The organism is Sphingomonas sp. Leaf339 (assembly GCF_001426195.1).
GTDB lineage: Bacteria > Pseudomonadota > Alphaproteobacteria > Sphingomonadales > Sphingomonadaceae > Sphingomonas.
On record NZ_LMRS01000002.1, the window covers coordinates 55662 to 112434 of the forward strand.

A 56773-nucleotide genomic window follows, 5' to 3' on the forward strand; every position below is an offset into this window, starting at 1 on the left:
GATGCCTTCGCCGATATCGGGGAGTTTGAAGGTGAAACGGGCCATCTCTCAACCGTCCTTCATGATCTTCTTGAGCGCCTCGCCGATGCGGACGGGGCCGGGGAAATAGGCCCATTCCAGGCTGTGCGGATACGGCGTGTCGAAGCCGGTTACGCGCTCGATCGGGGCTTCGAGGTGATAGAAGCAGCGTTCCTGCACCAGGGCCGACAGTTCGGCGCCGAAGCCGGACGTCCGCGTCGCCTCGTGCACGATCATGCAGCGGCCGGTCTTCTTCACCGATGCCTCGATCGTCTGAATATCGAGGGGCACCAGCGTGCGCAGGTCGATGATCTCGGCATCGACGCCAGCCTCGGCGACCACCGCCGTGCAGACATGAACCATGGTGCCATAAGCGAGGATCGTCAGCGCTTCGCCCGCGCGCACGACCTTCGCCTTGCCGAGTTCGATCTTGTAGTAACCGGTCGGCACCTCGCCGGCGGGATGTTTCGACCAGTTTTCGGCGGGGCGATCCCAGTAGCCATTGAAGGGGCCGTTATAGATGCGCTTCGGTTCGAAGAAGATCGTCGGGTCGTTGTCCTCGATCGCGGCGATCAGCAGGCCCTTGGCGTCATAGGGGGTCGACGGGATCACCGTCTTCACACCCGAGACATGGGTGAAGATGCCCTCTGGCGACTGGCTGTGCGTCTGGCCACCGAAGATACCGCCCCCGAACGGCGAGCGAACCGTCATCGGCGAGATGAATTCGCCGGCGGAGCGATAGCGCAGTCGTGCGGCCTCCGACACCAGCTGGTCCAGCGCGGGATAAATATAATCGGCGAACTGGATTTCGGGGACGGGGCGCAGGCCATAGGCGCCCATGCCGACCGCGACGCCGATGATGCCGCATTCGGTGATCGGCGTGTCGAACACGCGGGTCTTGCCGTATTTCGCCTGCAGGCCGGCGGTGGCGCGGAACACGCCGCCGAAATAGCCGACATCCTCACCCATCACGACCACGTCCGGGTCGCGCGCCATGACGACGTCGAGTGCGGAATTGATCGCCTGGATCATGTTCATGCGGGTGGTTTCGCCACCATCCGTCGCCGTGTCCGGCAGCGTTGCGATATCGCGCGTATCGGTCATCACTTGCGATCCCATGGTCGGCCGCTGGCGGTTTCCTCGGCGATCATCTGCGCCTGTTGCTCGCGCAAGTGCCAGGGCATCTCCTCGAACACGCCGTCAAACAGCGTGTCGAGCGGCTGGTGCAGGCCGTGGCCGAGAATGCCGTTCTTCTCGGCTTCCTTCTGTGCGGCCTTTACCTGCTCAGCGAGTTCGCGGTCCTGCGCGACGTGGCGGTCCTCGTCCCATTCGCCGATCGCAATCAGATGATCCTTCAGCCGCTTGACCGGGTCGCCCAGTGGCCATGCCGTCGGCTCACCGGCAGAGCGATACTGGCCGGGATCGTCGGAGGTCGAATGCCCCTCGGCGCGGTACGTGAAATGTTCGATCAGCGTCGGTCCCTGATTGGTTCGCGCCCGCTCTGCGGCCCATTGGGTGGCCGCATAGACCGCCAGCGCGTCATTGCCGTCCACGCGCAGGCCGGCGATGCCATAGCCAACCGCACGCGCCGCGAAGGTGGTCGATTCGGCGCCGGCGAACCCGGAGAAGCTGCTGATCGCCCACTGGTTGTTGACGACGTTCATGATGACCGGCGCACGGTACACGGCGGCGAAGGTACAGGCGGAATGGAAGTCGCCCTCCGCCGTCGAGCCTTCACCGCACCACACCGCGGCGATGCGCGTATCGCCCTTCGCGGCAGACGCCATCGCCCAGCCCACAGCCTGCGGATATTGCGTCGTGAGGTTGCCGGAGATCGAGAAGAACCCGGCTTCGCGCGCCGAATACATGATCGGCAGCTGCTTGCCCTGCAACCGGTCGGCACTATTGGAATAGATCTGGTTCATCATGTCGACGAGGCTCCAGCCCCGCGCGATCAACAGCCCCTGCTGCCGATAGGAGGGGAAGCACATGTCCTCATAATCCAGCGCATGCGCGGCGGCGACCGAAACCGCCTCCTCGCCCGTCGCCTTCATGTAGAAGCTGGTCTTGCCCTGTCGCTGCGCTCGGAACATGCGTTCGTCAAACGCCCGGAGCAGCGCCATGCTGCGCAGCATCCGCCGCAGCATATCCGGTGACAGGCGGGGGTCCCAGGGGCCGACCGCATGGTTGTTCTCGTCGAGAACGCGGACCAGCCCATAAGCCAGATCGGTGAAGGAGCGCGCGTCATCCGCCGTATCGGGCCGGCGGGTAGCACCGGCCGGCGGCACGTCGACCGCGGCGAAATCCACAGCGTCGCCGGGCCGGAACTTGGGTTCCGGAACATGCAGTGCCAGTGGCGGCAAATTGGCGCGAGTATGCTCGGCCATCCTTCTCTCCAGATCATCATTGGCACGGGCGATACCGCACGGAATTTCTTTCGCGCGCTTGTTATAAAATTTCAAGCGCTGTTTTGGTCGTCGTCTCTCGGTCGTAACCTCGCGTTAACCGCCTTCTGCGAAAAACCTGTGACCGAAACAGGGAAACGCCTTGCCATGTACATGGGTCCGATCGTTGCCGCGAAACCATCTTCCTCACCGCTGGCGCGGGTGCTGGTCGGTATCCCGACGCTGATGCTGGCGGCAGTGCTGATGCTGCCGTGGCTGGCCGCCAATGCGATGGCCGCGGGCCTTATGCTTGGCCTGCGGGCCCTGCCCGGTGCGCCGCGCGCGCTGATGGCGGCGATCGATTATGCCGGCACCATCGCCCTTGGTCGCTGACCGCGTGCGATCGTTGGCCGGCGATGGCTTGGGACAATTGCTGCGGTTCGCGATTGCCGGGTTCGCCGTCACGCTGTTTTCCGCGACGATCTATCTGTGGTTGGCCGGGACGGTCCATGTGCCGCCCCTGGCCGCGACCGCGATCAGCCATGCCTGCGGCATCGGCGCGGGGTATCTGGTGCATAGCCGCTGGAGTTTCCGCGCCACGCCGACGCGCGAAAGTGCGACGGCGCTGCGCTTTGCGATCGTGTCGGGCCTGGGCTTCGTCTTGAACGCCAGCTGGGTATGGATCTTCGTCCATGCCTTACGGGCGCCGGTGTGGGCGCCCGTGCCGGCGATGATGGTCCTGACTCCGCTCGCCAGCTTTGCGCTCAACCGGCAATGGGTGTTCGCAAAGGCGTAACGCCCTTATCCGCCCACCACCTGTTCGATGACACCGAAGATCGGGTGGTGGCGATCGTCCTCCGCCCAGATGCGGACGGTATCGCCCTGCTTCAGGAACGGCGTGGTCGCGGTGCCGCCGGTGATCGTCTCAACGGTTCTCACCTCGGCCAGGCAGGAATAGCCGACGCCGCCCGCCGCGATCGGTTTGCCGGGGCCACCATCGGCATCGCGATTCGATACGGTGCCCGAGCCGATGATCGTCCCCGCGCCGAGCGCGCGCGTTTTCGCGGCATGGGCGACGAGCGTGCCGAAATCGAAGGTCATGTCCTCACCCGCTTGGGCACGGCCGAAGGGCTGCCCGTTCAGGTCGACCATCAGCACCCGGTGCAGCTTGCCGTCCTGCCACCAGTCGCCGAGCGCATCGGGGGTGACGAACACGGGCGAAAAGGCGCTGGCCGGTTTCGACTGGAAGAAGCCGAAGCCCTTGGCGAGTTCACCGGGGATCAGGTTGCGCAACGACACGTCATTGGTCAGACCGACCAGCCGGATCGCCGCCAATGCCTCGTCCCGGCTTGCGCCCAGCGGCACGTCGCCGGTGACGACAACGATCTCCGCCTCCAGATCGCACCCCCATGCCTCGTCGGCGAGGGAAATCGGGTCGCGGGGGCCGAGAAAGCCGTCGGACCCGCCCTGATACATCAACGGATCGTGCCAGAAGGTGTCGGGCATCTCCGCCCCGCGCGCCTGACGCACCAGCGCGACATGGTTCACATAGGCCGAGCCGTCCGCCCATTGATACGCGCGCGGCAACGGCGCGGCCGCGTCATGCTCGTGGAAACGTTCGCGCGGGATCACGCCGTGATCGAGGTCGGTCGACAGGTTTTCAAGGAGCGGCGCCAGCCGATCCCAGTCGTCGAGCGCGGCCTGCAGCGTCGGTGCGATATGCGCCGCATCGGCGCACCATGCGAGATCGGACGACACGACGACCAGCCGGCCATCACGCCCCTGCTTCATGCTTGCCAGTTTCATCGCCATCCTCTCGATATTGTTATGGGTACAGGCGTAGAGCGATCACCCCGGTGCCGACAAGCCCGCAGACGCCGCAATCGGTTTGGTCATAGGGTGGTATGATACCGTCCATCTTGACTTATGGGCGGATCGGCGTATCTGGCACCGCATCGAGGCGTAATGCAGCGTGAGCGGACTTCATCCGGAAAACCGGATTGTTCGTGCTCCGCCTCGGTCGAGCTAAGGCTTCCCTAATCACGCGGGGCGTCATTCTCCCCCCGCCACCCCCGTGCGCCTTTTCGCGTCACGGTGCATGGCACCGTAATACAAGGTTTCTCCATGTCTTTTTCCGATCTCGGCCTCGCCGAGCCCCTGGTCCGTGCGCTTGAAGCGAAGGGCTATACCACCCCCACCCCAATCCAGGCGCAGGCCATTCCGCAGTTGTTGGAAGGCGGCGATCTGCTCGGCATCGCGCAGACCGGCACCGGCAAGACCGCCGCGTTCGTCCTGCCCTCGATCCAGCGCATGGTCGCCGTGCAGAAGCGCGTGCTGCCGACGCATTGCCGCATGCTCGTGCTCGCCCCGACCCGCGAGCTGGCTAGCCAGATCGCCGATTCGGCGCGTGAATACGGCAAGTTTTCCAAGATGTCGGTGACGACGGTCTTCGGCGGCACCAGCATCAACAAGAATCGTCAGGACATGAGCCGCGGCGTCGACATCCTGGTCGCCACGCCGGGCCGCCTGATCGATCTGGTCGAGCAGGGCTTCGTGAACCTGTCGATGATCGAGATTCTCGTCCTCGACGAAGCCGATCAGATGCTTGATCTGGGCTTCATCCATGCGCTGAAGAAGATCGTGCGGATGGTCCCGAAGAAGCGCCAGACGCTGTTCTTCTCGGCCACCATGCCGGTGTCGATCCGCGAGCTGGCCAGCCAGTTCCTGCATGAGCCGGCCACCGTGTCGGTCAAGCCGGCCGCCACCACCGCCGAGCGTGTCGATCAGTTCGTGACGTTCGTGAACCAGTCTGAAAAGCAGGCGCTGCTGACGATCACGCTGAACGATCCGTCGATCGACCGCGCGCTGGTGTTCACCCGCACCAAGCACGGCGCCGACCGCGTCGTGAAGCTGCTGGCCGGCAACGGCATCGCGTCGAACGCGATCCACGGCAACAAGAGCCAGGGCCAGCGCGAGCGCGCGCTGGGTGAGTTCAAGGACGGCAAGACCAAGATCCTGGTCGCCACCGACATCGCCGCGCGCGGCATCGATGTGTCGGGTGTCAGCCACGTCATCAACTTCGAACTGCCGAACGTGCCCGAGCAGTACGTCCACCGCATCGGCCGCACCGCGCGCGCCGGCGCATCGGGCGTCGCGATCTCGTTCTGCGCCGATGACGAGAAGGCATACATGCGCGACATCGAGAAGACGACGCGCCAGAAGGTGCCGGTGCAGGCACTGCCCGACGACTTCATGAACCAGGCGAACAAGATCAAGTCGCAGCGCGTGAACGCGATCGGCGCCGATCCCTCGCCGCGTGAGGATCGCCCGCGTCAGCAGCGTGACCCCGCCCGCCCCCGCGCGACGCATGCCGCGTCGCCTACGGGTAATGGCCGCAGCTATGCCAATGCCAGCCGGGGCGGTGGTCGCCCCGCGGGCGGCGGCGGCGGTCGTCCCGCCGGTGGTGGCGGTCGCCCGGCCGGCGGTGGCGGCGGCGGTGGCCGTGGTCGCAGCGGTGGCGGTGGTGCACGCAGCGGCCCGTCCGCCTCGCGCTGATCGCATCCGCATAGACGGATACTGAATACGCCTCGCGGGTTTGCTATGGTGAACCCGCGAGGAGAGATACCATGGACGTGTCCACCACCCCGATCACCGAGCGCATCGCGCGGGTGATCGCCGCCGAGCGGATCAGCGCCAACGCCGAGGGTTCTCACACCTCGGCCAGCGCGCAGGTGGACGCGGCATGGCGCGACTACCTTCCCGATGCGATCGCCGTCCTGAAGACGCTGCGCGAACCCGACCAGGCGATGGCCGCGGTTGGCGATGTCGCGGTGTGGGAACGCATGGTGTTGGCGGGGATCAAGGCCGGGCAACCGGCGACGGTGTTGCTTTGATGGCAGTAGATGCCGTCCCGCTGGCCGCTCCGAGCATGGCGGGAATGCTTCAATAGGCTAGTGCGGCACTTCGCGGCCGACCGGATAGAGAAGATACCGGTCGTCGCGATAGGGCGAGCGATCAACGAACCAGGCGAGCCGCGCCTCGCCATCGGCGGCGAAGGCGGGATCGGCCGCCAGCTTTGCCTCAAACGCCGCGCGCAAGGCCGGGTCGCGGGCCAGCATTGCATCCGCCATCGGCGCGCTTGCAAACCCCTCGATACCGCCGTTTTTCTGCAGCATCGCCGGGAAGAACCCCCAGGCCAGCAACGAATCGACCGATTCCGGTTCGAGCAGGGCGGCGGCCAGCAAGCCGCGGTCCTGATCGTACGGCACGCGGACCGATCCGGCGGGCATGGTTTCCCGGCGGCGTTCGTGATGAAACTGGCCGGACAGCATGATCCGTCCCTCGCTGGCTGGTCCCAACACCGGATCGACGATCCGCGCCATGTCGAGGTCCAGCGTCTGCGCCGCGTCGATCGGCGTATAGGCGATGCCGTGCAGGTCGAGCCGAGCGATGACGTCGGTGGCACTGACCGGCACCCACCATGCGCGTGGCGGGCGGACGGTGGCGACCGGCGTCTGTCCGATCAGCGGCAGGCGCAATGCCTGTGGACGGGCTAGATACCGTACTTCTTGCTCACCGGACGCCGGCGAACGGTAGCGTTCCAGCGCCATGCCGACGAACGGCACCGTCTCGAGTGGCGTGTCGCGCCGCTGCCAGCGTACCGGCAATTCGGTGGGCCGATCGGCGCGGTCGGCGGCGATCGAGGTGCGGAGGGCCGGCGCGTCAAGACCGACCTGACGCAACGCCGCCTCCATCATCGCATAGGCGCCCAGCACGCGCTGGCGATAGGGTTTGAGCGAATGCATCTCGACCAGCACTGTAGGGATGCGGGTGTAATCGCCGTACCCTGTCGAATAGCGCGGCCCCTCCGCCGCGAAGCGCAGGCCGCGCGACAGATCGCGCTCGTCGATCGCGCTGGGATAGAAATACGGGTGGTGGCCCATGCGGCGGATCGATGGATCGATGCCGGCGCGGAACGGCCCGTTCAGCCAGTCGGTGATGTGCCGCGACCGGGTGTACACCCCCCATCCGGCAAAGGTGTAGGTCACGTCATAGCCGTGATCGAACCCGTCCGACACGTGCATATCGATGTAGAGGACGGGATCGAGCCGGCGCAGCAGGCGGATCATCGCCTGCGTTTCCGGCGCGTCCGCCTTGGCATAGTCACGGTTCAGGTTGATGTTCTGCGCGGTCGATCGCTGGCCGGGGTTCTCCGGTCCGCGCTGGTTGGGGCGGTTGAACGGGCTGGTTCGTTCGTGGCCGTCGGCGTTCAGGATTGGCACGAAGACGAGATCGACGCGGTCGAGCATGTCGTCCTTGCCGTGCAGCGCGATGTCGCGGAGCAGCATCAGCCCGGCATCCTTGCCGTCGATCTCGCCCGAATGGATGCCGGCCTGGATCAGGACGATGGGCTTGTCGCCGCCCTTGCTGGCCCGGATCAGATAGAGCGCCCTGCCCTCTGCGGTGGTGCCGAACGTCTCGCGCGTCAGCAATGACGAGGCTGCGACCAGCCGGTCGAGCCACGCACTGGTTTCCGCATAGCTGGGCGTAGTGCGGAAACCGCTGCGCTCCGCCGGCGTGATCCACGGGTCGTCCGCGCGGGCGATCAGACCCTCGCTGGCGCCCGACCATGGCAGCGTCGGCGGCAACGGTGCGCGTTCCTGCGCCGTGGTGGCGCCGGGCAGCGCGCAGACCATCGCGAACGCGGCCATCATCCGTGATCGACGCGCCATCACCACGTCATCCGCGCCGATACGCGCACCGTGCGCGGGGCGCCGGGAAATACCCAGACGGGGCTGTACGAACTCATCGCGTAATGCGTGTCGAACAGATTGTCGGCCTCGGCGCGCAATGTCAGCGCGGATGTGACGCCGATCTCGCCGGACAGCTTCACCTTGGTATAGGCCGGCAGGCGCAGGCCGCTGGTGTCGATCGCGCCGGCGCGGTCGCCGACATGCGCGACGCCGCCCGTCACCGACCATTCCGTGCCCCGGCCGGTCGGATAGCGGCCAACGAGGAACAGCGTACCCGAATGCTTGGCCACGTTCAGCACCGCCGGGGTCGCGAAGGTCGCATCGTCGGCGCGCGCATCGATATAGGCGTAGTTGGCGACGAGCTGCCACCGGCGCAGCAGCTTCATCGACGCATCCAGCTCGACGCCGCGACTGGTGAGCGAACCGACCGGCGCGAGGAAGCCCGCATCGACGGGATCGTTGGTCAGGATGCCACGCTTCTCGATATCGAAAAAGGTCGCGGCGACGTCGATCCCTGGCCAGCGGCCGGCGATGCCCAGTTCATACCCCTTGGCCTGCTCCGGCCCGAATGGCTGACCCGGCTGGTCGGCGGCGGGCGGACGGCCGGTGCCGGAATTCAGCAGGAAGGATTCGCCCCAGTTCGCATGGACCGCCACCGTATCGGTCACGCGATAGCGTGCGCCGGCCCGGAAACGCACGGGCTGGTCGCTGGTCTGGCTGACGATACCGGTCAGGTTGCGGCGCAGGCGCTGGCGATAGGCGTCGTACCGGATACCGCCGGTCAGAGTCAGTCGATCGGTCACGTCCCACATATCCTGTAGATAGACCGTGGCGGAGCGCCGCGTCTCGCGCTGATCGATCGACGGCAGCAGCGGCTGGGCGACGCCGCCATAGACCGCATCGAACACGTCGATCGCATAGGGGAAGGCCGCATTGGGATTACGCCGGCGCAGCAGCTCCAGATAATCGAGCGTATAGCCCTTCACGCCCAGGCTGGGGTGATGGACACCGAGCGCGTCGAAGCGGCCGGCGAGTTCAAGCCGCGCCGACAGATCCTCCGATTCATATCCTCGCTCGCGACGTTGCCGCCACAGCGTGCGCGTGCCCACCAGCCGGGATTGATCGCTGGAGAAGCCGCGCAGGGTGCTGCGCCGCCAGACGATGCCGCCGTTCAGCGACCACTCGCCACCCAGCGCCTGTTCGCCGGTCAGTTGCAGCCGGGTGTTGCGGGCGCGATGATCGCCGTCTGACGGCTCGCCGTAGAAACGGGTGCGCGGCAGGGCGAGCGCATCGTTGTTCAACGCGGGCACGCCGCGATCGAAGGCGGCGTCGAAACGGGTGTATTCCGCCAGCGCGGTCAGCCGGGTGCCCTTTTGCGGCTCCCAGGTCAGCGACGGCGATACGACGCGGCGCGACAGGCCGACGAAGTCGCGATAGCCGTCGCTATCCTCCGCCGCGACGACGATGCGCGCCGCCAGCGTCGCCGACAGCGGCCCGGTGACGTCGACCTCCGCCCGGCGATTGTCGAATGACCCATAGAGCAGCGTCACCTCGGCATGCGGGGTGAAGCGCGGCGTCTTCGACACGATGTTGACGCGACCGGCCGGATCGATGTCGCCGAAGATGGCGCCGGCCGGCCCTTTAAGCACCTCGATCCGCTCGGTCGTCGCGGGGTCGCGAGGTGGCGCGAGCCCGCGATTGGCGAGGAAGCCATCGACATAATATTCCGCGCCGCCATCGGGCGTGCCGAGGAAACCCCGGATCGCGAAATTGTCGAGGAAGCCGCCGCGATTATTCTGCTGGCTGATCCCGCTGAACAGTTCGAGCGCATCGGACAGGCGATAGGTGCCGGCCGCGACCAGCAGGTCGCGTTCCAGCGAGCGGCTGGATTGCGACATGCGCCGGGTGATGAGGTCCGACCCCAGCGTGTCGTTACGTGACGACTTCGTGCCGAGCACCACGATATCGCCGTGATCGTCAGCCGATCCCTCGGTTTCTGCCTCCGTCACGGTCTGGGCGGCGGTTTGAGCAGTGATCTGGGTGGGCCACCCCATCGCGATCAGCGGCAGGCAGGCGGCAGCGCGGCGTGCGAGCGCCCGGTTTGCATAGGTCATTGGTCGATCGTTTCCCGGCTTTGGGGGGCTCCATAGTCAGAACCAATATAATGTTACAACATTTCATTTTGCACGCCGCGCAGTTGACCTATCGGTGAATCGCCGCCGCTCACGCAAAAAAAAGGGCTGCCAGCTTGATGCTGGCAGCCCGTCGGTCGTGTTGAACACGGAGGTTCGGTCGTTGTTATTTGCTCTTTGCGTAGGCCAGCACGCCACGCAGCTTCGGCGTCTCGCTTAGCGGCTGACCAGCATATTCGCGCAGACCCCAGGCGCCATAGCGGCTGATTGGCCCAGTCGCCGAGTACAGCGTGAAGACGTCGCCGGTCAGCGCATTCCAGTCGGTCAGATACTGCTTGTAGATCGCCTCCATCCGGGGATCGCGGTTCATCGTCTCCAAGCGTGCCTGGTTGTTGACATCGAGCTGATGCTGGCCGCCCTCATAAGCCAGCAGACGCTTGCCCCATCTGTCGGCCAGCGCCTTGTAGGCCGCGGACTGGAAAGCCACCTGCCGCTTCGCCTCGGCCGCCAGTGCGATCATGTTGACGTTGTTGTCGTTCGTCAGCTGTTCGGTATCGATCTTGAAATACGGCGCGATGGCGATAGCGTCGATCTGGGCAGCGGCGGCGCCATTGTTCCATTCGAAGATATTGCCACCTACCCACGCATTATCCGCCTGCGTTGCCGCGACGCGGACCAGATCCTTGGGGCGATCCTTGAATACGTCCGCCCAGATCGGCATCGTTTCAGTGATCTTCTGCGCATAGCGATAGATATTCGCCTGGAAGCGATTGTCGGACAGCTTGCGCTCCGTTCCTTCGCGTTCAGCCTGACCCGCCTGGCCGAACGAGTAGTTCCAGACCTCGTTCGAGATCTCGACATAGACCGGCTTGCCAGCGGGAACGGTGTCGTGAACCAGTTGCGCCATACGACGGTGATAATCGGCGTCCGCATTCCACGGNCTCGTTCGAGATCTCGACATAGACCGGCTTGCCAGCGGGAACGGTGTCGTGAACCAGTTGCGCCATACGACGGTGATAATCGGCGTCCGCATTCCACGGCACGGTGAACCACGGGCTGGAGCCGTTGGCGTTGGCCAGCTTCACCATCGTTTCGATCGCCGTGCCATCGCTGCCGCGCTGGACCAGATCGCTGGGCAGGCTGCGGGTCGACCACGTCACCGAACCGGGGTTGCTGTTGGCCGCCGACATGTCGAGGAAGCGCAGCACGCCGAAGGGCTGGAGATGCGACATCAGCGACGGGGCGAAATAGGCGTCGGACGCCTCGGTGGTCAGGCGGCAATCGACGGCGCGGATCGGGTCCGACGCATCCGACTTGCTGATCTCGAACCAGACGCGGTTGTCGTCATTGGTTGCCTGCACCCAGCGGAATTCGAGGTAATGATCGCCCGAACGCTGATCCTTGGGATAGCCGCCGACGCTGACACTGCCTGTTCCCTGCCAGGTGCAGCGCGTGACGGCCGTCGCGGTCGTCTTGGCTTCGGCCGGGGGATTGAGGATCGAGACAACACCGGGCGCGGCAGCCGAGCCGTCGACCACCTTTGGCGAACCGTCGGCGCGCAACCGATCGTTGCTGATGCCGCCCCAACTAGCGGACGGCACTAGCCAGCGAAGGCCGAACAACTGGTTGGCGAAGGTCGGCTCTCCGCCATAATAGGTGACGCCGACGACATTGATGCCGAGCTTGTCACGCGCCGACGGTGCACCGACCGGCTGGGTAGCGACGGTCGTGGGGGTCGCGGTCGGCGTTGCCGAAGGTGTCGGCGTCGCAACGGGTACGGGCGCCGATGTGCCAGCCGGCACGACCGTAACCGGTGCAGATTCAACCGGGCCGCCGCTGGCTCCGCCGCAAGCACTGAGCAGCAGCAAGCCCGAAAGCGCACTGGCCAAAAACACGGGCCGCCGACGCTTGCGGACAGGATGTGTGGTAAACACATCGTTGCGGGCGCGAACCATAGAAAACTCCAACCATCTGATAATTGGAGAATATCGCCGAGTCCTTGTCGGACGGTTAATTGGACCTGTTCTTTAATGGGCGGGTACTTGCATACTTGAAATCTATTCGGCAGCATCGGCACCAAACATGCCGATTATGTTCGAAATGGACATAACAAAAATCAATAGCCGCGACGGACGTGTCGATCGTAGTCGGTGATCAAGACTGCAATCGAACGATCACGCGAGGACGGATCGGCGGCGGTGTCGTCGATTGCATAATCCCGTATTCGTATGCATGATTGTAATCGATTGCCCGGTTTAATATGGCGAAGAAAGACAGAATGCACCGGCGGGATCAGGGCCTCCGGTAGACAATTCTGAGGAGGGGATTTTCATGAAGGTTACGATAAACAAACTCGCGTGCTCGACGGCGGTGCTGGCCCTGATGGCCGCGACGCCGGTATTCGCGCAGGAAGTCCAGACGGGGACGGTCGTACCGCCCGTGGACCCGACCGCCGAGCAGACGCAGGCGCCGGTAGGCGAACAAGAGCCAGGCGCCGACCAGGACATCGTCGTCACCGGCCTGCGCGCCAGTCTCGAACGCGCGCAATCGCTCAAGCGGAACAACAGCTCGGTCGTCGAGGCGATCTCGGCGGAAGACATCGGCAAATTGCCGCAATCGAGCGTTGCCGATTCGCTGGGTCGTCTGGCCGGTCTCGCCGGTGAGCGTCGTTCGGGCCGGATCAGCGGCATCTCGGTCCGCGGCTTTCGTGAGGACTTCGTCGGCACCACGCTGAACGGGCGCGAGTTGATCGGCATCGGTGACAACCGCGGTGTCGAATACGACCTGTATCCGGCCGAAATCGTCGGCGCCGCCGTCGTGTACAAGACGCCCGATGCCGGTCTGACCGCGATGGGTATCGGCGGTACCGTCGACATCCGCACGGTACGCCCGCTGGAGCGCAAACGGGCCCTGATCGGCAATGCCACGTTCGAGCAGAACGGGATGAAGTCGAAAAATCCCGACTTCAAGGACAATGGCTATCGCTTCGCGCTGTCGTACACCGACAAGTTCGCCAACGACACGATCGGCATCGCGCTGACCGCCGCGACGACATCGTCGCCGGTGCAGGACAATTATTTCAGCGTCTGGGGTTATGATCAGGCCGCGGTGACGTCGGGTCCCAATGCGGGCAAGTACGTGCCGCAGGGCATCGATATCTCGTCGCGATCGCGCGTGCTCAAGCGCGACACGCTGGCCGGTGTGATCCAGTATCAACCGACCGATCAGTTCACCGCGACGTTCGATGCGCTGTACATCAACTTCAAGGACCAAGGCGTCTCGCGCGGGTTCATCGAAGCCCTGCCGGTGGGGTCCAATGGCAGCACCGTCCTCAGCGCCAACGACACCACGGTTACCTCTGCCCGCACGACCGGCTTTAATTCGGTCATCCGCACCGATCCCCTCGACAAGAAGGGCGACCTGAAAGTCTTCGGCGGCAATATCGTGTACAAGGCGACGCCGAACCTCGACCTGACGCTCGACGTCTCGCGGTCGGAAAGCACCAAGCGCGACACCCGCGCCGAAAGCTATGCCGGTCTCGGCCGAGCCGGTCTCGCGACGCAGGGGCCGAACAACCTGCGCACCTGGACCTACACCGACAAGGGGCTGATGTTCTCGAACAACAGCCAGACGTTCGACGATTACGCGATCGTGAAGCTGGCCGGTCCGCAGTCGTGGGGCGGCAGTCTGGCGCCCATCACCGAACTGAATACGCCGGCCGCGCGGGCCGCGGGCATCGGCTTCGCACAGGCGCAGGACGGCTTCGTCAACACCGCCCGGTTCGACGAATATCTGAACTCGGCGCGGTTGGACGCCAATTATCGCTTCGAGGACAGTTTCCTGAAGTCAATCAGCGTGGCCGTCCGCTATTCCAACCACAAGAAGTCGAAGGTCAACCAGGGCTTCTTCCTGACCGCGCAGTCCTATCCGTCGGATGGCCCGGTGCCCGAGGATGCACGCCGCGGCGTCGCCGATCTGGGCTGGGTCGGCCTTGGCAATGTCGTCGCCTATGACGCACTCGGCCTGATCAACAGCGATTTCTATCGCCGTTGGGACGCCGGCTCGCTGGAGCCGGATCGTTTGGGCGATACCTATTCGATCCACGAAAAGGTGTGGCAGCCGTCGATCAAGGCGGACTTCGAATCGGAGCTGGGCAGCATCCGCATGTTCGGCAACATCGGCGTGCAGGGTCTGTTCACCGACCAGCAGGCGTCCGGCTTCAATGCACTGGTCGTCTCGAGCCTGCGAGTGCAGGCGACGCCGATCACCGATGGCGCCAAATACACGCGCGTCCTGCCGAGCATGAACCTGAACTTCGACATGGGCGGCGGCCACACGGTCCGCTTTGCCCTGGCGAAGGTGGTCAGCCGGCCGCGGATCGACTTCCTGAACCCGGGCTCGTCGGTGAAATTCTCCAACAACGTGGCGAACGTCACCAACACCAATCCTGCGCTGGGGCCATGGACGTCGCGGTCGGGTAATGCCGAGTTGCGTCCATACGAAGCGAACCAAGCCGATCTGTCTTACGAATATTACTTCGCCAGTGACGGCTTCATCTCGGCATCGGCCTTCTACAAGGACCTGCGGAACTGGAACGTGCAGACGACCACGGTTCGGGATTTCACCGAGTTCTACATTCCCGGTTATCATCAGGCGGTCAGCAGTGATGGTCTGACCGTGTACACCCCGGCGACGTTCCAGGGCATCAACACGACCTATGTCGGCGGGCTGAAAGGCAGCGTGAAGGGTATCGAACTGCAGGCGTCGTTGCCGTTCCGCCGCTTCATCAGCGCGCTCGACGGCTTCGGCGTGACCGGTGGCGCCGCCTTCACCAAGGGTAAGTTGGACGATGGATCGCGCATCCCCGGCCTGTCCGCCCGCGTGTTCCAGGGCACGGCGTATTTCGAGAAATACGGTTTCTCGGCACGCCTGTCGGCGAACAAGCGGTCCAAGTGGCAGTCCGAGGATCGGGGCGGCAGCAACAGCATCTCGGCGGTCAATCGCTCGGGCCAGACGCTGGTGGACGCCCAGATCGGTTATGACTTCGCCGGGGTCGGCGTGAACTATCTCGATCGTCTCCGCGTCTCGATCCAGGCGCAGAACATCACCAACGAAAAGGATACCTATACCGACACGGCCAGCGGCCTGACGACCCGCAACGAGACGTTCGGCCGGAACTTCCTGCTCAACCTGACCTACGCCCTCTTCTGAGGATACCGGAAAACCCTCGCCGGCCATCGTCGGCGGGGGTATTCGGGCAGCGAACGTCGGGAGAGACAAAGATGGCGGCTGCGATCAACAAGGTCGTCATCGTCGGTGGTGGCACCGCCGGCTGGATGGCGGCGGCGCTTATTGCCCGCGTGATCGGTGAGCAGGTGTCGGTCGAGCTGGTCGAATCGGACGATATCGGCATCATCGGCGTCGGCGAGGCGACCATTCCGCCGATCCAGCACGTCAACGCGGTGCTGGGCATCGACGAGGCCGAGTTCCTGCGGGAAACGAAGGCCACGATCAAACTGGCGATCCGGTTCGACAACTGGGGTGCGATCGGCGAATCCTATTATCACACGTTCGGCAGCGCGGGTCGCAACCTAGCGTTCTGTTCGTTCCACCATTTTTGGACGCGTGCGCGGCGGGCAGGAATGGCCGTCGATTACTGGGATTTCGACCTCAACTATCTGTGCGCGCGCGAGGGGAAGTTCGCCAAGATGCAGGGCGACGATCCGACGTGGTCGCTGCCCTATGCCTATCATTTCGACTCCTTGCTCTATGGCAAATACCTGCGGCGCTACAGCGAACGGCTGGGCGTGGTCCGGACCGAGGGGCTGATCGAGCATGCCGATCGCGATCCTGAGACGGGCGACGTCACGTCGCTCACCTTGCGGGACGGCCGTCAGGTGGCCGGCGATCTATTCATCGACTGCTCTGGATCGCGTGGGTTGCTGATCCAGCGACATCTGAATGTCGGTTATGAGGATTGGGGCCATTGGCTGCCCTGCGACCGGGCGATGGCGGTGCCGTCCGCCCGGTTCGCGCAGACGGCGCCCTATACAAGATCGATCGCGCACGAGGCGGGATGGCAATGGCGCATCCCGTTGCAGCACCGCAACGGCAATGGTCTGGTCTATAGCAGCCGGCATTGCAGCGATGATCGGGCGGCATCGATCCTGCTCGGCAACCTCGACGGCGAAGCGCTGGACGAACTGCGGATCATCCCCTTCCGCACCGGTCGCGCGCGGCGGCAATGGGACCACAACGTCGTCGCGGTCGGGCTGGCGAGCGGGTTTCTGGAGCCGCTGGAATCGACCAGCATCTATCTGATCCAGTCGGCGATCGTCCGGCTGCTCCATCTGTTTCCGCGCGACGGCATCGATGACCGCGTGGTGGCCGAATATAACCGCCAGTCGCAGATCGAATACGAGACGGTGCGCGACTTCATCATCCTGCATTATCACGCCACCCGGCGCGACGATTCCGCCTTCTGGCGCGATCTGCGCGCGATGCCGGTGCCGGATCGGCTGGCCGCGAAGATCGATCTGTTCCGGCGCAGCGGCATCCTGACGCAGGACCCGCTCGACATCTTCATGGAGCCGTCCTGGGTGCAGGTGCTGATGGGACAGGGCATCGTTCCCGCCGATCATCATCCGCTGGCCGATGGACCCGACAACGACGAACTGGCGGCGCAGTTACGCCAGCTGGCGGCGATGAAGCGCGAGCCGGTGCCCACCATGCCGCTTCACGATACGTTCCTGAAGGCCTTCGGCGGTCAGGCCGGGTGATGCCACCGCGGCGCATCGTGATACTGGGCGGTGGCACCGCGGGCTGGATCACCGCCAATCTAATGGCGAAGGCGTGGCTGGCGCCCGGATCGGGCTGCACCATCACGCTGGTCGAAGCGCCGGACATCGCGACGATCGGCGTCGGCGAAGGATCGACGCCCTCGCTGAAACGGTTCTTCGAGGTCATCGGCGTCGCGGAGCGCGACTGGATGCCGCGGTGTCAGGCGACGTACAAGGTCGGCATCCGCTTCGATGGCTGGAGCCCGCAGGCGCCGGGGCGGGATTACAGCCATCCGTTCACCACGCAGGTGGATGTCCACACCGAAGAGGCGTTCATCCTCAATTGCCGCAACCGGCGACTGGGGCATGACGTGCCGGTGCGCCCCGACGACTTCCTGCTGGGCGGTATCCTGGCGGCAGAGGGCAAGGCGCCGGTCACCCCGCCCCATTTCCCGTTCCGCATGGAATATGGCTATCATTTCGACGCAGGCCTGCTCGGCGATTTCCTGCGCGAGATCGCGGTCGGGCGCGGCGTGGTCCACCGGCCGGCGCATGTGGTCGGTGCGCGGCGGGCGGAGAACGGCGACATCGCCGCGCTGGTCACCGATACGGGCGGGGAGATCGCGGCGGACATCTTTGTCGATTGCAGCGGCTTTGCCGGATTGTTGATGGAGCGGGCGCTAGGCGTGCCGTTCCACAGCTATGCGTCGATGCTGTTCAACGATGCCGCCGTGGTGATGCCGACCGCGATGGACCGGCCGCCGCCGGTCGAAACTGTATCGACTGCGCTGTCGACCGGCTGGTGCTGGACGATCCCGCTGCGCCACCGGTTCGGCAATGGATATGTCTATAGCCGCGATTTCCTGTCCGCAGATGCGGCGGAGGCCGAATTGCGGGGCCATCTGGGCGTCGGCGATATGGGCGAGGCGCGACATCTGACCTTTCGGGTTGGACAACTGGCGCGGCATTGGGAGCGCAATTGTCTGGCGGTCGGCCTGTCGCAGGGCTTCATCGAGCCGCTGGAGGCGACCGCGCTGCATCTGGTGCTGAACACCGTCGAGCTGTTCATCAATCACTACGAACAGGGCGATTTCACCGATCGCCATCGGCCGGCGTTCAACGATGCGATCACCGCCCGGATCGACGGCGTGCGCGATTACATCGTCGCGCATTACAAGCTGAACACGCGGACTGACACGGATTACTGGCGCCGGAATGCGGCCAACATGACGCTGCCGGACTCGCTGCTGCACCTGCTCGACACATGGTTCCGCAAGGGCAATCTGGGTGCAGAGCTGGCCCGACAGGGACACGCCAGCCAGTTCGGCAATCTGTCGTGGCATTGCCTGCTGGCCGGATACGGCGCCTTTCCCCCGGTCAGCGAAGCCGCCCGCGACGATGTCGACTTCTTCGCGGAACGCCGCATCGCCGCTTTCCTGGAGGGCTGCGCGCTGAATTTCAAATCGCAGGCGGAGATACTGGCGGGGGGTTAGCGTCCGCGCCAGGGACTGCCGGTCTTGGGGACGGATGCGACGCCGGTCGTACCCTTGCCGTCGAGGCGATCGAACGCGGCGAAGGGCAGCGGGTCATCACCGGCGTCCTCATCGGTCACGCGTGTCAGCAGCAGCGCGATATCGGCGGCCTCTGACGAGCGCGTGATGCGGTGCGCGACATCACGGACCAGGCCGACTTCCCACCCGGCATCGGTCGCGAATGCCAGCTTGTGGCCGGACGACGGCAAGACGTCGAAATCATAATCGCCCTTCTCGACGGCCGCTTCCCAGCTTGCGCCGACATAGATCCTGACCAGCATCGTTCCTGTCCCTGCCTCTCGCCGCCGCGATCGTGCGCGCGGCTGTCGTCGCTCCCTTAATCCGCTTGGCCGACGGATCGAACAGCAATCTTTCGCCGTGGCTGGCGGACATTGGCGGACGATGCGGGCAGCGGTAATCTGGCCCCATGCAGGAAATGACCCTTAGCATCGCCGGCCTCGATTTCCCGAATACCGACGGTGGCAATCGGCGATCGGAGGCGATGATGACGCTGCCCGGCGATCCCGTCACGCTGATGACAGAACCCCGCAACCGCCATGATCGCAACGCGGTCGCGATCGTCGCCGCGAGCGGGATGAAGCTGGGCTATGTCAGTGCCGAACGCGCGCCGTATATCGGCGGCCGGATCCACCGCGGCGAGGAGGTGGTGGCGATCTTTCAGGGCATGCACGGCGGTGGCGCCTATATCCGCGTCCGTTTCGGCGGCGGCCAGCCGACCCTGCCACCCGCCGCCGCCCCGTCGTATTCCTCGACGCGCGACGAGACGGACGGCTTCTATCCCGATGAAGAGGGGCCGGTATGGGGTGCATGACCCATTCCGACAATTATCAGCGTCAGATAGGCGATGCGGATCGCCCCGATACCGTGGTACGTTCAGCCATCATGACAACGACGCGTCGCCGAACATTTCTCTCCATGCCGACCGGATGGAGGCTGGCCCAGTATGCCGCCTTGGCCGCCTGCGCGTACCCCGCCACCGTACTGGCACAGGTCGCGCCATCGGTCGTTGCGCCGCCGGTCATCACGCCCCCCGCCCCCATGGTGCAAGCGGTGACACCACTGCCGGTCGTCCTGCCGCAGTTGAGCGCCGCGCAGGCGACCCGGCTCGCCAGCCTGATCGCCAAGGATGCCGTCGCGCAAGGACTGGTGGACGTAGCGCCCATGGCGGAACTGGATAATGACCGGCTGGTCCGCGCCGCGCTCGACCACGCTCATGCGGTTCACGCAGGGCGGCTGGCGGAAGCGGATTTCCAGCGGGACTGGGCGATGCGGCCGGTGGCTTATGACCCATTGCCGGCGTTTCGCGATGCGGTGGAGCGCGATCGCCTGTCCGCCTGGGTCGCGTCGCTGCCGCCGCCCTATGCCGGGTACGACACGCTGGTAACCGGCCTTGCCCGTTACCGGTCGATCGCGGCAGAGGGCGGCTGGGCGCCGATCGCGGCCGATCCGGGTCTGGTGTTCGGCGCCAGCGGGTCACGCGTGACGGCACTGCGCAAGCGGATCGCGATCGAGGACCCGCAACTGACGGTGACCGGCGACCGGTTCGACACCGCGCTGCTTGAGGCGGTGCGCCGGGCGCAGCGTCGCTATGGCCTCAATCCAACGGGGACGGTCGGCGCGCTGACGATCGCCGCGCTGAACACGCCGGTCGAGGCGCGCATCCGCCAGATCAAGGCGAACATGGAACGCTGGCGCTGGTTGCCAACCGAGCTGGAGCGGAACCGTGTGCAGGTGAATATCGCCGCGGCGGTGCTGACGCTGTTCGATGGTGATTCGCCTATCATGTCGATGAAGGCGGTGACCGGCCGCCCCGGTGACGAGACGCCGATGCTGGTGTCGCAAATCCACAGCATCGTGCTGAACCCGCCGTGGAACGTGCCGTCGTCGATCGCGACGCGTGAGTTGTGGCCGAAGGAAAAGGCCAATCCCGGCTATCTGGCGCGCAACGGCTTTCGCGTCATCGACAATGGCGATGGCAGCAGGCGATTGCAGCAATCCTCGGAACGTAGTGCGCTGGGCCGGTTCAAGTTCGATTTCGCCAATCCGTTTGCGGTGTACCTGCATGACACACCCGCCCAGGCCGGGTTCGCGCGGTTCGACCGGCTGGCGAGCCATGGCTGTGTCCGGCTGGAAAAGCCGGCCGAACTGGCGCACCAGTTGATGAGCACGACACCGGCTTGGCCCGCGGAATCGATCGACGCGACCGTCGCAGCGGGCAAGACGGTGCGCGCGCAGTTGGCCGCGCCCGTGGCGGTGTACCTGTTATACTGGACCGCGTTCGCCAATGCGGGCGGGCAGGTCAGCTTTCGCGACGACCCCTATCGCTGGGACGGAACGCTCGCGAGCAAGATCGAGGCGCGATCCGCGCATGAAGCGCTGGCCGCCCGCTGAGGAAAGACGATGATGAACCGCAAGACCATCCTGACAATCGCGGCGGCCCTGTTGACCGTGACAACTACGGCCTGTTCGCGATCGTCGGACGACGATGTCGCGCCGGTTGAGAATTACACCGGCGTCACCGATCTACCGGCGGAACAACCCACCGAAGCCGTGTCAGAGGCGTCCGCCCCGGAGCCGGCCCCCGCCAATATGGCGGACGCCAACATGATGGCCGACGTACCACCGGAAGCCGCGCCGGCGCCCGACGAACAGATGATGGACGACGCCTCCGCCACCGGCATGACCGCTCGTGCGTCGCGTGATGCGCCGGTCGCCGACGACACCGGACCGGTCGAACAAGTGGAGAAGAAGTAGGCGCGACCGCCCTCTTACTTCCTTTCTTCGATGTTCGAAACGACACCGCGTCTTGTCGTTGCGCGGCGATATCCCTACCCCTCTCGGTAATACCATTCTGATACCGGAGATCGGCCATGAAGCAACGCCATTCCCTGTCGGGGGCCGACCTGTTCTCGATGACGATGCTGGGTCTGACCGCGATTGCGTCGAATCCGGCAATGGCCGAACCGGTCACGCGGCCGGCCATTTTCCCGGGCCCGGTTTCAGTTGTCCTCGGCGGCGATGCCATCACGCTTGGCCGGTCGGTCGTGTTAATCGCGGCGCCGGGGACGGATGCGGAGACGCTGGCTCAGGTTCGACGCATTCTTGGGATGGCTGGAGTCGAGCGGATCGATGTCGCATCGCGTCTGCCCGCAAAACTGGACCGGCCGCATATCGTGATCGGCACCGGCGACGCACGGATCGTCCGCGATGCGCTGACCCGCAGCAAGGCGCCGCAAGATGGGCACCGGGAGGGCTATACCCTCGCCACGGTTGCGGCGGGTGCGGGCAGCCTCGTCACGCTGGCCGGGCATGATGCCGATGGCCTGTTCCATGCCGTGCAGACGCTGCGCCAGTTGGCCGAGCACACCGCGATTCCGGCGCTGGTCATTCAGGATCATCCCGCGATGGCCATGCGCGGCACGATCGAGGGGTTCTATGGCGCGCCGTGGTCGATGGCGGATCGCGCGAAGCATCTGGATTTCCTCGCCAGGACCAAGGCCAATACGTATATCTACAGCCCCAAGGACGATCCTTATGCGCGCGATCGCTGGCGCGAGGCGTATCCTGCCGCGACGCTGACCGCGCTGGGCGCGCTGGCAGCGACGGCGAAGCGAAACCATGTCGATTTTGTCTATGCGATCTCGCCAGGGCCATCGGTTTGCTTCTCCGATCCGGCCGATGCGCAGGCGCTGATGCGCAAGTTCGATGCGATGCGCGCGCTCGGCATCCGCAGCTTCTATGTCGCGCTCGACGATATCGAATACACCAAGTGGAATTGCGAGCGCGACAAGACGACCTTCGGCGCATCGGGCGCGGAGGCCGCCGGGATCGCGCAATCCTATCTGCTGAACATCGTACAGGCCGATCTCGTCGCCCGGCACGACGCGTCGTCCGCGCTCATCATGGTGCCGACCGAATATTACGACGCGAAGGAAAGCCCCTACAAGGCCGCGTTGCGCAAGCATCTCGACCCCCGGATCGTCGTGCAATGGACCGGCACCGACGTCGTGCCACCGGCCATCTCGGTGCCGGATGCACGCGCGGCGACCAAGGCGTTCGGTCGCAAGACATTGTTGTGGGACAATTATCCGGTCAACGATTACGCGACCTCGACCGGGCGACTGTTGATGGCCCCCTATGCACGGCGGGAGGCAGGACTGTCTGCCGAACTGGCCGGCATCGTGTCGAACCCGATGAATCAGGAAGCGCCTAGCCGTGTCGCGGTGATGGGCGTGACGGCGTTCGCCTGGAACGACAAGGATTACGACGCCGACCTGACCTGGCATGCCGCCGCGCGCGATCTGGCGTGGGGCGACGAACGGGTGACGGCGGCGTTGCTGACATTCTTCGATACGCAGCATCTGGCACCGACCTTTGGCAGCCAGCCATGGCAGGAACAGGCGCCTCGGCTGAAGGCAACGCTGGACCAGGTTCGCGAGGCCATTGCCGAAGGTGACGACAAGGCGCGTGGCGAGGGGATCGCCGAGCTGACCCGCACCGCCGATGCATTCACGGCGGCGCCCGACATCATCCGGGCGGGCGTGGCGGATGCAGGGTTCGCCGAACAGGCCCGCCCATGGCTTGATGCGATGCAGCGCTGGGGCCGGGCGTTGCAATTGACCGCCGCCGGGCTTGCCGCCGCCGATCAGGGCAGTGCTGCGGCGCCGCGATTCTTCGCGGATGCGTCGAGGCTCGCTGCCGAGGCCGCCGCAATCCGGTCGATCCCCGGCGCGACGCGCTTCGATGGGCCGATCAAGATCGCCGACGGCGTGCTCGACCGGTTCGTCGCCGATGCGCCGACGCTGATCGCGGTCAGCGCACCGACGACGGGTCCGACGCCCGCACCGTGACGGTCCGGCTGGCGCGGCGGCCATCGGGGGTACGGGTGCGCAGCTCTATCGTCCCCGTTGCCGCGACCGGGCCGGCATAACGCTGCCATGCGCCGCCGACCGACCGGTATTCGATCGGCGTGCCCGGAAATTCGCTGTTCGCTTCCAGCCGCCCAGCCGTGATGCGCGCGCCCGGCGGCGCCAAACGATAGGCCACGCCGGCCTTGTCCAGCGTGCGTAGCTGCACGCCCACCCGGCCGGCGAAATCGCGCCATCCCGTCAACAGCGCCGCCCGATCTACGCGTCGATCGCCCAGCGCATAGGATTGGCCCGCGACATAGGATGGCTCCCACTCCTCGCGCGCCCAGCCGCGTTCGGCAAGAGCGAGCAGGCGGGGGAACAGCATGTAATCGACCTGATCGTCACGACGCACGGTTTCGCTCCACAATTGCGCCTGGAGGCCGATGATCGACCGGCCGGGATCGATTGGCACCGTATCGGGGACCGGCGTCGGCCGCGCGAAATTATCGGGGATCAGCGCGCCGTTGGCGGGCAGGTTGCCGGGCATGAAACCGAACGCCTGAAACGCATCGATCCCGCGCGTCGCCCAGTCATAACCGGTTTCGTCCGGGTCGGCGGCATAGGGCATGTCGAAATAGCCGGCATCGGGGATCGACAGCACGACCTGCCAGCCGCGATTGGCCTGCCCGTGCGCCTCGGCGACGCCACCGGTGTGCAGGCCGCCCCAGATATTGGTCTGGACGTTGGCGGGCATATGCGCGGGATCGGTGTGGCCCATGCCATCGCTCCACCCGGCCACGCGGATGCCCCGCTTCGCCAGATCGCCGGCGACCCGTTCGATGAATAATGCGCCGAGCTTTCCGACGGGGAGATTCTTTTGCGCCAGCATCGCCTTGCACACCGGCGATCCGGTCCACGCCCCGGCGGTTTCGTCGGCGCCGATGTGATAGGTCGTCAACGGCGCACCGGCCGCCCGGTGCAGCGCCGCGACCCCGTCGATGACGGTGTCGAGGAAACGATAGGTGCTGTCGAGACAGACGTTCAGCGTATTGTCGTCGTAATTCTGGATGCTGAGATAGCGCGTCGTATCCGCCGGATCGACCAGCCGGTATCGCTCCGCTCCGGCCCGATCGCCTGCCTTCATCAGGCGATCGTAGCGGACCTCCATCGACCGGATTGCCGCGCGCGAATGGCCGGGCATGTCGAACGACGGGATCACCACGATCTGCCGCGACTTCGCCGCGCGCAGGATATCGATGTAATCGCGCGCGGTCAGATAGCCGTTGGTCGGCGCGGTGCGGGCGGGGTTGGCGCCAAGCTGCGGCGATAGGCACGTCGCCTCGGTCAGGTCGGCACAGCGATAACCGCCGATTTCGGTTAGTTCGGGCAGGCCGGTGATTTCCAGCCGCCAGCCCTCGTCATCGCCCAGATGGAGGTGCAGCCGGTTGAGTTTATAGGCCGCCATTTGGTCGATCAGCTTCAGCAGTTCCGCCTTGCTGTGGAAATTGCGCGCGACATCGACCAGCAGGCCGCGAAAGCCGAAGCGGGGCGCGTCCTCCACGATAAGTGGCCGCAGCGTCGTCCCCTCCGCCGCGATCTGTTGCGCCAGCGATCGCAGCGCGTGTGATGCGCCCGCCGCGTCCGCCGCGTCTATCGCGATCGCGCCGTCGCCGATCATCAGCCGATAGCCTTCCGCCGCCAGCCCCGACCGTCGCCGGATCGTGAGCGGCACCCGCCCCTGCCCCGGCGGCAGGGTGGCGAGCGCGGCGGCGATATCGTCGCGGGCGATCTCGGAGGTCGTGACGCGCAGCCCACCCGCCAGATCGACCGGCGGCCCCACCGGGCGCGAGGCGCGCATCGGCGTCGGCAGGATTGCGACATCGACCGGCGTCGCGGCACCGCGCGCGGCATAGAGCGCGAACGCTCGTTCCGGCGTGCGCCACACGGTCCTGTCCTCGGCCGTGCCACCGGCCAGCGCGGCTTCGTCGGTCATCGGCGCGACGAACGGCAGCTTCTCCCGTCCGGTATCGGGATCGGTACCCGGCCGCGTCGCGGCGATGACGCGCGGGGCAAGGCCGGGCGCGACCAGCATCGCGTTCGGCATGGCATGATTGCGCGAGAAATACGCACCTACGCCCGTTACCTTGACGTGGTAGACCTGTCCCCCCCGCAGAGTTTGCCCCGGTTTCAGCGCCAGTGCGTTGACGTCGCCTTTGACCTGACGCCCGTCGAACACGTCGCTCGACACGGCGAGGACGCGATTGACGAAGCCGTAGCGGATTTCGATCGGCGCGTTGATCGGGGCGTCGGCCGGCACGGTGATGGCGATGTCAGAGTCGAAACACCGCGCGGCGCCGGCCGGGCAGGCGGCCGGACGATTGGCGACGATCGTGAATCGGTAGCCGATCGTCGCGGCCAGACGGTCGAGCCGGGCCTGCGTCATCGCGGGCGAGGCTGGCTGCTGACCCGTAGCGCCGCCGGCGATCAAGGCCAGCGGGGCGGCCCAATATTTCTTCATGCCGCGCATCCTGTACCCGATCTCGCCACCCGACAACCGGACGATGGCGGACCATTCGATAACCAATCCGCTTTCGCAATGCCATCGTCGGGGGCTTCGGTACGTGGCGGATGCTGACCCGGTGGATCGACAGTACAACTGGGTGGTTGAGCGCCCATGTCCCATCCCCTGCCTGCCGCGCTGTCATCCTGGTCCGAAGCTCCGCGTGTTCGGCCGATCAACGATGCCACCGTTCGGCCGGAGGGCCGGTATGTACTGTGCTGGCTCCAACAGGCGCTCCGGGCGCGCGACAATCCGGTGATCGATGCGGCGATCCGGCTGGCCAACGATCTGGGCCTGCCGGTGCTGGTTTATCATGGCCTGCGCGAGGATTACCCCTACGCGTCCGACCGTTTTCATCGCTTCATTCTGGGAGCGAGCAGTGATCTGGCACACGAATGCCGGGAACGGGGCATCGCGTGCGTCCAGCATGTCGACCGGGCGGATCGGCGCGAAAAGGGCCTCGTTTATCGGCTCGCGGCCGACAGCGCGGCGGTGATGGTCGAGGATCAGCCGACCTTCGTCGCGCGCTGGCAATCGGAACGGGTAGCGGGGAAAATCGATCGTGCGGCGCTGGCGGTCAATGCAGCCTGCCTGGTGCCGCCGGCCATATTGGGTGACGATATCGGATCGACCACGGCGTTCCGGCGGCGGCATCAGCCGTTGCGCCGCGATTGGCTCTTGGCGGAGGATTTGAAGCCGATGGTCGCCGCGTATGATGGGCCCTTGCCCTTCATATCCGACCGTCTCGACGCCTGTTCCGACGCCGATCTCGATCGTTTCGTCGCGTCGGCGGCGATCGACCATGCGTTGCCGCTGAGCCCGATGCTTCCTGCCGGTCGCGAGGGTGCATTGGTGATGTTGGAGCGGATGATGGACGAGGTGTTGCCTACCTATGCCACCACCCGCAACGATGCGACTCAGACGATCGGCGCCAGCATGCTGTCGCCCTATTTGCATTTCGGGGTGATCGGCCCGCGCGAAGTGATGGCGGCGGTAGAGGCGGCGATCGCCCCAGTCGCCGGCAAGGAGAAGTTCGCGGACGAACTGCTGACATGGCGCGAGTGGTTTCATTATCAGGCGCGCGCCCTGCCCGCCCCCGAACGATATGACCGCATTAGCGAATGGGCGCGCGAGACGCTCGCCGCGCATGCCGGCGATCCGCGCCCGGAGGTCGAGACGCTGGATACCCTGCTCCATGGCGAAACCCGTGACGAAACGTGGAACGCGTGCCAGCGCCAGTTCCTGATCGAAGGCTGGATGCACAACAATCTGCGCATGTACTGGGCCAAGCGTATCATCGCGATGACGCCCGATCCGGAAACCGCGTGGGCGACCGCCTGTTACCTCAACGACCGCCTTAGCCTCGATGGCCGCGATCCATCGACCTATGGCAATATCGCCGCCTCGTTCGGCGGCGGCGCGCCCGGGCGCGACGGGTCGGCGGTTTATGGCAAGGTGCCGACCCGGTCCGATGGATCGACCCGCCATCGACCCGATGGACCAGCATGGCTCGCCGCCGCGGCGACGCGACCGCGCCCTACGCTGGCGGTGCCGGACAAACTGCCGACGACGCTTTACCTGTATGGCGAGCCATTGATCTGATCGGCCGCTAGAACCACGCGATCACACTCAGTGCGACACCAATCGCCGCGCATCCGCCGGCACCCCATAACAACCACCGGCGCCGCGTCAGCGCGCTGATCGAGGCCAGCGCGATTCCGACCTGGACGAAGGTCATCGCGATCGACAGTTTGACGTGGGGGCGCAGTGCGTCCCGCGATTCGCTGTCCGCCTGTTCGGAACGACGGTCAAAGTCCTCCGCCGTCGTCCGAAGCGCCCGTGCCCGCGTCGCATAAGTCGCGGCGGCCGCCGCATCATCGGCGGTCGGCATCGGCGCGAGTCGCGCAACGGCGTCGGCCAGATGGCGCTTCATGTCCTCCGCCTGATAATAGGACCAGTTGTCGGATGCGCGCGCCTTCATCAGCACCGCCTCATTCTTGTAGTAGAGCGCATCGTTCTGGGTATGCCCGCCCAGGAAACTGATGATCGCACCGAGCGTGGCAAGGACAGCGGAGAACAGCGCGATCTTTTGGCCGAGCGGTTCGCCATGCGCCGACCGTTCCTCGATCTCGTCGTCGTGCCGGCCACGGACCTCATACTCGTCTTCGGGCATGGCCGACTTACCGGTCGTAGCGGCGGATCAGGGCGCGGCGCAGGATTCGGTCCTCGATCGAGAAATACAGCGCGATCATCTGTCCCTCCATCACGGTCGACGCGGCAAAGGCGATGTCGGTCGCGGCCCGGTCGACCGCCGGTGGCGGCACCAGCATCGGCTCCAGCCCGCGTCCCGTGACCCGCGTGAACTGCGGATCGAAGCTGACCCAGCCGATCCGCCAGCGCGCATCATGCGTGGCGCCGTTATAGAACATCACCGGGTCCTGCCCGGCGGCGGAGACGATCGGCCCGGTCGACAGGTGCCAGTTATCCCAGCTGTCGTCGCGGATGCCGAAGGGGTCGGGCTGGACGGTCCACGGTCCCTGCGCGGTCAGGCCGGCGGCCATGCCGATCCGCGACGCGCCATCGGCGGCGTATTCGTAGAACAACCGCCATTCGCCCGCCGGCGTCCGCGCCAGCGTCGCTTCCTTGATATTGCCTTCGCCGGGCGGCGCCTTCAGCACGACCTCGCACTTGGTCAGGTCGCCCAAGTCCGGTCCGCTGGCGAGGATCATCGCGCCCTGAGACCGCGTGGCGTCGACGCCGGTGTAATAGACGAGATATCGATGCGCGCCCGCCTCGTCGCCGGGTGCGACCAAGACGACCGTAGGGTCTTCGCAACCGCCGACATCGTCGGCCCCCGGCCCCGGCGTGATCGCCAGTCGCGGATCGACCGTGAAGGTCAGCCCGTCTTCACTTGCACAGACCGCGATGATGCCGGTCGGATCGTGCGGCCCCAGTGGATTCGGCACGGCGCGGACCATCATCCGGTAACCGCCATCCTCCTGCCACACGAACGGGCTCATCAGGTCCATGCCGTCGATCGCCGAGCCGGACGCGAGCTGGACGGTGTCGAGCTGTTCCACCGCGAAGGTCGTCATCGCTCAGGCCCCTTGCGCGACGGTCAGCGACAGCGCGCCGTCGATGGTAACGGTGGTGCCCGTAATGTAGTCTGCACCGGGCGAGAGCAGGAACGCGACCAGCGTTGCGACCTCGTCCGGCCGACCGGCGCGGCCCGCCGGAATGTTCGCCTCCAGCTTGGCACGATAGCCGGGATCGTCGACCGCCTGTTCGTTCATCGGCGTCAGGATCATGCCGGGCGCGACGCCGTTCACCGCGATGCCCTTCGGCGCCAGTTCGAGCGCCAGCGTCGCGGTCAGTTGCGACAGGCCGCCCTTGGCCGAATCATAATCGACGCCACCCGCACGCGGGGCGCGTTCATGGATCGACGAGATGTTGACGATCCGCCCTTTCATCTCCTTACCTGCCAGCGCGCGGACGAACCGGCGGCAGGTCAGGAATGGCCCATACAGGTCGGATCGGATCACTCGGTCAAACTGGGTCAATTCCATGTCGACGATATGAACGCCGCTCATGTTCAGCCCGGCGGAATTGACCAGCCATGTCACGGTGCCGAACCGCGCCTCGACCGTGTCGAACAAGCGGCGGACCGCTGCCTCGTCTGCGACATCGGTCTGTACCGCGATCGCCCGGTCGTTGCTGATCGAGGCGCATATCTTCGCCGCGGCGTCGGCATCGTGAAAATAGGTGATGGCGACCCTGGCCCCGGCCGCCGCGAGCGCGATGGCACAGGCCGCCCCGATGCCCGATTCTCCGCCTGTAACAATTGCGACTGCGCCGTCGGCCATGATCGGCCTCCCTGGAATGTTGATCCTATCCATCGGCTTTGGATCAACACCGATGACGGGCGTCTGTCAGCGACATGTCTTGCGGTTCATGAGAGGCTGCGGCGCGGCACCACCAAGCCGGTCAGCGGACGTAGATGGGATTGCCGATCAACCAGTGACGTCCATCCGGGCGGAGGACATCGACGCGGAACCATCGCCGCACCCCTTGTCGCAGGTCGAGCGACACATCCGCCATCCCGCCCGCGATGCCGGTGGTCGCCAACCGTTCGCCGTCCACGGTCAGGGCGATTTTCCCGCCGGCCACGCCCTCGACATGCGCCATCGCGGTGATCGCGCTTTTTCCGGCGGGCAATGTCGATCCCATCGACGCCGTCGTGTTGCCGCGCCGCGCGGTCATGTCCAGCACGCGCCCACGGCCTTCGTCGAGATCGACGAACGCCCGCCCCGATCGCAGTCCCCTCAGGATCGCGCCCTGCGACAGGTCGTCGGCATGGACCACGGTGGCGAGGCTGCCGATCGCCGCCTGCGGTCCGATCGGCGAGTTGCCGCGATACTGGATCGCGTCATGATTGTCCGACCCCGCCACCCCGACCAGCCGGTAGCCGCGATTGAGCAGCGCCTCCCAGTAGCGCACCTGTTTCGCGATGGCCGCCTCGCGATCACCGGGCGTCTCGATCGTGCTGCCGCCGTTGACGACCTCGATCGCATCGACGTTCGCATAATCGGTGTCGCGCGGCGCCCAGCCGCAGCCCAGACAATCCTCGCCAGTCGGTCGCGATGGATGGTTGATCGTCAGGAACCCACCCGTGGCATGGGCGCTGGCGAGCATCGTGTTCACCGATTCCGCCCCCGGTCGGCCGATATCGGTTTCGAGCGCGCCCATATAGCCGAGCAGATTGGCATGGCCGTCCCGCGTCGTCAGTTCGCGCCCCGGCATCAGCAGCAACGTATCGAAATGCGGCTGCAGATAGCCCATGTCGATGAAGTGCGAGGTCACGTTGTGATCGGTCAGTGCCAAGAAATCGAGCTTGTGCGCCGCCGCTTCCTGAAAGGTGTAGAAGGGCGGGCATCCGGCCTCGCGCCCCGCATAGCTGCGGCACCGGGCATCGCTCTGGCCGCTATGGCTGTGCAGGTCGCCGCGATACCAGCCGGGTCCGGCGCGGATCGGTTTGGGAACGAAGGCGACCTCATCCAGATTCGATGCCTTCGAGAACCAGATACGGGCTGACCATTTCGCGCTGTCGCCGGTCCGAATAGCAGGCACCGTCATCATCAGCCGCCACGGTCCCGCGGGAATGGGCCCCGGCAGGAACGACGGCGTGGCGAAAGCGTCACCGATCGCGAAGGCATATTTGGTGCCGCCGCCCCAGCCACGGAAACGCTGCGGGTCGGCGACCCCCAGCGTGATCGTGACGCCACGATCGCGACCCTCATAGGTGAAAACAACCCTCACCAGCGCGGTACCGGCCGGCACCGAGAACGGCAGATCGCGCGTGGTCGCGCGATCGACGTCGTGGATGACCCCCTGCAGCGTCACGTCCGCCGGACGCTCCGCTGTAGCGACAACCGGCGCCGCGAACGACGCCAGCCATAGCAACAGAATCCACCGCACCGTTCCTGAACCGACAATCATCGCTGTCCCACCCGTGATCCCATTGCCCCTTGTCGGCGCAATGTTACGATCGTGCGATGGGCCGGCCGGTCCGGCGGCCGGTCTACTCCAGATCGCTCTCGTCGATCACGACGGTCGCGGCCGGGCGCTTGGCCGCCACTTCTTCGCAGACATCGAGGATTTCGTCGCTGAACCGCTCGAACATCTCGACGGCATCGTCTTCGGGTTCGTCGCCGCTGAGTTCCTTCAGCACGGCATATTTGACCGCAAACTCGACCTCTTCGCCGTCGATCTCGGCAGTAAACTCAATCTGCCGCGCGACATCGTTGTCGGTGACGCTGGCATGGTCAATCTGAACATGGCTGGCCATGATAATCATCTCCCGGTTGGCCGGCGGTCCTGCCCAACCCCGACTCAAGGCGCAAGCGCAACTATGCGTTCGGCAGGCGCTTCCACCGGATTTGTGCGCCCGCCTCCAAAGGAATAAATTCGGCGATCTTAGCCATCCAGCGCTCCCCTGATGGATTGAGGCACCGAAGGCTGTGGCTACACCAAATGATGGAACTACGTGTCGGTGCTTGACGGCCACGGACCGCGATCAAGGGGCTGGTTCTGACTGGACAGTCACGACGACCTTGCCCTTCGCCCGGCCGCTATCGACATAGGCAACCGCCTCATTCAGGGCATCGAAGGCGTAGCTGCGGTCCACCACCGGTCGGATCGTGCCGTCTTCGATCAACTGGCCCAACCGGGCGAGCTGACCGCCATCGGCGTGCATGAACAGGAACGAATAATCGACGCTGACACGCTTCGCCTTGCGACGGATGCCGGCGCTCAATAGCCGCATGACGAGACGCAAGACCGGATTTGAGCCCTGCCCCTTGGCGAAGTTGGGGTCAGGCGGTCCGGAGATCGAGATCAGCTTGCCACCGGGCTTGAGCACCTTAAGCGACTTCTCGAGCGTCTTGGCGTCGAGGCTGTTCAGCACGACGTCGTACCCCGACAGCAGTGTCGAGAAATCCTGCGTTCGATAATCGATGACGATGTCCGCGCCGAGGCTGCGGACGAGATCGGCATTGGCGGCACTGGCCGTCGTCGCCACTGTGGCGCCAAGATGCTTGGCGAGCTGGATTGCGATCGTGCCGACCCCGCCCGACCCGGCATGGATCAGGATCTTTTGGCCCCGCTTCAATCCGGCACGGTCGATCAGCGCCTGCCATGCCGTCAGCCCGACAAGGGGAATGGACGCGGCCTCCGCCATCGAAACGTTATCAGGCTTGGGCGCCAGATCGGCTTCGTTGACCGCGATCCGCTGGGCAAAGGTGCCGATATGCCCGTCGCGTGGGCGGGCATAGACGGCATCGCCGATCTGGAAGCGGCGGACATCCGCACCGACTGCTATGACGATCCCGGCGAGGTCATGACCCAGGATCAGGGGTGGCTTGTACGGCAGAATGGGCTTGAACGCGCCGTCGCGAATCTTGCCATCGAGTTGATTGATCGCGGTTGCGTGGATGTCGATCAACACCTCGTCGGACGCGATCACGGGGTCGGGCAAATCGGCAAGTCTCAGGCTTCGCCCCTTGCCATAGGAATCGAGGACGAACGCCTTCATCCGACGGACTCCGCGATCGGATAATCGGTGTATCCCTTGGCCCCGCCGCCATACAGCGTCTGCGGATCAACCTGCGCGAGCGCCACGCCCTTCTTCATCCGCGCGACCAGATCGGGGTTCGCGATGAACGGGCGACCAAAGGCGATCAGATCTGCTTTGCCGTTGGTCAGGTGCTTTTCCGCCAAAGTCTGATCGAAGCCATTGTTGGCGATGTATGCACCGCGGAAGCGGGTGCGCAGCGCATCATAGTCGAACGGCGCGACATCGCGCGGCCCGCCCGTCGCGCCCTCTACAACATGGATATAAGCGATGCCGAGCGCATCGAGCTTTTCGACGATGTGTTCGAACAAGGGCTGCGGATCGCTGGTCTCGATGCCGTTCGCCGGCGACACGGGCGACAGGCGGACGCCGGTACGCTCTGGCCCGACCGCGTTGGCGACCGCTTCCGTTACCTCGATCATCAGGCGCGCGCGGTTTTCGATCGAGCCGCCATAGATATCGGTGCGGTGGTTTGCGCCGTCCTTGGCAAACTGGTCGAGCAGATACCCATTGGCGCCGTGCACCTCGACCCCGTCGAACCCCGCCTCGATTGCATTGGCGGCCGCCCGCCGGAAGTCGTCGATGATGCCTGGCAACTCGTCGAGGTTTAGCGCGCGCGGCTCGGACACGTCGACAAAGCCGTTGTTGACGACCGTCTTCGTCTCCGCGCGAATGGCCGAGGGGGCAACCGGCGCCGCGCCATCTTTCTGCAGATCAACATGACTGACGCGACCGACATGCCACAGTTGCAGGTAGATCTTGCCGCCCTGGGTATGCACGGCGTCGGTGATCTTTCGCCAGCCCTCGACCTGCGCGGCGGTGTAGATGCCCGGCGTATCCTGATAGCCCTGCCCCTGCTGCGACACCTGCGACGCCTCGGTAATGATGAGGCCGGTCGAGGCGCGCTGGCCATAATATTCCGCCATCAGGTCGGTCGGCACCATCCCGGCGCCGGCGCGATTGCGGGTCAGCGGCGCCATGACCAGCCGGTTGGCGAGCGTGACCGGCCCGAGATCGAAGGACGAGAAGAGGCTGGATTCGGACATCGTCGAAATCTTTCCTGCAAAAGGATGAATGGGAGGTCAGGCGGCGTAGCGTGCCGCCGCCCTGGTTTCACCGAAGCCCGGCAGCATCGCTCCCCGGGCATTCTGGAACGCGGCCCATAGATCGGCATCGTGCAGGGACGGGATCGTGACACCTTCCCGTGCGTCGAACCCGGCAAGCGCGGCATCCACCATCTCACCGACATCCATCATCGGCGGCAGAGATGCCTCGTCCGCACCCGCCCGTGCCCATAATTCGGTGCGCGTGGCGGCGGGCAACACCGCCTGGACAAAGACGCCCCTCGGACCCAGCTCGGCCGCCAGTCCCTGCGATAGAAACAGCACGAACGCCTTGGTCGCGCCATAGATCGTCATGCCGAATTCCGGCGCCAGCCCGACGACGGAGCCGATGTTGATGATCGCCCCCTCGCCCCGCTTGGTCAGCCGCGGCGCGACCGCGCTGGCGAGCCGCGCCACCGACGTGGTGTTGAGCGCAATCAACTGATCGATCGCGTCCGTCGATTGATCGACGAAACTGCCGCCAAGTCCGGCACCGGCGTTGTTGACGAGGATGCCGATGCGATCGTCGTCACGCAAACGCGTCTCGACGAGGCTGAGTTGATCGGGACTGGTCAGGTCGACTTTGACGACATCGACCGCGACACCGGTTTCGCTTTGCAACCGGGACGCCAGCGCCTGAAGCCGTGCCTCGTCGCGGGCCACGAGGACGAGGTCGTGCCCTCGTCGTGCAAAGCGATCGGCATAGGTCGCACCGATGCCCGTCGAGGCGCCAGTGATAAGAACGGCAGGTTTGGTCATCGGATTGCCCTTTCGGCATAAATCATTATATTAATGACAGTCATCATGAATGCTTAATGTGATAGCCATCATGAAACGTCAACGGGCATCCGGAGATTTCTTCAATGAAGGTCAGTCGTGAGCAGATGGGGGAAAACCGTCGTCGCATCCTGCACGAGGCCAGCCGGTTGTTCCGCGATCGCGGCTTTGCGGCCGTCACGGTCGCCGATGTGATGAAGGCGGCGGGGCAGACACATGGCGGCTTCTATGGCCATTTTGCCTCCAAGGACGATCTGATCGCCGCAACCGTCGCCGACACGCTGGCGGGCGAGGGTTCGACGATGACCGATATCGAAGCATGGACTGATGCCTATCTGTCACCGCTCCATCGCGAGAATCCGGAACAGGGATGCCCGATGGCGAGCCTTGCCGGATTGATGCGCCACCAGACGCCCGAGGCAAGGGCCGCCATGGCACGCGGGCTAAATGCGCATCTCAGTCGCTTTGCACAGGAGCTACCTGGCGATGACGACGCAGACCGGCGGCGCTCCGCGATCGGTCGATGGGCGGCGATGGTCGGCGCCGTCGTCCTTGCCCGCGCGGTCGACGACACCGCACTGTCGGACGAACTGCTGCGCGAAACCCGGGCATGGATCGGAACGACGCAGCCTGACGAACTCAACCACCAGGACGAGGATGCTCGCATATGAACGTGTTGATCGACCATGCCGAACTCGATGGCCATGATCAGCTGGCGGCCCTGATGGCGGCCAATCGTCATCCCCCGATCGGCGAGACGCTGGAATTTGCGTTGGTCGAACTGGAGCGCGGTCGCGTGGTGTTCGAGGGTTCGCCGTCGCGCAAGGTCTTCAATCCGATCGGATCGGTGCATGGCGGCTATGCCGCGACGCTGCTCGACAGCGCCTGCGGCTGTGCCATCCATTCGAGTTTGCCGGCAGGACAGGGCTATACGACGCTCGAACTCAAGATCTCGTATCACCGGGCGCTGAGCGACACGAGTGGACCGGTCAGGGCGGAAGGCAAGATCGTCTCGCTGGGCCGCCGGGTCGGCTTTTCAGAGGCCCGACTGGTCGATGCCAAGGGCCGGCTATGCGCTTCGGCGACATCGACGCTGCTGGTATTCCCGCTCGAAGTCGCTGCCCGCGGGTGATCGAGTGCTCTGTTCCGGGCAACCGCTGCCCTAAATCGGCAACGTCGCCAGGAACTCTGCCGGGCGGGCACTGAACAGCACCAGATCGCCGTGGTGCGCGCGGAAAATCTGGCGGGCCAGGGCCAAACCGACGCCGCTTCCCTCTGCCTTGGTGGTGAAGAACGGTTGGAAAATCGCGCCCGTGTTCGCATCGAGGATACCGGGTCCATCGTCGCCGACCATGAATTCGACACCGCCGGCCGTTGGCCGGATGTCCAGCGAGACGGTGACCGCCACTTCGGCCGCGTTCTGCAGTAGCGCCCAGATTGCAGCGGTCAGTTGATCGGCATCAGCCCGCACGGTTGCGGGGGCTGCGCGAAGGTCGCAGCTCAGGGTCGCGGCGGGCCACCGGGTATCGAACAACCGGGCGATATCGGCGACGAGCGGCGCGAGCTGGACGGGCGCGAGCGTGGGCACGGGCAGCCGCGCCATCGACCGGTAAGCATCGACGAAGCGGTGCAATGCCTCCGCCCGTCGCGCCACCGTTTCCACCGCGTCGTGGACGGCCGCATGCGCGGCATCGCCGTCCACGAGCATCTGCGCGGCCGTACGCGCGAGCGATGCGATCGGGGTCAGCGTGTTGGTGATCTCGTGGCTGAGCACCTGCAACAGATCGCGCAGCGCCTGCGCCTCGACGGCCTTCATCTCACTGTCGATGTCGATCAGTGCCGCCACGCGAGTGGCCATCTCGCTACCCGTTAAATCGGTGGTGAGAATGGCGAAGCTATGCGTACCTCTCTCGGTATCGATCCGTACCGAGGCGGCCCGGCCCGGCACGGCGGCACCGATCGCGTCGATCAGTGCGGACGGTGGATGAGTAACGAGATCATCGGCACCAAGCAGCCGTCGCGCGGCGCGATTGACCGCGTGCAACCGGTCGCGCGCATCGAGCGCGACGAGCGGCGCGGGCGACAGGTCTAGATACGCCGCCAGCCGCCGCCGCTCGCGCGCGTCGTCACCGACCGGGATGGGAGACGGCGGTGGAGGCGAGGCCCGGCGCCGCGCGACGTGATGCGCCGCCGCCCCGATCCACAGCGCAGCGATCACCGCCAGCGTGGCCGTCGCATAGAGGCCATTTACCCAGCCGAGCGCCGCGACAATCCCCGCCGCAAACAACGCACCCGCACGGACGAGGGCGCGCGCGTTAGAGCCCATGCTTATCCATCCGCCGGTAGAGCGCGGCACGGGTCAGGCCCAGTTCGGCGGCGGCACGGCTGACGTTAAAGGCGTGACGTTGCAGCGCGGCGGCTACCATGGCCTTTTCGCCCCGCGCGAGATTCAGGTCGGCGATGGCGCGCGGTACGGGATCGTCGATGTCCACCGAAAGCGCGAAATCGGCGATTTCATGGAATGCGCCCGTCCCGAGCAACACCGCGCGTTCGCACGCCTGACGCAGGCCGCGCACGTCATCCGGCCAGCGATCGGCGGCGATCGCGCGTGCGGCCTCGTCGCCGATCGGTTTCGCCGGCCGGGCGTAGCGGGCGGCGAACAGATCAAGAAAATGCCGCGCCAGCCTCACCGCATCGTCGCCGCGATCGCGCAACGGCGGCAGGTCGATCTCAATCGTGTTGATCCGGTATAGCAGATCATCGATCAACACGGCACGCAGGGCGGCGCGGTCGAGCCGGCTGGTCGCGATGATCCGCGTCGTGCCGAACCCACGCGCCCACTCGGCCTGTGCCGCACGCGGGATCGCATCGACGTCCTCGATCACCAGCGTGCCGTCTGCGGGCAGATCGGGAATGGTGCCGCCGCCATCCACCGTCACCACCGGGCCGCCGCGTCGCGCCGCGGCGAGCAACGCCCGCGCAACGAGGCTCTTGCCCGATCCGGCGGGACCACGGATCAGCGCTGCCGCATCCGTCGGCGCAACTTGGGCGACGAGATTGCGGATGCGGACGATGCTTGGGTCTTCACCCAACAGGAGCCCACCGTCGCCCCCGACCGGCGCCGGGGCGACCGCGCGCTTGGCGCGTGCCAGATCGATCGCGCGCTGCGTCGTGGCGAGCAGACGTTCGTTACTCCACGGTTTGATGACGAAGTCGCTCGCCCCTTCTCGCATCGCGCGCACCGCCACGGCGATGCCGCTATGGCCGGTGACGACCACCACCACCGCGTCACCATCTGCCGCGATCAACCGTTCGAGCATCGCGAAGCCTTCGTCGCCACTGGTCCGCCCCCGCGCGAAATTCAGGTCGAGCAGGATCGCGTCGAAGCGCCGCTCGGCCAGTTTTACCCACGCCACGTCTGGATCGCCCGCCCCGGTCACGGCAATGCCATGGCGGTTCAACAGCAACGCCGCCGCCTTCACGATGTCGGGATCGTCGTCGATCACCAGCACCTGAGGTGATTGGGTTGACATGGAGATGCACCTGTTCGGAATCGGACAGTGGCTTATGCCAGCGGACAGTCGCATCGCCAACCAGACTGTTTTACCTTTCTTTTACAGTGCTTTAGGATAATTTTGCGATGTCCGGCACTATGTCCGCATGAACGCAACACCCCAGACCACCGGCGCGGCGATGGATCGACGGATCGAACGACCGCACACGCGGCGTCGCAAGCTGGTCGTCCGCGCCACTATCGCCTTCGCGTGCCTGGCGGCCGTGATCGCGGGCTGGGTGCTGCTTCCCGGATCGGGGACGCTATCGGTCGACGCCACAAGCGTGCGGACCGGCGTGGTCGAGCGCGCGCCGTTCCGCGACTATGTGCCGCTCCGCGCCGAGGTCGCCCCGCTCAACACCGTCTACGTCACCGCGGTGTCGGGTGGGCAGGTCGCGGCGCTGGCGGTGGTCGATGGGCAGATGGTCGGCGCGGATTCGCCGCTCGCACGTCTCGCCAATCCGCAACTCGAACTCGATGTCGCGACCCGATCCGCCGGGATCGTCGGGCAATTGTCGGGGATCGACGGTCAGCGACTGGCGATCCAGCGCAACCGGCTCGACGGCGATCAGGAGGTCGCCAATGCCCGCAACGCGCTGACCAAGGCAGAGGCGCTGCTGGCACAGCGGCAACCGCTGTTCGACAAGGGCTATATCACCAAGCCCGCGATCGATCCGCTGCGCGAGGATGTCGTATACCAGCGCGCCCGCGTCGCCGCACTTGGCGCGGGGCGGGCGCAGGCGGATGCGACGCTCGCCGACCAGTCAACCGGGATCGCCGCGACCGCCCGAGAACTACGCGAGAGTCTGGCGATGGTCCGCGGCAGTCTGTCCGCCCTTACCGTCCGCGCGCCGGTCGCGGGCCGGTTGACCGCGTTCACCCTCCAGCCGGGGCAAACACTGAAGCCCGGCGATGCGGTCGGCCAGATCGATTCCGAAGGACGGTGGAAACTGACCGCCGACGTCGATCAATTCTATCTCGGCCGCGTCCGCACCGGACAGCCCGCGACCGCCGATATCGAAGCCCGTGGCGTCAGGATGACGGTGCTCCGCGTCCTGCCGCAAGTGACCGAAGGACGGTTCCGGGTCGAGCTGGGCTTCGTCGGGGCCGCCCCCGCCGGGCTCAACCGCGGCCAGACGGTCGACGTCCGCCTCGTCCTCGGCGCCGATCGGCCCGCGATCGTGGCGCCGTCGGGCGGCTGGCTCGATGCGGGTGGCACCACCGCCTTCGTCCTTGATGGACAGAACAAGGCAGTGCGCCGCGCGATCACAACCGGACGCCGTAACCCCGACCAGGTCGAGATCACCTCGGGCCTCGCACCCGGCGACCGCATCGTCACCTCCGCGCTCGGCACCTACGCCGCCTACCAGACCCTGCTCCTCCAGTAAGGACCCGAATCCATGATCGCACTCCACGACGTCAGCCGACGCTACGCCTCCGACGAGGTCGAGACGACCGCGCTCGCCGATATCGACCTGACCGTCGAGGCGGGTGAGTTCGTCGCGATCATGGGACCGTCTGGATGCGGCAAATCGACGCTGCTCAACGTGCTCGGCACGATCGATCGCGTGTCCGACGGGCGTTATCTGTTCGAGGGCGCCGACATCGCAAAGGCGCCCGAAGCGGAACTTGCGAAGCTGCGCCGCGATCGCCTCGGCTTCGTGTTTCAGAGCTTCAACCTGATCGACGAACTGACGATCGCGGAGAATGTCGCGCTGGGCCTCGCCTATCGTCCCATCCCCGCAAAGGAGAAGCGCGACCGCGTCGCCGCGGCGATGGACCGGGTCGCGATCGGCCACCGCCGCGATCATTATCCGCACCAGTTGTCGGGCGGCCAGCAGCAACGCGCCGCGATCGCGCGCGCCATCGTCGGCGAGCCGAAGCTGATCCTGGCCGACGAGCCAACGGGCAATCTCGATACCGAAAACGGTGCGCAGGTGATGGACATCCTGTCCGAATTGAACGCGGGCGGCGCCACGATCGTGATGGTCACCCACAGCCCCGCGCATGCGGACATCGCCAAGCGCACCGTCCTTATGCTCGACGGGCGCATCCTGTCCTCGGCGCGGCGGGCCGCCTGATGCGCCGCCTGTTCGACATCGCCCTGATCGTCATTCTGGTGATCGTCATCACCCGCTATCTCGACGCCAGGAAAAAAGCCGCCTGATGTCGGTCGCGACCAGCCTCTACCGCTCGCTTACCCGCCACAAGCTGTTCGCCGCGCTAAACATCGGCGGGCTGGCGCTCGGCATCGCGGTAATTCTGGTACTGTACCTCTTCGTCCGGTTCGAGACGGGGTACGACCGGGTGCTGCCGGGTTGGCAGCGGGTGTGGATGGTCGATCGGACGTTGCAGTTCCCCGGCAACCCGAAGGTCGAGATACCTTCGCTGCCAACTATGCTCGGCCAGATGAAAGCCGATTATCCCGGCACCACCGGCGCGCGCTTTCTGCAGTTCGACGCCGCCGTGCAAAACGGCACGACGCTCGTCGCCCAGACGATGGCGCAGGTCGATCCGGCCTATTTCCGGCTCTTTCCATTTCCCGTCCTCGACGGCGATCCCGCCACGGCGCTGGCGCGTCCCGACGGCATCGTCATCACCGCACCCGTCGCACAAAGCTATTTCGGCAAGGCATCGCCGATCGGGCGAACGCTGACCGTGGTGATCGATGGCAAGGCCCAAATCTACCGGATTGGCGCGGTGCTACGGCCGCTGCCCGGCAATATTTCCTACACCAGCGACCTGTTCACCGCTCTGGCACCGGACGCGACCGGTCAGCGCGGCAAGGGGTTCAGGACTTTCCTATCGTTTGCCGATGCGGTCGCCGCTGCCCGCGTGGTGCGCGATCTGCCGGCGTTCGTGAAACGCCACCCCGATCCCGATTTCCCGGTCGGCATGGTCGATCTCGCACAGACGCGTATCGTACCGCTGGCGAGCGTGCACCTCGCCGCCGACAATGTCCGGACCGTCGTGACCGTGCTCGGCGCGGTGGGGGCCGTCGCGCTATTGCTGGCGGTGGTCAACTACATCAACCTCGCTACCGCCCGCGCCGGACTCCGCGCGCGGGAGATCGCGATGCGCAAAGTCGTCGGCGCGACCCGCCGGGCGCTGGTCGTGCAACTGCTGGGTGAAGCGCTGGTCGCGGTGACGCTGGCGTCGCTTGCGGGGCTCGCGCTTGCCGAGATCGGGCTGCCCTTCATCAATGCCATGGGCGGCACCGACCTGACGATCACCTATCTGGGCGCGAACTCGATCCTGCCACCGCTCACGCTGCTGATCGCAGTGGTGTCATTACTGGCCGGCTTCCACCCTGCGTTTGTCCTATCCCGCTTTCAGCCTGCCGGCGTGCTGGCGGCAGCGCGGACGCCTGGCGGCGACCGTGCGGGTGCGCGCCTGCGCAAGATACTGGTCGTGTTTCAATTCGGCATCGCGATCGCGCTGATCATCTGTACCGCCGTGCTCGTCGCACAGATACGGCACGTTCAGAATGCCGATCTCGGCTTTGCCCGCAACGGCCTCATCATGGCGCCCAGCTATGGAGTCGCAGCGGTGGATGTGGCGCAACGGCGCGAACTATCCGCCGCGATCCGCACGATACCCGGCGTCACGGGCTTAACGACCAGCGGGATCGCGCCGACCGGTGGCAGCTATTCGATCAGTGCGATGCACCGCGCCGGCGCGACCGGCGAACCGCCCATGATCCTGCAGGCAACGATCGGCAATCGGTTCTTCGAAACCTATGGCGTGAAGCTGCTTGCCGGTCGGCTGTTCGATCCGCGGCGCTTCCCCACCGACGAAACCCGAACCGATGCCGACGCCAGCAAGCGCGAACATATGGTTGTCGTCAATCGCACCACTGCCCAGCGCCTGGGTTACGCCACGCCGACCGCCGCGGTTGGCCAGTCGGTGTCGGAGGGTGAAGGCTCCGCGCGGATCGTGGGCGTCGTCGCAGACATGCGGTTCGCCACCCCGCGTGAACCGCTCAATGCGGTATCCTACAGCTACCGGGACGACGGCGGTTTCAGCCCCGTACTCGTCGTCAGGGCCACCGATACGGCGAAGGTGCTTACGCGGATGGAGTCCGTGTGGCGCCACATCGTGCCCAATGTCCCGTTCGCCGCCCTGACGATCGACCAGAAACTTTACGATGCCTTCTATCGACAGGACGCCCAGCGCTCCCGCCTCTTCACGATCGGTGCGATCTTGGCCGCGCTGATCGGGTGCATCGGGCTCTACGGTCTTGCCGCCTTCGACACCGCGCGCCGCGTGCAGGAAATCGGCATCCGCAAGGTGCTCGGCGCCTCTACGCGCGACGTGCTGCGACTGTTGCTCGGGCAATTCCTGCGCCCGGTCGCGCTTGCCAACCTGATCGCGTGGCCGATCGCCTGGGTCGCGATGTCGCGCTGGCTGGGCGGGTTCGACGATCGGATCACGTTGTCGCCGATCTATTTCATCGTCGCCAGCGCACTTGCGCTCGCCATCGCCGCCGCGACCGTCGCGGGTCAGGCGTGGCGTGTCGCGCGCGCCGAACCCGCCCGCGCGCTGCGCCAGCTCTAGAAGGACCGTATCCATGAGTGCGCTCACCAGCCTCTATCGCTCGCTGACCCGCCACAAGCTGTTCGCCGCGCTCAACATCGGCGGCCTAGCGCTCGGCATCGCGACGTTCCTGGTGCTGCTCCTGTTCGTTCGGTTCGAAACCGGGTTCGACCGCGCGATCCCGGGTGCGGACCAGCTGTATGTGATCCAGGAACGCTATCACATGCCGGGATATCCCGAGGATCCGAACCCCTACACGATGGGGGGCCAACTCGATGTGCTGCGTGCCGACTATCCCGGATTGCAGGGCACCCGGTACTGGGAGCAGAACGCCAGCGTCCGTCAGGGCAATACCGTGACCGCCGAGTCGCTGCGGGTCGTCGATCCCAACTTCTTCGCGCTGGTGCGTTATCCTGCAATCTCCGGTGATCCGATCCGCGCACTCGCCGATCCCGGTTCGGTCGTCGTTACCGAACGGATAGCGCGCAAATATTTCGGCAGCCAGCCGGCCATTGGTCGGGCGATGACGATCACGATCGACGGCAGCACCTTCACCTACCGCGTCGGTGCCGTGATCGCCGACATGCGTGACGACGTCAGTTTCCGCGGCGACCTGTTCGTGCCGCTCGTGCGCGCCCGCTTCGCCAACGATTGGTTCGATCATTGGGGCAGCACGACACTGTACACATTACTTCGTTTTCCCGACGCTGCCGCGGCGCGCGCGTTCGACGGCGAACTGCCGCGGTTCGCGGAACGGCATGTGTTCCCTGACGGCAACCTGAAAAAGGGTCAGTGGGAACAGTCGTTGCGGCCGCTGGTCGACAACCATCTCTATGATCCAGCGGACAGGAACGCGGTGATGACGCTGGGGATCGTCGGCGTCCTCACGCTGTTGATCGCAATCGTCAATTACGTGAACCTCGCCACCGCACGATCGGGACTGCGCGCGCGCGAGGTCGCGATGCGCAAGGTACTTGGTGGCACCCGCGCGACGCTGATCCGGCAATTCACCGGCGAGGCGTTGGCGACCGTGGCGCTGGCCGCGCTGATCGGCCTCGCGCTTGCCGAACTCGCATTGCCCATGATCAATGCCGCGGGCGGAACGAAGCTCGCGCTGCACTATCTGGGATCGGGGTCGATCCTGCCGCCGCTGATCGCATTGGTGGTCGTCGTCGGGCTGATCGCGGGGATCTATCCGGCGCTGGTGCTGACCCAGTTCCAGCCCGCGGCGGTGCTCGCCTCCGCGCGCGCGCCGGGCGGCGGGCGGGCGGGTGCACGGCTGCGCGGTGCACTGGTCGTCTTCCAGTTCGGGATCGCCGTCGCCTTCGCGATCGGGACCGGCGTGATGCTGGCGCAGACCGCGCACGTCCGCGACGCCGATCTCGGCTTCAAGCGTGACGGCCTGTTCATCGTCCATGCCTTTGCCAATGTCGAACCCGCCGATCGCGCCGGCGTCTTGCGGGCGCTGGCGTCGCTGCCGGGGGTATCTGCGATCACGTCGGCGCAGAATGCTCCCGGCAGCCAAAGCACGACCAACACCTCGACCGTCTATCGTGCGGGCCTCGACGAAAGCCGCGGGCGATCGACGATGGATGTCGTGGTCGGCGACGATTACTTCGCGACCTTCGGTGCACGTCTGATCGCCGGACGCCTGTTCGATACCGCGCATCCGGGCGACGATACCGCCCTGCGTCAGGCCGGCAGCAAGGCGCCGTACAATGTGGTGGTCAATCGCACCGCCGCCGCCGACCTCGGTTTCGCAAGCCCCGCCGCCGCGATTGGCGGGACGCTGGAGGGTAATGGTACGATGACGATCGTCGGCGTCGTCGACGACCTGCGCTTTCGTGGTCCACGGCAAGCGATCGGCGGGGTCGAATATCGCTATTCAAGCAAGCCGTTCGCCAGCGCGGTAGCGACGATCCGCTACAGCGGCGATCCCGCGCAGTTCCGCGATGCGGTCGAGGCGGCGTGGAAGAGGATCGCGCCGGCAGTGCCATTCGAGGGGCGGACGGTCGCGCAGAACCTCTACGAGGAATATTACAAGGCCGATGCCCAGCGCGCCCGGCTGTTCACCATCGGCGCGGTGCTCGCGATCTTGATCGGGTGCATCGGCCTCTATGGCCTCGCCGCGTTCGACACGTCGCGCCGCGTGAAGGAAATCGGCATACGCAAGACGATCGGCGCATCGACTACAGATGTGCTGCGCCTGTTGCTGACCACGTTCCTACGGCCAGTATTGATCGCCAGCATCGTCGCCTGGCCGATCGCCTATATCGCGATGCAACGCTGGCTGAGCGGGTTCGACGACCGGATCGCGCTGTCGCCCTGGTTCTTCCTTGCCGCGACCGTGGCGGCGATCATCATCGCGACGGCCACAATCTTCGTTCAGGCGTGGCGTGTGGCCAGAGCGGAACCCGCTATCGCACTGCGCTACGAATGAGCGCCGACGACCAGCGTGTCCGCCCCCCTGCTCAGACCGCCTGCTTCAGTGGTTCCGGCTGTTTGCCATCGGGCAGCATCTCGCGAAGATGGGCGTGGATCATCCGATCGTTGAACGGCTTCTGGATGAAACTCGCCTTGGCCGGCATGTCGCCGTCCACCGGCTGGATCCGCCCGCTGGCGATGACGATCTCGATCCATGGATAATGCTCGGCGACATGGTGGGCCAGGGCGAAGCCGTTGGTGTCACCCGGCATCTCGACATCGGAGAACAACAGGATGATCTTGTCGGCCTGCTCGGCCAGGATCGCCTTGGCCTCGTCACCGCTGACGGCATCTAGCGATCGAAAGCCGGCATCTTCGATGATCGCACACGCGTCCATCAGGATGATCGGATCGTCATCGACGATCAGCGCATAGGGCACGGTTGACATGGTCATGACGCGCCAACGGCCTCGGACGGCATACGTTGCGATCAATATCGACGCCGGTCAGGTTTTACCCGCGCCACTGTCCTCCGATTCCGGTAATGGCGCGACGGCGGTGAAGACCACGCCGGTGGGGCGATACTCTATATGCGCGGTACCCGAAATTTCGCTCGCGAGCACCCGTTGGATCAGTTTCGATCCAAAACCGGTCCGGGTCGGCATGGCGACCGCCGGTCCGCCTGTCTCCTCCCACGTGATGTGCAACCGGGCCGGATCGACGCCGTTCTCGATCCGCCAGCGCACCGCCACATGCCCTTCGGGTATGGAGAGAGCGCCGTACTTCGCGGCGTTGGTGCCCAGTTCATGCAAGGCCAATGAGAGGCCAACGGCGATCCGCGGCGGAATATGGATATCGGGGCCTTCCGCCATGATCCGGTCGCCCTCGTCGGTGCGGAACGGCGCCAGCGAGCGATCCACGAGCGTGGCCATCGCCGCTCGTTCCCAGCGATCGTTGACCAACATGTCGTTGGCCTTGTCCATCGCCTGGATACGCCCAGCCAATGTATCGGCCGCGCTCTCCAGCGAGGTGGCATTGCGCAGGGTCTGCCCGACGATCGCCTGCAGCGTCGCCAGCATGTTCTTGACCCGGTGGCTCAGTTCATGCGCCAGCATCGACCGATGTTCCTCGGCCCGCTTTCGCTCGGTGATGTTCTGCGAAACACCGACCAGCAGCAGCGGCGAGCCATCGGCACGGCGGAACACCTGTCCCCGCACCGCCAGCCACCGTTCCTCGCCGTTCGGCGTGTGGATGCGGTATTCGACGTCATAGTCGCCGGTTTCTTCAAGCGCGATGCGTAGCGCCTCGTCACGACGCGCCCGATCGTCCGGATGCACCGCGGATTCGATGTCGCGGTAGACAAACGGCGTCGCCAGCGATCGTCCCCAGTTGTCCTTGCACCCATCGGTGACCGTCATGCGCTTGGTCGCGAGATCGATGCTCCACGATCCCAGCTGTGCGGCTTCGAGCGCGAAACGAAGGCGGCTCTCCGCCTGGACCAGATCGCTGGTCCGCTGACCCACCTCGGCCTCGAGAACGTCGCGATCGCGTTGCAGATTCACCAGACGTTCGCGTTCGATCGTCACGTCGAACTGGGACGCGAAGAAATAGGTCACGTGACCTTCTTCGTCGAAGACCGGAGACACCAGCAACCGGTTCCAAAACGTGCTGCCGTCCTTGCGGTAATTGAGCAGTTCGAGTTCGATGGACTGACGTTGGGCAATGGCATGACGCAGCCTCGCAACGTCTTCGCGGTTCGTCTCTGGCCCTTGCAGGAACCGACAATTGCGGCCCAGAATCTCGCTTTCGGCGAAACCCGTCAGCTTCGCGAAAGCGCCGTTGACGAAGACGATCGGGTTGTCGTCCTGTCCGGGATCGGTGATGACCATCGGCATTCGCGTCGCCCGAACCGCCGCCGCGAAAGGATCGGTTCCCCGATCCTTTCGCACCAGTTCATGCTCGATGCGGGACTGTTCCTGCTCGTTAATCAACGGACGGCTCCGCACATTCCGCAGGTTTCCCGGAATATTCGGTCAACGGTGAGAAACGGGGGCCGGTCGAACGCGTTACCGGCAAACGATCATGTAATGGTGAACGCAATGGTACGATCCAGGACTATGCCAGGCGCTCGCGCTACCCGCCGGACTCGCATCCAGCGACCGTGTCGACCTTCTGGAAGGCTGAGTTATGTTCGCCGGTAACGTAGGAACAAAGTTGCGTCGGTCCACTTGTGCACACAAGTCGCGAAATGTGCCTCTCACGCTCAGGAATTATGATGTTAGGGCCTTCCCCCGATGATCTTTCGGGCAACATCCTGCTCGGAACACTGAACGAGGCGGACCGCCGCCGGCTGGCGCCGCATATGGTCGTCCTCGATCTTAAAGCGCACGATATCCTGCAACCCGCCGGTGAAGACGTCATTCACACATGGTTTCCCTGTGGATCGGCGATGGCGGCGTTCTGCATCAGCACCAATGACGGCTCGACCACCGTGGAGGTAGCTTTGGTCGGTTGTGAGGGGGCCATTGGCGGCATCGTCTCCAACGGCCACCTGCCTGCCTATTCCACGGCGCAGGTCCGCTATGGTGGACGATTCATGCGGGTGAAAACCTCCGCGCTGGAACAGGCCAAGCTCGATTCCCTGACGCTGCGTCACTGGTTCTCGCGATATTCGGATTGCCTCCTGGCCCAGGTCTTCCAGACGGCAGCCTGCAATGCCACCCACTCGATTTCGCAGCGAACGGCGAAATGGCTGCTGGCCGCCGTCAACCGGACGCACTCTCCCGAATTCGCGATGACCCATGAACAACTCGCCCAAGTGCTTGGCGTGGGGCGGACCTTCGTCACCCGCGTCATCAGCCGACTGCGGGCAGAAGGCACCATCGCCACGCGTCGGGGCGTATTCATCGTCAAGGACGAACAGGTCCTGCGAGACGCATCATGCGGCTGCACGGCGATGATCGAAAACCATTACGACACGGTGATGCACGGCATATACCCGATCGAGTAGCACGAGCGCGTGGGACGGAATGTCCGGGTGACAGGCCCTGCCCACGGCTATAATCGCCAAGTGTGCAAGCCATCCGGCATCTGATCGCGCAACGATACCTCGCCGTGCTGATCTGCGCGGCGACGCTGCTGTTGAAGCTGTTGGTGCCGACCGGTTACATGATCGACAGCGATCACGGTCGTCTCGCCATCACCATCTGTTCGGGCACTGCGCCGAGCGCGATGCCGATGGATATGACCGCAACGCACGGCGACATGGCCGATCACGGCAAGCCGAAGGATCACGGCAAGGCCGAAATGCCCTGCGCCTTTTCGGGTCTGTCGGCCGCCGTCCTGGGTCCGATCGACCCCCTCCAGCTCGCAGCGCTGATCGCCTTCGTCCTAACCGTCGGTCTGGCTGCCGCCGTCCTGCCGGCACCATCGCGCCCTGCCCATCTGCGCCCTCCGTTGCGCGGACCACCGGCCTACCGCTGAACTGTCCTCCCGCGCCGCTTCGTCGGCGCGTTCTTGAACTGCGGCCCGCGCCTTCGGCGTCGGGTAGGTCAAAGGTATTCCCATGCTCCGATTATCGCTGCTGGCGGGCGCGGCTGCGCCCTGCCTGCTGCTGGCCGTTCCGGCCGGCGCCCAGACGCGCGACGCCACCGATGCGACCATCCTCGTCACCGGCCAGCGGGATCCGCTCAAGCTGAACGACCAGGCGCAGGCGGGCAGCCGGCTGGGTCTGACGATCCGGGAAACGCCGGCCAGCGTCGAAGTGATGACGCAGGACGACCTTCAACTGCGCGGGCTTCGCACCGCTCGCGAAGCGTTCGATGGCGTCGTCGGCGCCATCGCCGGCAATGTGCCGGGCAACCCGGCGGTCGTCAGCTTGCGCGGTTTCGCCGGCAACACCGTCTCGATCCTTCAGGACGGGGTGCGGGTATCGACCTCGACCGTGGTCCAGCGTGACAGCAACATCTGGCATTACGACCGGATCGAGGTTCTGAAGGGACCGGCGTCGGTCCTTTACGGCGAGGGCGCGCTGGCCGGCGTCGTCAACAAGGTGACGCGCAAGCCGATCCTCGGCGAACGCCATCTCGATACGCTGCTATCGATCGGAAGCTTCGACACGGCGTTCGCCGCCGGCGGGATCAACCTGCCGGTGTCAGCGACGATCGCGGTACGCGCCGACGCCAGCTACCAGCGATCGGACAGCCTCTATGATGTCGACAACAACGACACCTTCTCCGCCGGCCTGACCGCGAGCGGGCTGTGGCGGCCGAGTGACCGCCTATCGCTGCTCATCGCGGTCGATCATGTCGAGGATCGTTACGATGCGACCTATCAGGGCCTGCCGCTGATCCCCGGTCGGTACGCACTGCGCCCGAGCGATGCCGTGACGACGGACAACGGCCTGGTCGCCGATCGCGCGCTCCGCCACCGCAACTATAATCCGCAAGGGGCCTATTCCGGTGCCGACGAGACGACCCTGCGCTCCCGGTTGGACTGGACGATCGCCAGCGGCTGGACCTTCGCGCTCGATCTGACGAGCTATACCGCGAAACGCGCGTTCCTGCTGGCGGACAGCCAGACCTTCGTCGCGCCGACGCCTGCCTTCTCGAACGGTAGCTTCCGCCAGAGCTATCAGGATTTTCGCCACGATCATCAGTTTTGGAACGCGCGCGGCGTGATCGGCAACGATAGCCGCATCGGGGGCTTGCGCAACCGCTTCACCTTTGGTGTCGAGCACAACAAGACCGATTTCGTCAGCCTGCGGCAACAGGCGCCGGTCACTGCCCTGCCGGCGGTGGACGTCCGCAATCCGGCGGTCGTCCCGGTGCCGACCACGACCGCGATCTTCACCACCACCAACGTCACTTTCGATTCTCGTCTAAAACAAACGTCAATATTCGCGGAAGATGCGCTGAACCTGACGTCCAAGTGGCTGCTGGTCGGCGGTGTGCGCTGGGATCACATCGCGCTTACCCGCGCGACGATCCAGAATGCGACCGGCGCGGTCGATCGCAACAGCCCGACCTTCAATCCCGTCTCCTGGCGGGCGGGGACGACGTGGGACATGGGCGGCGGTCTGACCCTCTATGCGCAATACACGACCGCGGTCTCGCCGGTATCTTCGATCCTGCTCGCCTCGATCGCCAACAGCCGGTTCCGGCTGACCAAGGGCCGCGCCTATGAAGCAGGGTTCAAGGCGAGCGGATGGGGTGGCCGCGCCAGCGTCACCGGCGCCGCCTATCGCATCATGCAAAACGACATCCTGACCCGCGACCCGAACAATCCGGCGCTGACGGTTCAGGGTGGTCGCCAATCGTCGCAGGGTGTCGAGCTGTCGGCGGTCGTCGCACCGATCAAAGCGCTGCGCCTGTCCGGCGGTGCCGCCTATACCGACGCACAATATGAAGAGCTGTCGGAACTGGCGGGCGGCATGCGATTCGACCGGCGCGGTAACCGCCCGATCAACATCCCCTCGACCACGGTCAACGCCTCGGCCCTCTACACCATCGCCGACACGGTGACGCTGGGTGGGTTCCTCCGCCACGCCAGCGCCTTCTACACCGATACCGCCAATGCCATCCGGGTCGCCGGCCACACCGTGTTCGACGCCAGCCTGTCGTTCCCGGTCAGCCGTCAGGCGACCCTGACGCTGCGCGGTCGCAACCTGACCGACGCCTTCTACGGTGAGTATTCCGGCTACCCGACCACCAACGTCTATATCGGCGCACCGCGATCGTTCGAGGTCGCGCTGGCGACGCGGTTCTGAGCATGACCGGGTATCGCCGATCGGCCTCGTCGCGGACGCGCATCTTCATGCGGCGCATCCACCTCTGGCTGGGATTCAGCGTGGGACTGCTGTTCGCGGTGCTGGGCCTCACCGGGTCGGCGCTGGTGTTCTACACGGACATCGACGCCGCGCTTCATGCCGCCATGCACGCGGAGCACGGCGGCCCGGCGCCCGGCTTGCAGTCGCCGGTATGGGATCGCGCGCTGGCGACCGGACGCACCCGCTGGCACGATCCGCACGGCAAGTGGACGTTCGAGATGACGGGAGAAGGCGGCCCTATCCCGGCCCGCTACTATCCGGCGCCCGGTCAACACGGCGATCGTCAGATGGTGTGGTTCTCGCCGGATGGCCGGCGGATCGTGCGCGCCGAACCATGGGGCGGCTACCTCATGAGCTGGCTTTACCAGCTACATATGCAATTGCTCGCCGGCGAGTTCGGCAATCAGGTGGTCGGCTGGTGCGGCGCAGCGATGCTGTTGCTGCTCATCAGCGGGGTGCTCGCCTGGTGGCCGCGTGGACGCTGGCGGAAGGCACTGGCCTTCAAACGCGACGCAGCCCCGATCCGCCGGCTGCGCGATCTTCACAAACTGTTCGGCCTCTGGAGCATGGCGCTGCTGTTCGTATTGGTGGCGACGGGCGTGCTGTTGGCGCTCCCCGCAGTTACGCAGACCTTGTTTGCCCCTGCGGCCATGCCCGCCCCGAATTCGAAGGACGGAGCCGGGCAGATCACGATCGTCCAGGCACTGGTGGCTGGACGCCGAGCGCTACCCAACGACCGCATCGTATTCGTCGATATCCCTAACTCCCCCAACGGGCCGATCAGGGTCAGATATCAGGTGCCGGGCGATCCCCACCGGCGTTTCCCCGGCAGCTACGTCTTCATCGACCAGCATTCCGGGCAGATACTGGCGGTACATGACATTCGACACGCCGGAACCGGCACCATGTTGGTCAGCTGGATACGCACGCTCCACGACGGAACGGTCGGCGGAATAACGACGCGCATCCTCGCCGTCGTGCTCGGCATCGTTCCCGCGCTGCTCTTCGCAACGGGCATCCTTCACTGGCTGCAACGGCGCGGTCGATAGTATTCCAGGCGATCGGCCGGCGTGTTATCGTGACGCACATTGCGGGAGCAGGTCCATGTATCGAATGGCGCGCAAGTCGGTAACGATTGTGGCGGTCTTGTCGGCACTCGTTCCGCAATCTGGCTTTGCCCAACGGGCCGGTACACTGATCGCCGCGCAACCGGTCATCGGCACTCCCGAAGACATGCGTGCGTGGCGCGTTCAATACTGGACATCCGATAACGGCAAACCGATCCGGGTCACGGGCATGGTGATCGCACCACGTGGCCGCTCCAACGGTGGACCACGACGGGTGATCGCCTGGACGCATGGCCTGATTGGCATCGCCCAGCGTTGCGCGCCATCGATCGGCATGGGAAACTTCACGGTGATCCCGGCACTCGGCGACGCGATACGCCGTGGCTACACGATCGTAGCCCCGGACTATCCCGGCCTGGGCTCCGACATGATCCACCCCGTTCTGGTCGGGCGTAGTGAGGGAAGTTCGGTCCTCGACGCCGTACGGGCGGCGCGCGCGATACCCGAAGCGGAGGCGGGATCGCGCTTTGCGCTCTGGGGCGAATCTCAAGGCGGGCATGCCGCGTTATGGGCGGGGCAGATGGCCGCCCGATATGCGCCGGACCTGCAACTGGTCGGGATAGCCGCCATCGTGCCGCCGACCGACCTCGCGCGAAATCTTAGCGAGGGTAAGGACCTGCGTGTCCGCGCGCTGCTGACCTCCTACACCGCGGCAAGCTGGTCGCGATATTATAACGCGCCGATGTCGACCTTCGGATCACGCCAGACCCAGAATGTGATGCTGCGCCTCGCCGACAACAATTGCGTCGTGGCCGGTGCGAAGCCAAGGCTCGGCACGATCCTCGGCATCGCGGTCGTGCAGGGCGTGGTCCGCAAGATCGACCTGAGCAGGCAACACCCCTGGGCCCGCCTGATGCGCAAGAACAATCCATCGGCAGCAGCGATAGCCGTGCCGGCCATGATTTACACCGGCACTGACGATTCGATCGTCGCCCCTGCCGTCGTGCACGATTTCGCCCGTCGCGCCTGTGCGCTCAACAAGACGATCAGCTATAAATCCATTCCCGGTGGAGAACATGCAACGGTCGCCCGCACGGAGGGCAAAGCGACGCTGCAATGGATCGACGATCGCTTTGCCAGAAAACGAGCGCCCAACAATTGCCGCTCGATCTGACAGTGCCAGCTATAGCATGTCGGTCACGGGGTGCCCGAAGAACCGGCATCGTCGGGAAGCGCCCATCCAAGCCGGAGACGCCCCCCGGCACGACCGGTGTCGGCCTGACCGGCCCGCGCCGACAGCCCTTCTGCAACGGCGCTCCTTTGCCGAAGCGAGCCGCCATCCACCGCCAGCGCCCGGCCGAGCCTTGCCGATACCCAGGCCGCATCATCGAGCGCCGCATTGTCGATCACCCCGGACCTGATCGTGATATCCGGCAGCGCGACATCGCCTGGCGGGTTCAGGATCACATGCCAATCGGCAACGGCCGCGTCTGCCCGCCGCTCCAGATCGCGATAACCGGCGATCGCCAGCCCCGATAGCGGTGCCGCCACCACACGGATCGTTCGACCCGATTCATCGACAGTGACCGACGCAGGCGGGACGCCCGCGATCAGCGCAACGTCCGCAACCGCCCGGTCGCGTGCGCGAGTTGCGGTCAAGGCCTCGCCGTTGCCCGCGCGGGCGATCTGCGCTGCCTCCACTGTCCCCGTTTCCGGCGAAATCCGCACCTGGTCGATATGCACATCGACCGCCCGCGCCAGCCGCTGGCGGAGATCGGCCGCCAGTTTCCGATCCGCATCGGGTTCGATGCTCGGCGTCAGCATCACCGCCCGGACCCGGACGGGGTCGACACCGTGGTCGATCTCGACCTGACTGAGCCGCGCACCCGCAGGAAAGTCGGCGCCGAGCGCATCGCGGACCTGCCGCTGGGCGACCGCTTCGAACGCGATCCTGCGCAGCCCGGCGCCGAGCGGGACCGACAGCACACCGATCGCAACCGCAAACAGCACGAGTTGCCAGCCGGTATGATGCGGCGACAGATGGCTGCCGAACCCATAACAGCGCGCGACCAGCGCCGCTGTCAGCGCGATGGTGATCGCGTTGGTCAGGAACAGCAGCAACGAACCCGAGAAGACGACCCAGTTCCACGTCGCGATGCCGAAACCCACCACAACCAGAGGCGGCATCAGCGCGATCGCGATGGCGACCCCCACCACCGTGCCGCCCCGCCCGCGGATCAGCGCATAACCACCGGCGATGGCCGACAGCAGTGCCACGAGCAGATCGAACAAGGTCGGCTGCGTCCGCCCGGCGATCTCGCTGGTGATCGTCTGAACCGGTGACAGTCGGATCAGCACGACCGACAAAGTCACCGCGATGACCGCACCGAGGATCAGCGCGGTCGCCGCCCGGCGAACCTCATGGAAATCCAACGTCGCGATGCCGAAACCCAAACCGATGATCGGCATCATTAACGGCGACAGCAGCATGGCACCGATCAGGACCGCGACCGATGGCATCAACAGGCCAAGCAGCGAAATGGCGGCCGAGATCACGATCAGGAAAGCATATCGGCCCGACCATCCAGATTCCTCGGCGACCTGCCGCACGACGCCGTCATGATCGACACCATCCGTCGCCATCGCGAACCACGTGCGCGGCAACGCGACGATTCTTGTCAGTGCTGATGGGATGGGGGAGTCTCCTGCATGGCGAATGTCCTGGACAGGCCGTGGTACAGTTTCTCGCGACACACCCATTGGCTCGCGGCGTCGGCGATGAAGGCGGTCGCGAACATCGGTAGCATCAGGCCACGGCTGGCGGTCGTCTCCGACAGAATGATGACGGCGGTCAGCGGTGCCCGCACCACGCCTGCGAAATATGCGACCATGCCGAGGATCACGACCGCGCTGGCCGGCTCGCCCGGGAATACCTCACGCAAAAGATTGCCGACCCCGGCGCCGACCGCGAGCGATGGGGCGAAGATGCCACCTGGCAACCCGGCGATCGCCGTCGCGGCGGTCGCAAGCATCTTGGCGGGGCCGAACCACAAAGGCGCATCGATACCCACGATCATCGCCCGGGCGGACGAATAGCCGGTTCCCCAGGTGAGACCGGTGAAGACACCGAGCAGCGCCACCACGCTGCCACAGAGGCCAGCGAACTTGATCGGGTTGCCCCTCGCCCAGCCGGTCAGGCGATTACCCCCAACCGCCATGGCCAACACGACTTTGGAAAAGAGGCCCCCGGCCATCCCGCCAGCCACGCCCGCGATCGGCGCCACCAGGAGCGCCGACAGCAGCGGCATGTGCGCTCCGATCGCCCCGAAGTAGATGTAGTCGCCCTGTACAGACTGCGCGACCATACCGGCGATGACGATCGCGGCGAGCACAAGCAGCGTCACTCGCTGCTCATAGGCGGATGCTAGTTCCTCTATGGCGAACAACAGTCCCGCCAGCGGCGTATTGAAAGCTGCCGCCACGCCCGCCGCACCGCCGGCGATCACCACCCCTCCCCGCAACGGTACACGGACCAGCCGGTGCGTGAAGCCCATGACGGCCGCTGCCAGTTGAACAGTTGGCCCCTCACGCCCCACCGATGCGCCGCCCAGTACCGCACCGATCGTCAGCACCGCCTTCGCGACCACCGTGCGGATGGAGATCAAGGTTTTGGCCGCTTCGTTCGGGCTTGCCTGAGCAGCGATCACCTGCGGGATACCGGACCCTCGCGCCAATGGCGCATAGCGACGCGCTACCCACACGAGTGCCATAAAGGTCAGCGGCGTGGTGATCAGCGGCAACCAGTGCCAACTTTTGGCATATCGATCGAAAACGGCGCCTGCCCAATCGGCGGCCTCGGCAAACAGTGTGGCGACGATTCCGACCAGAATAGCCCCGGCGAGGATGGCGGCCCTTGTTCGAAACTGGACGGAACGGGGGCCACGGGCGCGGAGCAGCGCGCGATAGCGGGAGGGCGTCCAGCGCTTTGCCGGCATAAGGCGGTTGAATATGCCAGCCATAGGTCCCTTTACGAGACATGGCAGGCCACGTCACCCCGCCGGGTTCGAACATCGGATTTTCGGGCTTACCTGGAGGTAGCCAAAGCTCGGCGTCGTGCTGTTGACCAGCAGTGTTGACGGATCACGCGCTGTCGTGATCCTGGTTGACCGTCGGCTCGTGCGCCCCAGACGCACGAAACCCCACCGTTTTACGGGTGGGGTTTCGTGGTGGTTGGTTGCGGGGACAGGATTTGAACCTGTGACCTTCAGGTTATGAGCCTGACGAGCTACCGGGCTGCTCCACCCCGCGACACTGGGGTTTGGTCTGGT

General features: G+C 65.3%; 45 protein-coding genes, 1 tRNA gene and 1 pseudogene (1 of these 47 running past the window's edge). 23 read left to right on the forward strand and 24 right to left on the reverse strand.

The window, feature by feature from the left end:
- The 3 genes from ASG67_RS05520 to ASG67_RS05530 form a co-directional block, all read right to left on the reverse strand.
- Window positions 1-45, reverse strand: the beginning of a protein-coding gene (locus ASG67_RS05520) for a dihydrolipoamide acetyltransferase family protein (RefSeq protein ID WP_056526730.1). Its footprint begins 1302 nt before the window's first position; the window shows 45 of its 1347 coding nt (coding positions 1-45); its start codon is at window positions 43-45; its stop codon lies beyond the left edge, outside the window.
- A 3-nt stretch (window positions 46-48) separates the two neighbouring features.
- Window positions 49-1056, reverse strand: coding sequence for an alpha-ketoacid dehydrogenase subunit beta (locus tag ASG67_RS05525; protein ID WP_056526850.1), 1008 nt, complete (start codon window positions 1054-1056; stop codon window positions 49-51).
- A gap of 65 nt (window positions 1057-1121) precedes the next feature.
- Window positions 1122-2405, reverse strand: coding sequence for a 3-methyl-2-oxobutanoate dehydrogenase (2-methylpropanoyl-transferring) subunit alpha (locus ASG67_RS05530; protein ID WP_056526733.1), 1284 nt, complete (start codon window positions 2403-2405; stop codon window positions 1122-1124).
- Between ASG67_RS05530 and ASG67_RS18755 the strand changes: the two genes are divergently transcribed.
- Window positions 2394-2795: a hypothetical protein gene (locus ASG67_RS18755; protein ID WP_156460668.1), complete on the forward strand. Its 402-nt coding sequence runs from the start codon at window positions 2394-2396 to the stop codon at window positions 2793-2795. The two genes, ASG67_RS05530 and ASG67_RS18755, sit on opposite strands and share 12 nt — an antisense overlap.
- Window positions 2767-3198 (forward strand): GtrA family protein, encoded by a 432-nt coding sequence (locus ASG67_RS05540; protein ID WP_082543331.1) that lies wholly within the window; start codon window positions 2767-2769, stop codon window positions 3196-3198. Before ASG67_RS18755 ends, ASG67_RS05540 begins: the two co-directional genes overlap by 29 nt.
- A 5-nt stretch (window positions 3199-3203) precedes the next feature.
- Here ASG67_RS05540 and ASG67_RS05545 read toward each other — a convergent pair whose 3' ends face one another.
- Complete coding sequence (locus tag ASG67_RS05545) at window positions 3204-4208, reverse strand: fumarylacetoacetate hydrolase family protein (RefSeq protein ID WP_056526853.1); 1005 nt, start codon at window positions 4206-4208, stop codon at window positions 3204-3206.
- 318 nt (window positions 4209-4526) lie between these two features.
- On the opposite strand from ASG67_RS05545, the gene ASG67_RS05550 reads away from it, so the two are divergent.
- Together ASG67_RS05550 and ASG67_RS05555 are read left to right on the forward strand one after the other, a co-directional pair.
- Complete coding sequence (locus tag ASG67_RS05550; protein WP_056526741.1) at window positions 4527-5957, forward strand: DEAD/DEAH box helicase; 1431 nt, start codon at window positions 4527-4529, stop codon at window positions 5955-5957.
- Window positions 5958-6028: 71 nt separating this feature from the next.
- Window positions 6029-6295: a hypothetical protein gene (locus ASG67_RS05555; protein ID WP_056526743.1), complete on the forward strand. Its 267-nt coding sequence runs from the start codon at window positions 6029-6031 to the stop codon at window positions 6293-6295.
- 57 nt (window positions 6296-6352) lie between these two features.
- On the opposite strand, the gene ASG67_RS05560 is transcribed toward ASG67_RS05555, so the two are convergent.
- The 3 genes and pseudogenes from ASG67_RS05560 to ASG67_RS05570 all read right to left on the reverse strand — a co-directional run.
- Window positions 6353-8134, reverse strand: coding sequence for a M14 family metallopeptidase (locus tag ASG67_RS05560; RefSeq protein WP_056526747.1), 1782 nt, complete (start codon window positions 8132-8134; stop codon window positions 6353-6355).
- Window positions 8134-10269 carry a TonB-dependent siderophore receptor gene (locus ASG67_RS05565; RefSeq protein ID WP_056526750.1) on the reverse strand — a complete coding sequence of 712 codons (2136 nt, stop codon included), beginning with the start codon at window positions 10267-10269 and terminating at the stop codon, window positions 8134-8136. Before ASG67_RS05565 ends, ASG67_RS05560 begins: the two co-directional genes overlap by 1 nt.
- A gap of 184 nt (window positions 10270-10453) precedes the next feature.
- Window positions 10454-11227: pseudogene (locus ASG67_RS05570) on the reverse strand (hypothetical protein); the annotation flags it as partial.
- A gap of 1391 nt (window positions 11228-12618) precedes the next feature.
- Here ASG67_RS05570 and ASG67_RS05580 point away from each other — a divergent pair.
- The 3 genes from ASG67_RS05580 (at window position 12619) to ASG67_RS05590 (ending at window position 18559) form a co-directional block, all read left to right on the forward strand.
- Complete coding sequence (locus tag ASG67_RS05580) at window positions 12619-15498, forward strand: TonB-dependent receptor (RefSeq protein ID WP_056526758.1); 2880 nt, start codon at window positions 12619-12621, stop codon at window positions 15496-15498.
- Window positions 15499-15569: 71 nt separating this feature from the next.
- Window positions 15570-17066 (forward strand): tryptophan halogenase family protein, encoded by a 1497-nt coding sequence (locus tag ASG67_RS05585; protein WP_056526761.1) that lies wholly within the window; start codon window positions 15570-15572, stop codon window positions 17064-17066.
- Complete coding sequence (locus ASG67_RS05590) at window positions 17066-18559, forward strand: tryptophan halogenase family protein (protein WP_056526856.1); 1494 nt, start codon at window positions 17066-17068, stop codon at window positions 18557-18559. The genes ASG67_RS05585 and ASG67_RS05590 overlap by 1 nt, the downstream gene beginning before the upstream one ends.
- Here the strand turns inward: ASG67_RS05590 and ASG67_RS05595 are convergent.
- Window positions 18556-18879 carry a hypothetical protein gene (locus ASG67_RS05595; RefSeq protein ID WP_056526763.1) on the reverse strand — a complete coding sequence of 108 codons (324 nt, stop codon included), beginning with the start codon at window positions 18877-18879 and terminating at the stop codon, window positions 18556-18558. The two genes, ASG67_RS05590 and ASG67_RS05595, sit on opposite strands and share 4 nt — an antisense overlap.
- Window positions 18880-19034: 155 nt before the next feature.
- Here ASG67_RS05595 and ASG67_RS05600 point away from each other — a divergent pair, with 155 nt between their 5' ends.
- The 4 genes from ASG67_RS05600 (at window position 19035) to ASG67_RS05615 (ending at window position 23469) form a co-directional block, all read left to right on the forward strand.
- Window positions 19035-19430, forward strand: a complete 396-nt coding sequence (locus tag ASG67_RS05600; protein WP_235535063.1) for an HIRAN domain-containing protein — start codon at window positions 19035-19037, stop codon at window positions 19428-19430.
- A 104-nt stretch (window positions 19431-19534) separates the two neighbouring features.
- Entirely contained in the window at window positions 19535-21010 is a 1476-nt protein-coding gene (locus tag ASG67_RS05605; protein WP_056526858.1) for a L,D-transpeptidase family protein, read from the forward strand.
- Window positions 21011-21022: 12 nt separating this feature from the next.
- The gene (locus ASG67_RS05610; RefSeq protein WP_056526768.1) at window positions 21023-21373 is read left to right on the forward strand and encodes a hypothetical protein; all 351 of its coding nucleotides are present in this window, start codon (window positions 21023-21025) and stop codon (window positions 21371-21373) included.
- A gap of 116 nt (window positions 21374-21489) precedes the next feature.
- A complete protein-coding gene (locus tag ASG67_RS05615; protein ID WP_056526772.1) occupies window positions 21490-23469 on the forward strand; it encodes a beta-N-acetylhexosaminidase family protein in 1980 nt (659 codons plus the stop codon).
- On the opposite strand, the gene ASG67_RS05620 is transcribed toward ASG67_RS05615, so the two are convergent.
- Window positions 23432-25987, reverse strand: a complete 2556-nt coding sequence (locus ASG67_RS05620) for a family 20 glycosylhydrolase (RefSeq protein WP_235535064.1) — start codon at window positions 25985-25987, stop codon at window positions 23432-23434. The genes ASG67_RS05615 and ASG67_RS05620 overlap by 38 nt on opposite strands.
- 156 nt (window positions 25988-26143) lie before the next feature.
- Between ASG67_RS05620 and ASG67_RS05625 the strand changes: the two genes are divergently transcribed.
- Window positions 26144-27631 carry a deoxyribodipyrimidine photo-lyase gene (locus ASG67_RS05625; protein ID WP_056526775.1) on the forward strand — a complete coding sequence of 496 codons (1488 nt, stop codon included), beginning with the start codon at window positions 26144-26146 and terminating at the stop codon, window positions 27629-27631.
- A 7-nt stretch (window positions 27632-27638) separates the two neighbouring features.
- Here ASG67_RS05625 and ASG67_RS05630 read toward each other — a convergent pair whose 3' ends face one another.
- The 8 genes from ASG67_RS05630 to ASG67_RS05665 form a co-directional block, all read right to left on the reverse strand.
- A complete protein-coding gene (locus tag ASG67_RS05630) occupies window positions 27639-28202 on the reverse strand; it encodes a DUF4337 domain-containing protein (RefSeq protein WP_056526778.1) in 564 nt (187 codons plus the stop codon).
- A gap of 7 nt (window positions 28203-28209) precedes the next feature.
- Window positions 28210-29124: a hypothetical protein gene (locus ASG67_RS05635; RefSeq protein ID WP_056526780.1), complete on the reverse strand. Its 915-nt coding sequence runs from the start codon at window positions 29122-29124 to the stop codon at window positions 28210-28212.
- A gap of 3 nt (window positions 29125-29127) precedes the next feature.
- The gene (locus ASG67_RS05640; protein WP_056526783.1) at window positions 29128-29892 is read right to left on the reverse strand and encodes a glucose 1-dehydrogenase; all 765 of its coding nucleotides are present in this window, start codon (window positions 29890-29892) and stop codon (window positions 29128-29130) included.
- Window positions 29893-30013: 121 nt separating this feature from the next.
- Window positions 30014-31525, reverse strand: a complete 1512-nt coding sequence (locus tag ASG67_RS05645; protein ID WP_056526785.1) for a CehA/McbA family metallohydrolase — start codon at window positions 31523-31525, stop codon at window positions 30014-30016.
- A gap of 82 nt (window positions 31526-31607) precedes the next feature.
- Complete coding sequence (locus tag ASG67_RS05650; RefSeq protein ID WP_233151110.1) at window positions 31608-31874, reverse strand: DUF1488 family protein; 267 nt, start codon at window positions 31872-31874, stop codon at window positions 31608-31610.
- 228 nt (window positions 31875-32102) lie between these two features.
- A complete protein-coding gene (locus ASG67_RS05655) occupies window positions 32103-33119 on the reverse strand; it encodes an NADP-dependent oxidoreductase (protein ID WP_056526788.1) in 1017 nt (338 codons plus the stop codon).
- Window positions 33116-34204, reverse strand: a complete 1089-nt coding sequence (locus ASG67_RS05660; RefSeq protein ID WP_056526791.1) for an alkene reductase — start codon at window positions 34202-34204, stop codon at window positions 33116-33118. The genes ASG67_RS05655 and ASG67_RS05660 overlap by 4 nt, the downstream gene beginning before the upstream one ends.
- 36 nt (window positions 34205-34240) lie before the next feature.
- Window positions 34241-35020 carry an SDR family NAD(P)-dependent oxidoreductase gene (locus ASG67_RS05665; RefSeq protein ID WP_056526794.1) on the reverse strand — a complete coding sequence of 260 codons (780 nt, stop codon included), beginning with the start codon at window positions 35018-35020 and terminating at the stop codon, window positions 34241-34243.
- A 104-nt stretch (window positions 35021-35124) separates the two neighbouring features.
- Between ASG67_RS05665 and ASG67_RS05670 the strand changes: the two genes are divergently transcribed.
- Complete coding sequence (locus ASG67_RS05670) at window positions 35125-35709, forward strand: TetR/AcrR family transcriptional regulator (RefSeq protein ID WP_056526797.1); 585 nt, start codon at window positions 35125-35127, stop codon at window positions 35707-35709.
- On the forward strand, window positions 35706-36170 hold the full coding sequence (locus ASG67_RS05675; RefSeq protein WP_056526799.1) for a PaaI family thioesterase: 465 nt from the start codon (window positions 35706-35708) through the stop codon (window positions 36168-36170). Before ASG67_RS05670 ends, ASG67_RS05675 begins: the two co-directional genes overlap by 4 nt.
- 30 nt (window positions 36171-36200) lie before the next feature.
- Here the strand turns inward: ASG67_RS05675 and ASG67_RS05680 are convergent, their stop codons facing one another.
- Complete coding sequence (locus ASG67_RS05680) at window positions 36201-37364, reverse strand: sensor histidine kinase (protein ID WP_056526801.1); 1164 nt, start codon at window positions 37362-37364, stop codon at window positions 36201-36203.
- Window positions 37354-38571, reverse strand: a complete 1218-nt coding sequence (locus ASG67_RS05685) for a sigma-54-dependent transcriptional regulator (RefSeq protein ID WP_056526803.1) — start codon at window positions 38569-38571, stop codon at window positions 37354-37356. Before ASG67_RS05685 ends, ASG67_RS05680 begins: the two co-directional genes overlap by 11 nt.
- Window positions 38572-38698: 127 nt before the next feature.
- Here ASG67_RS05685 and ASG67_RS05690 point away from each other — a divergent pair, with 127 nt between their 5' ends.
- From ASG67_RS05690 to ASG67_RS05705, 4 genes are all read left to right on the forward strand, one after another.
- Window positions 38699-39979: an efflux RND transporter periplasmic adaptor subunit gene (locus tag ASG67_RS05690; protein WP_235535065.1), complete on the forward strand. Its 1281-nt coding sequence runs from the start codon at window positions 38699-38701 to the stop codon at window positions 39977-39979.
- A gap of 12 nt (window positions 39980-39991) precedes the next feature.
- The gene (locus tag ASG67_RS05695; RefSeq protein ID WP_056526805.1) at window positions 39992-40672 is read left to right on the forward strand and encodes an ABC transporter ATP-binding protein; all 681 of its coding nucleotides are present in this window, start codon (window positions 39992-39994) and stop codon (window positions 40670-40672) included.
- Window positions 40673-40757: 85 nt separating this feature from the next.
- Entirely contained in the window at window positions 40758-43148 is a 2391-nt protein-coding gene (locus tag ASG67_RS05700) for an ABC transporter permease (protein WP_056526807.1), read from the forward strand.
- A 13-nt stretch (window positions 43149-43161) separates the two neighbouring features.
- Complete coding sequence (locus ASG67_RS05705; protein ID WP_056526810.1) at window positions 43162-45567, forward strand: ABC transporter permease; 2406 nt, start codon at window positions 43162-43164, stop codon at window positions 45565-45567.
- A 31-nt stretch (window positions 45568-45598) separates the two neighbouring features.
- Here ASG67_RS05705 and ASG67_RS05710 read toward each other — a convergent pair whose 3' ends face one another.
- Together ASG67_RS05710 and ASG67_RS05715 are read right to left on the reverse strand one after the other, a co-directional pair.
- Window positions 45599-46006, reverse strand: coding sequence for a response regulator (locus ASG67_RS05710; RefSeq protein WP_056526869.1), 408 nt, complete (start codon window positions 46004-46006; stop codon window positions 45599-45601).
- 51 nt (window positions 46007-46057) lie between these two features.
- Window positions 46058-47542, reverse strand: a complete 1485-nt coding sequence (locus ASG67_RS05715) for a PAS domain-containing protein (protein ID WP_056526813.1) — start codon at window positions 47540-47542, stop codon at window positions 46058-46060.
- Between the two features lie 371 nt (window positions 47543-47913).
- On the opposite strand from ASG67_RS05715, the gene ASG67_RS05720 reads away from it, so the two are divergent.
- The 5 genes from ASG67_RS05720 (at window position 47914) to ASG67_RS05740 (ending at window position 53619) form a co-directional block, all read left to right on the forward strand.
- The gene (locus tag ASG67_RS05720; RefSeq protein ID WP_235535066.1) at window positions 47914-48561 is read left to right on the forward strand and encodes a Crp/Fnr family transcriptional regulator; all 648 of its coding nucleotides are present in this window, start codon (window positions 47914-47916) and stop codon (window positions 48559-48561) included.
- A gap of 62 nt (window positions 48562-48623) precedes the next feature.
- The gene (locus ASG67_RS05725; protein ID WP_056526816.1) at window positions 48624-49034 is read left to right on the forward strand and encodes a DUF2946 family protein; all 411 of its coding nucleotides are present in this window, start codon (window positions 48624-48626) and stop codon (window positions 49032-49034) included.
- Window positions 49035-49116: 82 nt separating this feature from the next.
- On the forward strand, window positions 49117-51318 hold the full coding sequence (locus ASG67_RS05730; protein ID WP_056526819.1) for a TonB-dependent receptor: 2202 nt from the start codon (window positions 49117-49119) through the stop codon (window positions 51316-51318).
- A 2-nt stretch (window positions 51319-51320) separates the two neighbouring features.
- A complete protein-coding gene (locus ASG67_RS05735) occupies window positions 51321-52427 on the forward strand; it encodes a PepSY-associated TM helix domain-containing protein (RefSeq protein WP_056526822.1) in 1107 nt (368 codons plus the stop codon).
- Window positions 52428-52482: 55 nt separating this feature from the next.
- Window positions 52483-53619 carry an alpha/beta fold hydrolase gene (locus ASG67_RS05740; RefSeq protein WP_082543333.1) on the forward strand — a complete coding sequence of 379 codons (1137 nt, stop codon included), beginning with the start codon at window positions 52483-52485 and terminating at the stop codon, window positions 53617-53619.
- 23 nt (window positions 53620-53642) lie between these two features.
- Here the strand turns inward: ASG67_RS05740 and ASG67_RS05745 are convergent, their stop codons facing one another.
- From ASG67_RS05745 to ASG67_RS05755, 3 genes are all read right to left on the reverse strand, one after another.
- Window positions 53643-55088 (reverse strand): DUF389 domain-containing protein, encoded by a 1446-nt coding sequence (locus ASG67_RS05745; protein ID WP_082543336.1) that lies wholly within the window; start codon window positions 55086-55088, stop codon window positions 53643-53645.
- Window positions 55089-55123: 35 nt separating this feature from the next.
- Window positions 55124-56464: a chloride channel protein gene (locus ASG67_RS05750; RefSeq protein WP_056526828.1), complete on the reverse strand. Its 1341-nt coding sequence runs from the start codon at window positions 56462-56464 to the stop codon at window positions 55124-55126.
- A 212-nt stretch (window positions 56465-56676) separates the two neighbouring features.
- Window positions 56677-56753 (reverse strand) — tRNA-Met (locus tag ASG67_RS05755).
- Window positions 56754-56773 lie beyond the last annotated feature (20 nt).

Coding starts and splice junctions, on each gene's coding strand:
- ASG67_RS05680 (WP_056526801.1), bottom strand. CDS start 37,364: ATGGGCTCTAACGCGCGCGCCCTCGTCCGTGCGGGTGCGTTGTTTGCG.
- ASG67_RS05640 (WP_056526783.1), bottom strand. CDS start 29,892: ATGGCCGACGGCGCAGTCGCAATTGTTACAGGCGGAGAATCGGGCATC.
- ASG67_RS05620 (WP_235535064.1), bottom strand. CDS start 25,987: ATGAAGAAATATTGGGCCGCCCCGCTGGCCTTGATCGCCGGCGGCGCT.
- ASG67_RS05645 (WP_056526785.1), bottom strand. CDS start 31,525: ATGATTGTCGGTTCAGGAACGGTGCGGTGGATTCTGTTGCTATGGCTG.
- ASG67_RS05690 (WP_235535065.1), top strand. CDS start 38,699: ATGAACGCAACACCCCAGACCACCGGCGCGGCGATGGATCGACGGATC.
- ASG67_RS05580 (WP_056526758.1), top strand. CDS start 12,619: ATGAAGGTTACGATAAACAAACTCGCGTGCTCGACGGCGGTGCTGGCC.
- ASG67_RS05565 (WP_056526750.1), bottom strand. CDS start 10,269: ATGACCTATGCAAACCGGGCGCTCGCACGCCGCGCTGCCGCCTGCCTG.
- ASG67_RS05590 (WP_056526856.1), top strand. CDS start 17,066: ATGCCACCGCGGCGCATCGTGATACTGGGCGGTGGCACCGCGGGCTGG.
- ASG67_RS05530 (WP_056526733.1), bottom strand. CDS start 2,405: ATGGCCGAGCATACTCGCGCCAATTTGCCGCCACTGGCACTGCATGTT.
- ASG67_RS05525 (WP_056526850.1), bottom strand. CDS start 1,056: ATGAACATGATCCAGGCGATCAATTCCGCACTCGACGTCGTCATGGCG.
- ASG67_RS05540 (WP_082543331.1), top strand. CDS start 2,767: ATGCCGGCACCATCGCCCTTGGTCGCTGACCGCGTGCGATCGTTGGCC.
- ASG67_RS05745 (WP_082543336.1), bottom strand. CDS start 55,088: ATGGCGACGGATGGTGTCGATCATGACGGCGTCGTGCGGCAGGTCGCC.
- ASG67_RS05545 (WP_056526853.1), bottom strand. CDS start 4,208: ATGAAACTGGCAAGCATGAAGCAGGGGCGTGATGGCCGGCTGGTCGTC.
- ASG67_RS05730 (WP_056526819.1), top strand. CDS start 49,117: ATGCTCCGATTATCGCTGCTGGCGGGCGCGGCTGCGCCCTGCCTGCTG.
- ASG67_RS05750 (WP_056526828.1), bottom strand. CDS start 56,464: ATGGCTGGCATATTCAACCGCCTTATGCCGGCAAAGCGCTGGACGCCC.
- ASG67_RS05700 (WP_056526807.1), top strand. CDS start 40,758: ATGTCGGTCGCGACCAGCCTCTACCGCTCGCTTACCCGCCACAAGCTG.
- ASG67_RS05630 (WP_056526778.1), bottom strand. CDS start 28,202: ATGCCCGAAGACGAGTATGAGGTCCGTGGCCGGCACGACGACGAGATC.
- ASG67_RS05675 (WP_056526799.1), top strand. CDS start 35,706: ATGAACGTGTTGATCGACCATGCCGAACTCGATGGCCATGATCAGCTG.
- ASG67_RS05660 (WP_056526791.1), bottom strand. CDS start 34,204: ATGTCCGAATCCAGCCTCTTCTCGTCCTTCGATCTCGGGCCGGTCACG.
- ASG67_RS05720 (WP_235535066.1), top strand. CDS start 47,914: ATGGTCGTCCTCGATCTTAAAGCGCACGATATCCTGCAACCCGCCGGT.
- ASG67_RS05595 (WP_056526763.1), bottom strand. CDS start 18,879: ATGCTGGTCAGGATCTATGTCGGCGCAAGCTGGGAAGCGGCCGTCGAG.
- ASG67_RS05670 (WP_056526797.1), top strand. CDS start 35,125: ATGAAGGTCAGTCGTGAGCAGATGGGGGAAAACCGTCGTCGCATCCTG.
- ASG67_RS05735 (WP_056526822.1), top strand. CDS start 51,321: ATGACCGGGTATCGCCGATCGGCCTCGTCGCGGACGCGCATCTTCATG.
- ASG67_RS05560 (WP_056526747.1), bottom strand. CDS start 8,134: ATGGCGCGTCGATCACGGATGATGGCCGCGTTCGCGATGGTCTGCGCG.
- ASG67_RS05635 (WP_056526780.1), bottom strand. CDS start 29,124: ATGACGACCTTCGCGGTGGAACAGCTCGACACCGTCCAGCTCGCGTCC.
- ASG67_RS05650 (WP_233151110.1), bottom strand. CDS start 31,874: ATGGCCAGCCATGTTCAGATTGACCATGCCAGCGTCACCGACAACGAT.
- ASG67_RS18755 (WP_156460668.1), top strand. CDS start 2,394: ATGCTCGGCCATCCTTCTCTCCAGATCATCATTGGCACGGGCGATACC.
- ASG67_RS05555 (WP_056526743.1), top strand. CDS start 6,029: ATGGACGTGTCCACCACCCCGATCACCGAGCGCATCGCGCGGGTGATC.
- ASG67_RS05705 (WP_056526810.1), top strand. CDS start 43,162: ATGAGTGCGCTCACCAGCCTCTATCGCTCGCTGACCCGCCACAAGCTG.
- ASG67_RS05615 (WP_056526772.1), top strand. CDS start 21,490: ATGAAGCAACGCCATTCCCTGTCGGGGGCCGACCTGTTCTCGATGACG.
- ASG67_RS05585 (WP_056526761.1), top strand. CDS start 15,570: ATGGCGGCTGCGATCAACAAGGTCGTCATCGTCGGTGGTGGCACCGCC.
- ASG67_RS05740 (WP_082543333.1), top strand. CDS start 52,483: ATGTATCGAATGGCGCGCAAGTCGGTAACGATTGTGGCGGTCTTGTCG.
- ASG67_RS05685 (WP_056526803.1), bottom strand. CDS start 38,571: ATGTCAACCCAATCACCTCAGGTGCTGGTGATCGACGACGATCCCGAC.
- ASG67_RS05665 (WP_056526794.1), bottom strand. CDS start 35,020: ATGACCAAACCTGCCGTTCTTATCACTGGCGCCTCGACGGGCATCGGT.
- ASG67_RS05695 (WP_056526805.1), top strand. CDS start 39,992: ATGATCGCACTCCACGACGTCAGCCGACGCTACGCCTCCGACGAGGTC.
- ASG67_RS05710 (WP_056526869.1), bottom strand. CDS start 46,006: ATGACCATGTCAACCGTGCCCTATGCGCTGATCGTCGATGACGATCCG.
- ASG67_RS05610 (WP_056526768.1), top strand. CDS start 21,023: ATGAACCGCAAGACCATCCTGACAATCGCGGCGGCCCTGTTGACCGTG.
- ASG67_RS05600 (WP_235535063.1), top strand. CDS start 19,035: ATGACCCTTAGCATCGCCGGCCTCGATTTCCCGAATACCGACGGTGGC.
- ASG67_RS05550 (WP_056526741.1), top strand. CDS start 4,527: ATGTCTTTTTCCGATCTCGGCCTCGCCGAGCCCCTGGTCCGTGCGCTT.
- ASG67_RS05605 (WP_056526858.1), top strand. CDS start 19,535: ATGCCGACCGGATGGAGGCTGGCCCAGTATGCCGCCTTGGCCGCCTGC.
- ASG67_RS05625 (WP_056526775.1), top strand. CDS start 26,144: ATGTCCCATCCCCTGCCTGCCGCGCTGTCATCCTGGTCCGAAGCTCCG.
- ASG67_RS05655 (WP_056526788.1), bottom strand. CDS start 33,119: ATGAAGGCGTTCGTCCTCGATTCCTATGGCAAGGGGCGAAGCCTGAGA.